At 67.5% G+C, this 55,175-nt stretch carries 52 protein-coding genes (1 of these 52 running past the window's edge); 29 read left to right on the top strand and 23 right to left on the bottom strand.

Features of this window, described 5'->3' with window-relative positions:
• From zwf to BM297_RS16220, 11 genes are all read left to right on the top strand, one after another.
• On the top strand, positions 1 to 1,247 hold the 3' portion of the coding sequence (gene zwf, locus BM297_RS16270; RefSeq protein ID WP_092433387.1) for a glucose-6-phosphate dehydrogenase. 184 nt of this gene lie to the left of the window's left edge; only the last 1,247 of its 1,431 coding nucleotides appear in the window; its start codon lies beyond the left edge, outside the window; it ends in the stop codon at positions 1,245 to 1,247.
• Positions 1,248 to 1,738: 491 nt separating this feature from the next.
• Positions 1,739 to 2,272 carry a diaminobutyrate acetyltransferase gene (ectA, locus tag BM297_RS16265; RefSeq protein WP_092433385.1) on the top strand — a complete coding sequence of 178 codons (534 nt, stop codon included), beginning with the start codon at positions 1,739 to 1,741 and terminating at the stop codon, positions 2,270 to 2,272.
• Entirely contained in the window at positions 2,269 to 3,546 is a 1,278-nt protein-coding gene (gene ectB / locus BM297_RS16260) for a diaminobutyrate--2-oxoglutarate transaminase (protein ID WP_092433383.1), read from the top strand. Before ectA ends, ectB begins: the two co-directional genes overlap by 4 nt.
• A gap of 11 nt (positions 3,547 to 3,557) precedes the next feature.
• Positions 3,558 to 3,953: an ectoine synthase gene (locus BM297_RS16255; RefSeq protein WP_092433381.1), complete on the top strand. Its 396-nt coding sequence runs from the start codon at positions 3,558 to 3,560 to the stop codon at positions 3,951 to 3,953.
• A 35-nt stretch (positions 3,954 to 3,988) separates the two neighbouring features.
• The gene (thpD, locus tag BM297_RS16250; RefSeq protein WP_092433517.1) at positions 3,989 to 4,897 is read left to right on the top strand and encodes an ectoine hydroxylase; all 909 of its coding nucleotides are present in this window, start codon (positions 3,989 to 3,991) and stop codon (positions 4,895 to 4,897) included.
• Positions 4,898 to 4,990: 93 nt separating this feature from the next.
• Positions 4,991 to 6,421: an aspartate kinase gene (locus BM297_RS16245; RefSeq protein WP_092433379.1), complete on the top strand. Its 1,431-nt coding sequence runs from the start codon at positions 4,991 to 4,993 to the stop codon at positions 6,419 to 6,421.
• A gap of 118 nt (positions 6,422 to 6,539) precedes the next feature.
• Positions 6,540 to 8,210, top strand: a complete 1,671-nt coding sequence (locus BM297_RS16240; protein ID WP_092433377.1) for a cation:proton antiporter — start codon at positions 6,540 to 6,542, stop codon at positions 8,208 to 8,210.
• Positions 8,207 to 9,088: a universal stress protein gene (locus BM297_RS16235; protein WP_092433375.1), complete on the top strand. Its 882-nt coding sequence runs from the start codon at positions 8,207 to 8,209 to the stop codon at positions 9,086 to 9,088. The genes BM297_RS16240 and BM297_RS16235 overlap by 4 nt, the downstream gene beginning before the upstream one ends.
• 244 nt (positions 9,089 to 9,332) lie before the next feature.
• A complete protein-coding gene (locus BM297_RS16230; protein WP_092433373.1) occupies positions 9,333 to 9,956 on the top strand; it encodes a CDP-alcohol phosphatidyltransferase family protein in 624 nt (207 codons plus the stop codon).
• Positions 9,957 to 9,988: 32 nt separating this feature from the next.
• The gene (locus BM297_RS16225; RefSeq protein ID WP_092433371.1) at positions 9,989 to 10,684 is read left to right on the top strand and encodes a lysophospholipid acyltransferase family protein; all 696 of its coding nucleotides are present in this window, start codon (positions 9,989 to 9,991) and stop codon (positions 10,682 to 10,684) included.
• A gap of 1 nt (position 10,685) precedes the next feature.
• A complete protein-coding gene (locus BM297_RS16220) occupies positions 10,686 to 11,618 on the top strand; it encodes a phosphatidate cytidylyltransferase (protein WP_092433369.1) in 933 nt (310 codons plus the stop codon).
• Between the two features lie 45 nt (positions 11,619 to 11,663).
• On the opposite strand, the gene BM297_RS16215 is transcribed toward BM297_RS16220, so the two are convergent.
• Positions 11,664 to 12,674, bottom strand: coding sequence for a zinc-dependent alcohol dehydrogenase family protein (locus BM297_RS16215; RefSeq protein ID WP_092433367.1), 1,011 nt, complete (start codon positions 12,672 to 12,674; stop codon positions 11,664 to 11,666).
• 335 nt (positions 12,675 to 13,009) lie between these two features.
• Here BM297_RS16215 and BM297_RS16210 point away from each other — a divergent pair, with 335 nt between their 5' ends.
• Entirely contained in the window at positions 13,010 to 13,228 is a 219-nt protein-coding gene (locus BM297_RS16210) for an HP1242/YdcH family protein (protein WP_092433365.1), read from the top strand.
• 108 nt (positions 13,229 to 13,336) lie between these two features.
• Here the strand turns inward: BM297_RS16210 and BM297_RS16205 are convergent, their stop codons facing one another.
• Entirely contained in the window at positions 13,337 to 14,122 is a 786-nt protein-coding gene (locus BM297_RS16205; protein ID WP_245768278.1) for an endonuclease, read from the bottom strand.
• A gap of 196 nt (positions 14,123 to 14,318) precedes the next feature.
• Between BM297_RS16205 and trhP the strand changes: the two genes are divergently transcribed.
• Positions 14,319 to 15,707 carry a prephenate-dependent tRNA uridine(34) hydroxylase TrhP gene (gene trhP, locus BM297_RS16200; RefSeq protein WP_092433361.1) on the top strand — a complete coding sequence of 463 codons (1,389 nt, stop codon included), beginning with the start codon at positions 14,319 to 14,321 and terminating at the stop codon, positions 15,705 to 15,707.
• Between the two features lie 132 nt (positions 15,708 to 15,839).
• On the opposite strand, the gene BM297_RS16195 is transcribed toward trhP, so the two are convergent.
• Entirely contained in the window at positions 15,840 to 17,981 is a 2,142-nt protein-coding gene (locus tag BM297_RS16195) for a putative bifunctional diguanylate cyclase/phosphodiesterase (RefSeq protein ID WP_092433359.1), read from the bottom strand.
• A 133-nt stretch (positions 17,982 to 18,114) separates the two neighbouring features.
• Here BM297_RS16195 and uvrD point away from each other — a divergent pair, with 133 nt between their 5' ends.
• From uvrD to BM297_RS16160, 7 genes are all read left to right on the top strand, one after another.
• A complete protein-coding gene (uvrD, locus tag BM297_RS16190; RefSeq protein WP_092433357.1) occupies positions 18,115 to 20,292 on the top strand; it encodes a DNA helicase II in 2,178 nt (725 codons plus the stop codon).
• An 80-nt stretch (positions 20,293 to 20,372) separates the two neighbouring features.
• The gene (locus tag BM297_RS16185; RefSeq protein WP_092433356.1) at positions 20,373 to 21,476 is read left to right on the top strand and encodes a TRAP transporter substrate-binding protein; all 1,104 of its coding nucleotides are present in this window, start codon (positions 20,373 to 20,375) and stop codon (positions 21,474 to 21,476) included.
• A gap of 157 nt (positions 21,477 to 21,633) precedes the next feature.
• Positions 21,634 to 22,524, top strand: a complete 891-nt coding sequence (locus BM297_RS16180) for a Tim44 domain-containing protein (RefSeq protein ID WP_092433354.1) — start codon at positions 21,634 to 21,636, stop codon at positions 22,522 to 22,524.
• Positions 22,525 to 22,675: 151 nt separating this feature from the next.
• Positions 22,676 to 23,080, top strand: coding sequence for an SMI1/KNR4 family protein (locus tag BM297_RS16175; protein ID WP_092433352.1), 405 nt, complete (start codon positions 22,676 to 22,678; stop codon positions 23,078 to 23,080).
• Positions 23,081 to 23,274: 194 nt separating this feature from the next.
• Complete coding sequence (locus BM297_RS16170) at positions 23,275 to 24,930, top strand: SagB family peptide dehydrogenase (RefSeq protein WP_092433350.1); 1,656 nt, start codon at positions 23,275 to 23,277, stop codon at positions 24,928 to 24,930.
• Between the two features lie 20 nt (positions 24,931 to 24,950).
• Positions 24,951 to 25,745: an ankyrin repeat domain-containing protein gene (locus BM297_RS16165; protein WP_092433348.1), complete on the top strand. Its 795-nt coding sequence runs from the start codon at positions 24,951 to 24,953 to the stop codon at positions 25,743 to 25,745.
• A 140-nt stretch (positions 25,746 to 25,885) separates the two neighbouring features.
• Positions 25,886 to 26,758, top strand: a complete 873-nt coding sequence (locus tag BM297_RS16160; RefSeq protein WP_092433346.1) for an EamA family transporter — start codon at positions 25,886 to 25,888, stop codon at positions 26,756 to 26,758.
• Between the two features lie 8 nt (positions 26,759 to 26,766).
• Here the strand turns inward: BM297_RS16160 and BM297_RS16155 are convergent, their stop codons facing one another.
• The 3 genes from BM297_RS16155 to BM297_RS16145 all read right to left on the bottom strand — a co-directional run bounded on the left by BM297_RS16155 (position 26,767) and on the right by BM297_RS16145 (position 29,728).
• Positions 26,767 to 27,855 (bottom strand): FUSC family protein, encoded by a 1,089-nt coding sequence (locus BM297_RS16155; RefSeq protein WP_092433344.1) that lies wholly within the window; start codon positions 27,853 to 27,855, stop codon positions 26,767 to 26,769.
• Between the two features lie 74 nt (positions 27,856 to 27,929).
• Positions 27,930 to 28,688, bottom strand: coding sequence for an FRG domain-containing protein (locus BM297_RS16150; protein ID WP_092433342.1), 759 nt, complete (start codon positions 28,686 to 28,688; stop codon positions 27,930 to 27,932).
• A 74-nt stretch (positions 28,689 to 28,762) separates the two neighbouring features.
• Positions 28,763 to 29,728, bottom strand: coding sequence for a class I SAM-dependent methyltransferase (locus BM297_RS16145; RefSeq protein WP_092433339.1), 966 nt, complete (start codon positions 29,726 to 29,728; stop codon positions 28,763 to 28,765).
• A 268-nt stretch (positions 29,729 to 29,996) separates the two neighbouring features.
• Between BM297_RS16145 and BM297_RS21885 the strand changes: the two genes are divergently transcribed.
• Complete coding sequence (locus BM297_RS21885; protein ID WP_175526674.1) at positions 29,997 to 30,524, top strand: CAP domain-containing protein; 528 nt, start codon at positions 29,997 to 29,999, stop codon at positions 30,522 to 30,524.
• Between the two features lie 126 nt (positions 30,525 to 30,650).
• On the opposite strand, the gene BM297_RS16135 is transcribed toward BM297_RS21885, so the two are convergent.
• From BM297_RS16135 to BM297_RS16125, 3 genes are all read right to left on the bottom strand, one after another.
• Complete coding sequence (locus BM297_RS16135) at positions 30,651 to 30,941, bottom strand: addiction module antidote protein (protein ID WP_090312399.1); 291 nt, start codon at positions 30,939 to 30,941, stop codon at positions 30,651 to 30,653.
• The gene (locus tag BM297_RS16130) at positions 30,938 to 31,234 is read right to left on the bottom strand and encodes a type II toxin-antitoxin system RelE/ParE family toxin (RefSeq protein WP_092433512.1); all 297 of its coding nucleotides are present in this window, start codon (positions 31,232 to 31,234) and stop codon (positions 30,938 to 30,940) included. Before BM297_RS16130 ends, BM297_RS16135 begins: the two co-directional genes overlap by 4 nt.
• Positions 31,235 to 31,302: 68 nt before the next feature.
• A complete protein-coding gene (locus tag BM297_RS16125; RefSeq protein WP_092433336.1) occupies positions 31,303 to 31,722 on the bottom strand; it encodes a secondary thiamine-phosphate synthase enzyme YjbQ in 420 nt (139 codons plus the stop codon).
• Positions 31,723 to 31,968: 246 nt separating this feature from the next.
• Here BM297_RS16125 and BM297_RS16120 point away from each other — a divergent pair, with 246 nt between their 5' ends.
• Positions 31,969 to 32,289 carry a hypothetical protein gene (locus BM297_RS16120; RefSeq protein WP_245768274.1) on the top strand — a complete coding sequence of 107 codons (321 nt, stop codon included), beginning with the start codon at positions 31,969 to 31,971 and terminating at the stop codon, positions 32,287 to 32,289.
• Positions 32,290 to 32,664: 375 nt separating this feature from the next.
• Here the strand turns inward: BM297_RS16120 and BM297_RS16115 are convergent, their stop codons facing one another.
• The 5 genes from BM297_RS16115 to trpB all read right to left on the bottom strand — a co-directional run bounded on the left by BM297_RS16115 (position 32,665) and on the right by trpB (position 38,045).
• Positions 32,665 to 34,128 carry a hypothetical protein gene (locus tag BM297_RS16115; protein WP_092433334.1) on the bottom strand — a complete coding sequence of 488 codons (1,464 nt, stop codon included), beginning with the start codon at positions 34,126 to 34,128 and terminating at the stop codon, positions 32,665 to 32,667.
• Positions 34,125 to 35,489 (bottom strand): KGGVGR-motif variant AAA ATPase, encoded by a 1,365-nt coding sequence (locus BM297_RS16110; protein ID WP_092433333.1) that lies wholly within the window; start codon positions 35,487 to 35,489, stop codon positions 34,125 to 34,127. Before BM297_RS16110 ends, BM297_RS16115 begins: the two co-directional genes overlap by 4 nt.
• A 12-nt stretch (positions 35,490 to 35,501) precedes the next feature.
• A complete protein-coding gene (locus tag BM297_RS21635; protein ID WP_139231072.1) occupies positions 35,502 to 35,903 on the bottom strand; it encodes a hypothetical protein in 402 nt (133 codons plus the stop codon).
• A 106-nt stretch (positions 35,904 to 36,009) separates the two neighbouring features.
• Positions 36,010 to 36,819 carry a tryptophan synthase subunit alpha gene (trpA, locus tag BM297_RS16105; RefSeq protein ID WP_092433331.1) on the bottom strand — a complete coding sequence of 270 codons (810 nt, stop codon included), beginning with the start codon at positions 36,817 to 36,819 and terminating at the stop codon, positions 36,010 to 36,012.
• Positions 36,816 to 38,045 carry a tryptophan synthase subunit beta gene (gene trpB / locus BM297_RS16100; protein ID WP_092433328.1) on the bottom strand — a complete coding sequence of 410 codons (1,230 nt, stop codon included), beginning with the start codon at positions 38,043 to 38,045 and terminating at the stop codon, positions 36,816 to 36,818. The genes trpA and trpB overlap by 4 nt, the downstream gene beginning before the upstream one ends.
• 78 nt (positions 38,046 to 38,123) lie before the next feature.
• Between trpB and BM297_RS16095 the strand changes: the two genes are divergently transcribed.
• A complete protein-coding gene (locus tag BM297_RS16095; protein WP_092433325.1) occupies positions 38,124 to 39,074 on the top strand; it encodes a LysR family transcriptional regulator in 951 nt (316 codons plus the stop codon).
• A gap of 94 nt (positions 39,075 to 39,168) precedes the next feature.
• Here BM297_RS16095 and BM297_RS16090 read toward each other — a convergent pair whose 3' ends face one another.
• Positions 39,169 to 39,582, bottom strand: a complete 414-nt coding sequence (locus BM297_RS16090) for a PA0061/PA0062 family lipoprotein (RefSeq protein ID WP_092433322.1) — start codon at positions 39,580 to 39,582, stop codon at positions 39,169 to 39,171.
• 115 nt (positions 39,583 to 39,697) lie between these two features.
• Between BM297_RS16090 and BM297_RS16085 the strand changes: the two genes are divergently transcribed.
• Positions 39,698 to 40,756 carry an aminopeptidase gene (locus BM297_RS16085; RefSeq protein WP_092433320.1) on the top strand — a complete coding sequence of 353 codons (1,059 nt, stop codon included), beginning with the start codon at positions 39,698 to 39,700 and terminating at the stop codon, positions 40,754 to 40,756.
• A 34-nt stretch (positions 40,757 to 40,790) separates the two neighbouring features.
• Positions 40,791 to 41,006, top strand: coding sequence for a dodecin (locus BM297_RS16080; protein ID WP_092433318.1), 216 nt, complete (start codon positions 40,791 to 40,793; stop codon positions 41,004 to 41,006).
• Between the two features lie 53 nt (positions 41,007 to 41,059).
• Here BM297_RS16080 and BM297_RS16075 read toward each other — a convergent pair whose 3' ends face one another.
• Entirely contained in the window at positions 41,060 to 41,485 is a 426-nt protein-coding gene (locus tag BM297_RS16075) for a PA0061/PA0062 family lipoprotein (RefSeq protein WP_092433316.1), read from the bottom strand.
• Positions 41,486 to 41,672: 187 nt separating this feature from the next.
• Between BM297_RS16075 and glsB the strand changes: the two genes are divergently transcribed.
• Positions 41,673 to 42,581 carry a glutaminase B gene (gene glsB / locus BM297_RS16070; protein ID WP_092433314.1) on the top strand — a complete coding sequence of 303 codons (909 nt, stop codon included), beginning with the start codon at positions 41,673 to 41,675 and terminating at the stop codon, positions 42,579 to 42,581.
• A gap of 41 nt (positions 42,582 to 42,622) precedes the next feature.
• On the opposite strand, the gene BM297_RS16065 is transcribed toward glsB, so the two are convergent.
• The 3 genes from BM297_RS16065 to BM297_RS16055 all read right to left on the bottom strand — a co-directional run bounded on the left by BM297_RS16065 (position 42,623) and on the right by BM297_RS16055 (position 46,057).
• Positions 42,623 to 43,615, bottom strand: coding sequence for an asparaginase (locus BM297_RS16065; RefSeq protein ID WP_092433311.1), 993 nt, complete (start codon positions 43,613 to 43,615; stop codon positions 42,623 to 42,625).
• Positions 43,616 to 43,733: 118 nt separating this feature from the next.
• Positions 43,734 to 44,495, bottom strand: a complete 762-nt coding sequence (locus BM297_RS16060) for a substrate-binding periplasmic protein (RefSeq protein WP_092433309.1) — start codon at positions 44,493 to 44,495, stop codon at positions 43,734 to 43,736.
• Positions 44,496 to 44,611: 116 nt separating this feature from the next.
• Entirely contained in the window at positions 44,612 to 46,057 is a 1,446-nt protein-coding gene (locus BM297_RS16055; protein WP_092433307.1) for an alanine/glycine:cation symporter family protein, read from the bottom strand.
• A 171-nt stretch (positions 46,058 to 46,228) separates the two neighbouring features.
• On the opposite strand from BM297_RS16055, the gene BM297_RS16050 reads away from it, so the two are divergent.
• The gene (locus tag BM297_RS16050) at positions 46,229 to 47,053 is read left to right on the top strand and encodes a helix-turn-helix domain-containing protein (RefSeq protein ID WP_092433305.1); all 825 of its coding nucleotides are present in this window, start codon (positions 46,229 to 46,231) and stop codon (positions 47,051 to 47,053) included.
• A gap of 123 nt (positions 47,054 to 47,176) precedes the next feature.
• Here BM297_RS16050 and BM297_RS16045 read toward each other — a convergent pair whose 3' ends face one another.
• Positions 47,177 to 48,601, bottom strand: coding sequence for an aspartate ammonia-lyase (locus BM297_RS16045; RefSeq protein WP_092433505.1), 1,425 nt, complete (start codon positions 48,599 to 48,601; stop codon positions 47,177 to 47,179).
• Positions 48,602 to 48,773: 172 nt separating this feature from the next.
• On the opposite strand from BM297_RS16045, the gene BM297_RS16040 reads away from it, so the two are divergent.
• A complete protein-coding gene (locus tag BM297_RS16040; RefSeq protein WP_092433304.1) occupies positions 48,774 to 49,694 on the top strand; it encodes a LysR substrate-binding domain-containing protein in 921 nt (306 codons plus the stop codon).
• On the opposite strand, the gene codA is transcribed toward BM297_RS16040, so the two are convergent.
• Genes codA through codB form a run of 3 tightly spaced genes read right to left on the bottom strand, consistent with a single transcriptional unit; the run spans position 49,684 to position 53,431 of the window.
• Positions 49,684 to 50,928 (bottom strand): cytosine deaminase, encoded by a 1,245-nt coding sequence (gene codA / locus BM297_RS16035; protein WP_092433302.1) that lies wholly within the window; start codon positions 50,926 to 50,928, stop codon positions 49,684 to 49,686. The genes BM297_RS16040 and codA overlap by 11 nt on opposite strands.
• A complete protein-coding gene (locus BM297_RS16030) occupies positions 50,925 to 52,166 on the bottom strand; it encodes a PucR family transcriptional regulator (protein ID WP_092433300.1) in 1,242 nt (413 codons plus the stop codon). Before BM297_RS16030 ends, codA begins: the two co-directional genes overlap by 4 nt.
• Positions 52,163 to 53,431 carry a cytosine permease gene (gene codB, locus BM297_RS16025; protein ID WP_092433298.1) on the bottom strand — a complete coding sequence of 423 codons (1,269 nt, stop codon included), beginning with the start codon at positions 53,429 to 53,431 and terminating at the stop codon, positions 52,163 to 52,165. The genes BM297_RS16030 and codB overlap by 4 nt, the downstream gene beginning before the upstream one ends.
• Positions 53,432 to 53,921: 490 nt before the next feature.
• Here codB and BM297_RS16020 point away from each other — a divergent pair, with 490 nt between their 5' ends.
• Positions 53,922 to 55,025 carry a type I restriction endonuclease gene (locus BM297_RS16020; protein WP_092433296.1) on the top strand — a complete coding sequence of 368 codons (1,104 nt, stop codon included), beginning with the start codon at positions 53,922 to 53,924 and terminating at the stop codon, positions 55,023 to 55,025.
• Positions 55,026 to 55,175: the final 150 nt, after the last annotated feature.

Genomic DNA, 55,175 nt, shown 5'->3' with positions numbered 1-55,175 from the left:
CCGACTTCGTCGCCGACACCTGGCAGAGCTTCGCCGCGCGCCTCGACTACTTCGCCATGGATGCCGCGCAGAGCGCCGAATTCGGCCGCCTGGCCCAGCGCCTGGGCGGCGCCTGCGGGCGCGGGCGCATCTACTACCTGGCCACCGCGCCGCAGCTGTTCGCGCCGATCGCCGCCAACCTGGCCATCGCCGGCCTGGCCGGGGCCGACACGCGCATCGTGCTGGAGAAGCCGATCGGCCACTCGCTGCAGTCGGCGCTGGCAATCACCGCGGCGATCGGCAAGGTGTTCGACGAGTCGCAGGTGTTCCGCATCGACCACTACCTGGGCAAGGAGACCGTGCAGAACCTGATGGCGCTGCGCTTCGCCAACGCCCTGTTCGAGCCGGTGTGGCGCGCCGGGCACATCGACCACGTGCAGATCAGCGTGCTCGAGACCCTCGGCGTGGAGAACCGCGGCGGCTACTACGACCAGGCCGGGGCGATGCGCGACATGCTGCAGAACCACCTGCTGCAGCTGCTCTGCCTGGTGGCCATGGAGGCGCCGGTGCGCTTCGACGCCGAGGCGGTGCGCAACGAGAAGGTGAAGATCCTCCAGGCGCTCAAGCCGCTGGTCGGCCTCGACGTGCGCGACAAGACCGTGCGCGGCCAGTACAGCAGCGGGCACATCGGCGGCCAGGAAGTGCCCGCCTACTACTTCGAGAAGAACGTCGACAACGACAGCGACACCGAGACCTTCGTCGCCGTGCAGGCAGAGATCGACAACTGGCGCTGGGCCGGCGTGCCGTTCTACCTGCGCACCGGCAAGCGCCTGCAGCGCAAGTGCTCGGAGATCGTCATCCAGTTCAAGCCGGTGCCGCACAGCCTGTTCCCCGGCGCCCCGGAGCACGCCAACCGCCTGCTGATCCGCCTGCAGCCCGAGGAGCGCATCAGCCTGCAGCTGATGGCCAAGACTCCGGGCAAGGGCATGACCCTGGAGCCGGTCGAGCTGGACCTCAACCTGGCCACCGCCTTCTCCCGCCAGCGCCGCTGGGAGGCCTACGAGCGCCTGCTGCTCGACGTGATCGAGGGCGACCCGACCCTGTTCATGCGCAAGGACGAGGTGGAAGCCGCCTGGCGCTGGGTCAGCCCGATCCTCGAGGGCTGGCACGAGTACTACCAGAAACCGCGCCCCTATCCGGCCGGCTCGGCGGGACCGGAGCAGGCCCGCAGCCTGCTCGAACTGCAGGGCCGTCACTGGCACGGCTGAACCCGCCAGGCACCGCGACAGGGGCCTGCAGCCCTGTCGCGGGTATATGACGAAGTTCATGTTTTGGTCATGCCAATAAACTCGCCACACACCGCCTGAATATATCCGCCGCTGTTGGCCGGACCGGCTTATTGCCGGCGCACATATATCGGCTAATTATCGGCGAGCAATCTTGGAATTCCTCGCACTAATTGCCGCCGCTATCGGCGGCGGAATTGTCGTGTATGCCTGCGGATAAGTAACAAAATATTTCAAAGGCTTCGCGGCGCCATCATGGTGCCTGGCGCCGCGGCTCAATTTGCAAATTTATCCCTTTTAAATCAATGACTTGATTTTTGAAGGCGAAGTTCACTCGCGCCATCTCGCAGCGCCGCAGGAGACCGGCATATGCCGCGATATTGCGCCCGCTCGGGGCGATTGCGGGTTGCGCCCTGCAACTTCATGTGTTTGCCTGAATAAGGATTTCGACAACAAACCCCAAGGATTCCGTTTTGCCAAGTTCCCCCGTCACGCTCCGTCGTCCAACCGACAGCGACGGATACAACCTCCATCAGCTGGTGGCCAATTGCCCGCCGCTGGATACCAATTCGGTGTACTGCAATCTGCTGCAATGTGCCGATTTTGCCGATACCGCCATCGCCGCCGAGGATGCCTCGGGCCAGCTGGTCGGTTTCATCTCCGGGTACTGTCCGCCCTCGCGTCCGGACACCCTGTTCGTCTGGCAGGTCGCCGTAGATGCCTCGATGCGCGGCCAGGGCCTGGCCCTGCGCATGCTGCTGGTCCTGACCGCCAGAGTCGCCGCCGAGCGCGGCGTGCGCTACCTGGAGACCACCATCTCGCCGGACAACGCCGCCTCGCAGGCGCTGTTCCGCCGCGCCTTCGCCCGCCTCGGCGCCGACTACAGCACCCGCACCCTGTTCTCGCGGGCCGAGCACTTCGCCGGCCGGCACGCGGACGAAGTGCTCTACCGCGCCGGCCCGTTCGCTGCCCCCGTACTCGAAGAACAACTCAAGGAGACCGCATGAACGCCTTCGAACAGCACGAATCGTCCGTCCGCAGCTACTGCCGCTCGTTCCCGGTGGTATTTCAGCAGGCGCGCGGCGCCGAACTGATCGCCCGCGACGGCCAGCGCTACATCGACTTCCTCGCCGGTGCCGGCACGCTCAACTACGGCCACAACCATCCGCTGCTCAAGCAGGCGCTGCTCGACTACATCGCCGCCGACGGCCTGACCCATGGCCTGGACATGTACTCGGCGGCCAAGGAAACCTTCCTCGAGACCTTCCACCGGCTGATCCTCAAGCCGCGCGGCATGTCCGACTACCTGATGCAGTTCACCGGGCCGACCGGCACCAACGCGGTGGAAGCCGCGCTCAAGCTGGCGCGCAAGGTCACCGGGCGCAGCAACGTGATCAGCTTCACCAACGGTTTCCACGGCTGCAGCATCGGCGCCCTGGCCGCCACCGGCAACCAGCATCACCGCGGCGCCGCCGGCACCGGGCTGAGCGACGTCAGCCGCATGCCCTACGCCAACTACTTCGGCGACCAGGTCAACACCATCGCGATGATCGACAAGCTGCTCGACGACCCGAGCAGCGGCATCGACAAGCCGGCCGCGGTGATCGTCGAGGTGGTGCAGGGCGAGGGCGGCCTCAACGTCGCCTCCGCCGAGTGGATGCGCAAGCTCGAGCGCCTGTGCCGCAAGCACGCCATGCTGCTGATCGTCGACGACATCCAGGCCGGCTGCGGGCGCACCGGCAGCTTCTTCAGCTTCGAGCAGATGGGCATCCAGCCGGACCTGATCACCCTGTCCAAGTCGCTCAGCGGCTACGGTCTGCCCTTCGCCATGCTGCTGCTGCGCAAGCAGCTCGACCAGTGGCAGCCGGGCGAGCACAACGGCACCTTCCGCGGCAACAACCACGCCTTCGTCACCGCCGCCGCGGCGCTGGAGGAGTTCTGGCAGGACGACAGCTTCGCCGCCAGCGTGCGCGCCAAGGGCCAGCGCATCGCCGAGCGCATGCAGCGCATCGTCCGCCGCCACGGCCCCGCCTCCCTGCAGCTCAAGGGCCGCGGGATGATGCTCGGCATCGCCTGCGCGGACGGCGACATCGCCGCCGCCATCTGCCGCCACGCCTTCGCGCACGGCCTGGTGATCGAGACCAGCGGCGCCCACGGCGAGGTGGTCAAGTGCCTGTGCCCGCTGGTCATCGAGGACGCGCAGATCGACCGCGCCATGGACATCCTCGACGCCGCCTTCGCCGCGGTGCTGTCCGCACAGACCGCCAGCCAAGCTTCCTGAGGAGATTCCCAATGATCGTACGCACCCTGGCCGACTGCGAGCAGTCCGAGCGCAAGATCGTCACCCAGACCTGGGACAGCACCCGCATGCTGCTCAAGGACGACAACATGGGCTTCTCGTTCCACATCACCACCATCTATGCCGACAGCGAGACGCACATCCACTACCAGAACCATCTGGAGTCGGTGTACTGCATCAGCGGCGAGGGCGAGATCGAGACCCTCGCCGACGGCAAGGTCTACCCGATCAGCCCCGGCACCCTGTACATCCTCGACCGCCACGACGAGCACCTGCTGCGCGGCTTCAGCGAGATGAAGATGGCCTGCGTGTTCAATCCGCCGCTCAACGGCAAGGAAGTCCACAACGAGGACGGCGTCTACCCCCTGGAAGCCGAAGCCATCGCCTGAGCACGACCGATATGGAGGAAGCGAGTGTGAACCCTGTGCAAGCCGACCTTTATCCTTCGCGCCAGGCCAGCGCGCCACGCTGGCAGGAACGCCTGGACCCGGTGCTCCACCGCCACGACCTGGACAACGCGCCGATCGCCGCCGAGCTGCTCGAACGCTTCGAGCGTGACGGCTATCTGGTCCTGCCGAACGTGTTCAGCGCCGCGGAGGTGGCGGTGTTTCGCCGCGAGCTCGAGCGCATGCTCGCCGACGCGGCCGTCGTCGCCTCCGGCAAGACCATCCAGGAGCCGGACAGCGGCGCGGTACGCTCGGTGTTCGACATCCACCGCGACAACCCGCTGTTCGCCCGGGTCGCCTGCGACGAACGCATCGCCGGCATCGCCCGCTTCATCCTCGGTGGCGACCTCTACGTGCACCAGTCGCGGCTCAACTTCAAGCCGGGCTTCGCCGGCCAGGAGTTCTATTGGCACTCCGACTTCGAGACCTGGCACGTCGAGGACGGCATGCCGCGCATGCGCGCGCTGAGCTGCTCGATCCTGCTCACCGACAACCTGCCGCACAACGGCCCGCTGCTGCTGCTGCCCGGCTCGCACCGCCACTTCATCCACTGCGTCGGCGCGACGCCGGACAACCACTACGCGCAGTCGCTGCGCCGCCAGGAGGTCGGCGTGCCCGACCAGGCCAGCCTGAGCGAGCTGGCCGGGCGCCACGGCATCGTCAGCGCCACGGCGCCGGCCGGCAGCGTGGTGCTGTTCGACTGCAACGTCATGCACGGCTCCAACGGCAACATCACGCCGGACGCGCGCAGCAACCTGTTCTACGTCTACAATCACGTCGGCAATGCCGTACAGGCGCCCTTCTGCGAGCAGGCCCCCCGCCCGCCCTTCGTGGCCGAGCGGCGGGACTTCCGCGCGCTGGACATCCAGCCGCAGCGGTATAGTTGACGTCACACCGCCGGCCCCGTCGACCCGGGGCCGGCGTCCTGTGTCGGCAGCTGCCGGCCCGCCTCCCACCGACGACCGAACGCTGAAGAAACGATGCATACCGTAGAAAAGATCGGCGGCACCTCCATGAGCCGCTTCGAGGAACTCCTCGACAACATCTTCATCGGCCCGCGACAGGGCACCGCGCTGTACCAGCGGGTGTTCGTCGTCTCGGCCTACAGCGGCATGACCAACCTGCTGCTGGAGCACAAGAAGACCGGCGAGCCGGGCGTCTACCAGCGCTTCGCCGATGCCCACAACGAGGAAGCCTGGCGCGAGGCGCTGGAAGACGTGCGCGCGCGCATGCTGGCCAAGAACGCCGAGCTGTTCGCCGGCACGCCCGAGCTGGCGGTCGCCGACCAGTTCATCAACTCGCGCATCGACGATGCCCGCGACTGCATGGACAGCCTGCAGAAGCTGTGCAGCTACGGTCACTTCCAGCTCAGCGAGAACCTGATGAAGGTGCGCGAGATGCTCGCCTCGCTGGGCGAGGCGCACAGCGCCTTCAACAGCGTGCTGGCGCTCCAGCAGCGCGACATCAATGCGCGGCTGGTCGATCTCAGCGGCTGGCAGATGGAATCGCCGCTGCCCTTCGAGGCGATGATCCGCGAAAACTTCGCGGGCATCGACCTGTCCCGCGAGCTGGTCATCGCCACCGGCTACGCGCACTGCGCCGAAGGCCTGATGAACACCTTCGACCGCGGCTACAGCGAGATCACCTTCGCGCAGATCGCCGCCGCCACCGGCGCCCGCGAGGCGATCATCCACAAGGAGTTCCACCTCTCCAGCGCCGACCCGAACCTTGTCGGCGCCGACAAGGTGGTGACCATCGGCCGCACCAACTACGACGTCGCCGACCAGCTGTCCAACCTTGGCATGGAAGCGATCCACCCGCGCGCCGCGCGCACCCTGCGCCGCGCCGGCATCGAGCTGCGCATCAAGAACGCCTTCGAGCCGCAGCACGCCGGCACCCTGATCAGCCAGGACTACTGCAGCGCCAGGCCCTGCGTGGAGATCATCGCCGGGCGCAAGGACGTCTTCGGCCTCGAGGTGTTCGACCAGGAGATGCTCGGCGACCCCGACCACGACATCGAGATCAGCAAGCTGCTCAAGCAGCTCAAGCTCTACGTGGTCAACAAGGACTCCGACGCCAACAGCATCACCTACTACGTCAGCGGTTCGCGCAAGCTGATCAACCGCGCCGCCAAGCTGGTCGAGGAGCGCTTCCCGGCCGCCGAGGTGACCGTGCACAACGTCGCCATCGTCTCGGCGATCGGCTCCAACCTCAAGGTCAAGGGCATCCTCGCGCGCACCGCCACGGCGCTGGCCGAGGCCGGCATCAGCATCCAGGCGCTGCACCAGTCGATCCGCCAGGTGGAGATGCAGTGCGTGGTCAACGAGGAAGACTACGCCGCCGCCATCGCCGCGCTGCACCGCGCGCTGATCGAGCCGGAGAACCACGGCGACGTGATCGCCGCGGCCTGATCCAGCGCACGCCTTCGGCGTGCGCGGCTGGCCACGGGTTGCGCGCGGCGTGATCGGCGGTCAGGATGACCGGGAGAGCCTGCTCTCCCGGTCATCCCTCGCCACACGGAGCGCGTCGATGGAGTCGCTTGTCCAGCACGGACCCTACGCCGAATTCGCCCTGCTGCTGATCGTCTCGGCGGTGGTCGGCGCCATTGCCGTGCGCCTGCGCCAGCCGGTGCTGATTGCCTACATCGTGGTCGGCATCCTGGTCGGCCCGGCGGTGTTCGGCGTGGTCAAGGCCCACGACCAGGTCGCCCTGCTCGCCGAGATCGGCGTCACCGTGCTGCTGTTCGTGGTCGGCCTCAAGCTCGATCTGCACCATATCCGCCACATCGGCCCGGTGGCGCTGGCCACCGGCCTCGGCCAGCTGGCCTTCACCATCGTGGTCGGCTTCGGGCTGGTCCTGCTGCTCGGCAAGGGCCCGATGGAGGCGCTCTACGTCGCGGTGGCGCTGACCTTCTCCAGCACCATCATCATCGTCAAGCTGCTCTCCGACAAGCGCGAGCTGGACTCGCTGCACGGGCGCATCGCGGTGGGCTTCCTGATCGTCCAGGATCTCGCCGTGGTGCTGGCGATGATGACCATGAGCGCCCTGCGCGGTGCCGGCGAGGCGCAGTTGCTCGAGGTCGCCGGCTCGCTGCTGCTGCGTCTGGCCGGCGCCGCGCTGCTGCTGTTCCTGCTGATGCGCTACCTGCTGCCGCTGCTGGTCGAGTCGATGGCGCGCTCCCAGGAGCTGCTGCTGATCTTCGCCATCGCCTGGGGCACCGGGCTGGCGGCGCTCGGCGAGTGGGCCGGCTTCAGCAAGGAGGCCGGCGCGTTCATCGCCGGCTTCTCGCTGGCCTCCACCGCCTATCGCGAGGCGATGAACGCGCGGCTGACCGGCATCCGCGACTTCCTGCTGCTGTTCTTCTTCATCGACCTGGGCGCCAAGCTGGACTTCTCCACCCTCGGCGCCGAGATCCTGCCGGCGGTGGTGCTGTCGCTGTTCGTGCTGATCGGCAACCCGCTGATCGTCATGGCGATCATGGGCTACATGGGCTACCGGCGGCGCACCGGCTTCCTCGCCGGGCTGACCGTGGCGCAGATCAGCGAGTTCTCCATCGTCTTCGTCGCCATGGGTATCAGTCTCGGCCACGTCGGTGTCGAGGCCCTCGGCCTGACCACCCTGGTCGGCCTGGTCACCATCATGGTGTCGACCTACATGATCCTGTTCTCGCAGCCGCTCTACGAGCGCCTGGAGCCCTGGCTGCGGGCGTTCGAGCGCAAGCGGCCGTTTCGCGAGCTGGAGGTCGAGCAGCCCGGACGCACCGTCGGCCAGCCGGCCATCATCGTCTTCGGCCTCGGCCGCTACGGCGGGCGGCTGATGCTGCAGCTGCGCCACGCCGGCATCGAGGTGCTCGGCGTCGACTTCGATCCGGAAACCATCCGCACCCTCAGCCGCCACCACCTGCCGGTACGCTTCGGCGACGGCGAGGATCCCGAGTTCCTCGAGTCGCTGCCGCTGCGCTACGCCACCTGGGTGGTCACCACCTTCCCGCAGTGGGAGTCCAACCGCGCCTTCCTGCACGCCCTGCAGCAGGCCGGCTTCCAGGGCCAGGTCGCCGGCGTGGTGCGCGACGACCAGCATGGTGCCGCGCTCAACGCCGCCGGTGTGGCGCGCGTGCTCAACCCCTTCAGCGACGCCGCGGACTTTGCCGCGCGCAGCTTCGCTGCCGAGATCACCGGCAACCAGGAGACTGCCCAATGACCCCGATCCGCACCGTACTGGCGGCCACCGACCTGTCCGCGCCGGCGCGCCATGCGGTACTGCGCGCCGCGTCGATTGCCCGCCACACCGGCGCCCGGCTGGCCCTGCAGCATGTGGTCAGCCTCGGCGCGCTGGATGCCCTGCGCCAGCTGTTCGCGGCGCAACCCGGCGACCTGCGCCAGCGCCTGCTCGACGAGGCGCGCGACGAGGTCCACGAACTGGCCGCCGAGCTGTGCGCGCCCCATGTGGCTTCGGCGGATATCCACCTCAGCGCCGGCAGCGCACTGGCGGAAATCACCAGCCACGCCGACGCCCTGGATGCCGATCTGCTGGTGCTCGGCGCGCGCGGCGCCAGCCTGGTGCGCGACCTGGCCGTCGGCTCGACCACCGAGCGCGTGCTGCGCAAGACCGGCCGCCCGCTGCTGGTGGTGCGTGGCGACGCGCGGCACGACTACCGCCGGGTGCTGATCCCGGTGGACTTCTCGGCGCGCTCGCTGAAGGCCATCGCCATGGCCCGGATGCTGGCGCCGCAGGCCGAGATCGTCCTGCTGCACGCCTTCGAGGTGCCCTTCGAGGGTCGCCTGCGCCATGCCGGGGTCAGCGACGCCGAGCTGGCCGGCCTGCTGGCCAACGCCAAGCGCGAAGCCGGCGCGCAGATGGCCGAGCTGATCGCCGCCGCTGGTCTGCCGGCCGCCGCGGTGCAGTCCGTGGTGGTGCACGGCGACGCCAGCGTGCGCATCCTTGACCAGCAGCAGCTGCAGGGCTGCGAGCTGATCGTCATCGGCAAGCGCGGCCAGGGCCCGCTCGAGGAGCTGCTGCTGGGCAGCGTGACCACCCACATCCTCAGTCAGGCCAGGGGCGACGTGCTGGTGATCTGAGAGCCAGTCCACGACTAGCTGCGCGTCGGCCATGCGGCGTTGCAATCGGCTTCGGACTGCTCATTTACACCTCGTAAACTCCGCGTCCTCAGCCGATTGCGCCTTGCCTGACCTTAGCTCGCAGAGTCGTGAACAGGCTCTGCGCGGTTTTGGTCTGTCGCGAGCATGGCGCCATGGACGCCGCCCCGGCAGGCCGGCTATCTTGCGCCTACCCTCAAGGACGACTTCGGCACCGGAATCAGCCATGCCCTCCATCTACCAGCTCAAGCCCCGCTTCCAGAACCTGCTGCGCCCGCTGGTGCAGCGCCTGCACGCGCGCGGCGTCACCGCCAACCAGGTGACCCTCGCCGCCGCCGGCGTCTCCGTGCTGCTCGGCGCGCTGATCGCCGCCTTCGCCGGCTACCTCTGGCTGTTCGCCCTGATCCCGCTGTGGATGCTGCTGCGCATGGCGCTCAACGCCATCGACGGCATGCTCGCCCGCGAGTTCGCCCAGCAGTCGACCCTCGGCGCCTACCTCAACGAGCTGTGCGACGTGATCGCCGACAGCGCGCTGATCCTGCCCTTCGCCATGCTGGCGGAGGTGTCGCCGCTGTGGGTGGTGCTGGCGACCCTGCTGGCGCTGCTGGTCGAATACGCCGGGGTGATGGGCCCGCTGGTCGGTGCCGGGCGCCGCTACGACGGACCGCTGGGCAAGAGCGACCGCGCCTTCGTCTTCGGCGTGCTCGGCGCCGGCGTGGCCACGGGGCTGCTGCCGCTCGACTGGCTCGACACCCTGTTCATGCTGATCGCCGCGCTGCTGGTGTGGACGCTGAGCAATCGCGTGCGCCAGGGCATCGCCGAGGCCGCGCGTCAGTCACCGCCCGCCTGATCCCTATCAGCATCGCAGCAAGGAGCACGCCGATGAACGACACCCCGATCCCGCCGCCCGGCGAGGACCTGCCGCCCGCCGCCGCGCCGGCGCGCCCCAACGGCGGCCTGGCGCAGCGCCTGCTGGCCCGGCTGATCATCGGCTTCGCCCGCCTGCTCACCGGCGCGCGCAGCCTGTGGCGCGGCTGTGCGCCGGAGCAGCGCCAGCGCATCTACTTCGCCAACCACAGCAGCCACGCCGACTTCGTGCTGCTGTGGTCGTCGCTGCCGCCGGCCCTGCGCGCGCGCACCCGCCCGGTGGCCGGCGCCGACTACTGGCTGCGCGACACCGCGCGGCGCTTCCTCATCCACCGGGTGTTCCACGGCGTGCTGGTCGACCGCGAGCGCCAGGACGCGCAGCACAACCCGCTGCAGCCGCTGCTCGACGCCCTGCATGCCGGCGACTCGCTGATCCTGTTTCCCGAGGGCACGCGCAACCTGACCGACCAGCTGCTGCCGTTCAAGAGCGGCCTGTATCGCCTGGCCCGGGCCTGCCCGCAGGTCGAGCTGGTGCCGGTGTGGATCGCCAACCTCAACCGGGTGATGCCCAAGGGCCGCGTGCTGCCGCTGCCGCTGCTGTGCACGGTGACCTTCGGCGCGCCGCTGGGCCTCGCCGCCGACGAGGGCAAGGAGGCCTTCCTCGCCCGCGCCCGCGACGCCCTGCTCGAACTGGCTGCGGAGGCCGACTGACATGGACCGCGACACCCTCTTCCTGTTCGCCGGCATCGGCGCCCTGCTGGCGCTGGCCTCGCTGGTCGGCTTCGTCCTCAAGTGGCGCAGCCGCGGCGCCGCCAGCCCGGTGATCGACAACCTCAACGCGCGGATCAACGCCTGGTGGGTGATGGTCGGCGTGCTCGGCGGCGCCTTCTGGCTCGGTCACGGCGCGGTGATCGGCTTGTTCGCCGCGATCTCCTTCTTCGCCCTGCGCGAGTTCATCACCCTGGCGCCGACCCGCGGCGGCGACTACCCGGCGCTGGTCGCGGCGTTCTACTTCGTGCTGCCCGCGCAGTACCTGCTGATCGCCTACGACTGGTACGGGCTGTTCGCCATCTTCATCCCGGTCTACGTGTTCCTGCTGCTGCCGATCCTCGCCTCGCTGGGCGGCGACACCACCGGCTTCCTCGAGCGCGCCGCCAAGGTGCAGTGGGGGATGATGATCGCGGTGTTCTGCATCTCCCACGTGCCGGCGCTGCTGACCCTCGACATCCCCGGCTTCGAAGGCCGCAACCTGCTGCTGATCGCCTGGCTGGTGCTGGTGGTGCAGATCTCCGACGTGCTGCAGTACGTGTGCGGCAAGCTCTTCGGCAAGCGCAAGATCGCCCCGCAGCTGTCGCCGTCGAAGACCGTGGAAGGCTTCGCCGGTGGCGTGGCGTTGGCCACCCTGGTCGGCGCCAGCCTGTTCTGGATCACCCCGTTCGGCTTCTGGCAGGCTGCGCTGGTCGCCCTGGTGGTCACCCTGCTCGGCTTCTTCGGCGGCCTGGTGATGTCGGCGATCAAGCGCGACCGCGGGGTGAAGGACTGGGGCCACATGATCGAAGGCCACGGCGGCATGCTCGATCGGCTGGATTCGGTGTGCTTCGCCGCGCCGATCTTCTTTCATGTGTTGCGCTATGGGTGGACCTGAACGGCGCTCCGCAGACGGGGCGCCGCAGGCTTTGCAGCCCAGTGCTTAGAACTCCAGGCAGATCTTGCCGAAGTGCTGGTTGCTTTCCTGGTAGCGGAACGCCGCGACTATCTCCTCGAGGGCGAAGCGGCGGTCGATTACCGGGCGCAGGCCGTTGGCGTCGATGGCGCGGATCATCGCCTGCTGCTGGGCGCGGCTGCCGACCAGCACGCCCTGCAGGCGCAGCTGCTTGAGCAGCGCCGGCACCAGCGGCAGCTCGCCGGCCACGCCGCTGAGGATGCCGATCACCGCGATGTGCCCGCCGACCCGCGCGGCGGCCATCGACTGGGCGAGGGTCGCCGGGCCGCCGACCTCGATGACGTGGTCGACGCCGCGCCCGCCAGTCAGGCGGCGCGCGGTCTCGCCCCAGGCCGGATCCGTGCGGTAGTTGATCACGTGGTCGGCGCCCATGGCCTTGAGGCGCTCGAGCTTGGCGTCGCTGGACGAGGTGGCGATCACCGTGGCGCCGGCCAGCTTGGCGAACTGCAGGGCGAAGATCGACACGCCGCCGGTGCCCTGCACCAGCACGCTGTCGCCCGGCTTGAGGGCGCCGTCGGCCATCAGCGCGCGCCAGGCGGTGAGGCCGGCGGTGGTCAGGGTGGCCGCCTCGGCGTGGCTCCAGCCTTGCGGCGCGCGGGTGAACGAGGTGGCGCGGGCGGTCACCGCTTCGCGCGCATAGCCGTCGATGCCGTCGCCCGGCACGCTGGCGAAGCCCTCGACCAGCGGCTCGCCATCCAGCCAGTCGGGGAAGAAGGTGCTGACCACGTGGTCGCCGACGGTGAGTTCGTCGACCCCGGCACCCACGGCGATCACTTCGCCGGCGCCGTCGGCCATCGGGATGCGCGGCTCGCTCGGTCCCCACATGCCGCTGACCACCGCGAAGTCGTGGTAGTTGAGCGAGTTGGCGTGCAGGCGCACGGTGATCTCGCCCGGTCCGGGGGCGGCCGCTGCGCTGCTGCCGACGACGACGTTGGCGTAACCGCCGCCGGGCTGAACGAAGATGGCTTTGCTGTGCATGGAGGCTCTCCTGGAGGGTTTCTGGTCTGCGGGTTCGGGACTATCGAAGCGTAGCGGCCAAGCATGCCAGCTTTCCCGGCCAAACCGCCCGGCAACCGCCCAAAGTCGCGGATGGCTCGTCCGCTGTGCCGCCAGCCGCTCCCGGGGCCTGGATGCTCCGCTGCCGAATGGTTCGGCGATGCGATTGTGCCGCGCAGGCGTGCGCGGGATGACGCCGATCAATGCCGCACCCCGCGCCGGGGTGTCAGGATGACATCAAGCCAGTGTTGCCGCGGCGTGTGGTCGAAGACGACGCGCGTGCCCGCAGATCGATATCCCCGAACCAGGAGTACTCCATGTTTCCCGAATACCGCGACCTGATTACCCGCCTGAAGACCGAAGACGCGCACTTCACCCGCCTGTTCGACGAGCACAACGAACTGGACCAGCGCATCAAGAACTTGGAGGCCCGCATCGAGCTGGCCACCGATGAGGAAATCGAGACCCTGAAGAAGGAGAAGCTTGTCCTGAAAGACCAGCTGTACGTGATCCTCAAGGACGCTGACGCGGCCTGACGGTACGCCCACCGGCCTCCCCGTCGCCTGGCGGGGAGTTGCTTGCCCGCTCCCTGGCGCGTCATCCGATGCAATCCCTTGCCGCGCAAGCGTTGCTGCAGCGCCGGGTCAGCGCCTGAGCAGGCTCAGCGCGGCAGCGCCCAGTTCCTCCAGCGGCAGCCCCCTGGCGATGCCCAGCGCGCTGCCGGCCACCTCGCCCACGCGGCTGAGCAGGCCGCACTGCCACAGGTCGACCTCGCCGACGTGCGGATTGCCCCAGCCCATCTGGCAGGCGACGGCCTGGTTGCGCCTGCGTTCCTGTTCGGTGACCGGGTACATGCGGTTCCAGGCGCCATACAGCTGCCGGTCCTGGTTGGACATGCGCAACTGGTAGCGCTCGTGCATGTACAGGTAGGTGCGCGCGATGGCGCCGCGGACTTCCTCGCGGGGCATGACCTGGCGCCTGGCGAAGTCGACCACCACCTCGCACTGGCCGTACTGGTGGGGCTTGGCGTTCAGCATGGCGAACGGGTAGTTGCTGCGGTCGCCGTTGACCTCGCCGATCGCCGGCACCAGGTTGTGCAGGTCGGCCTCGGCGCGGGCGAACAGCGGGTCGTTGGCGCTGCAGTAGTCGCGGCCGCCCTTCTTCCAGCACTGGCGCTGATGGCCGATGACCCAGGCCGGCACCACGTGCTCCCACTCGACGCGGCTGGCGCGCTGGCGGTTCTTGCGCGGCTGGTAGCCGCAGCTGGCCAGATCGACGCGATTGCCCTGGTAGCGGCAGCCGCAGTAGAAGGTACGCGGGTTGTCGGCGTGGATGTCCCAGGCGACCTTCTTGGCGGCCTGGAAGGTGGCGGGCGGCTGGATGTCGCTGAAGACGACGGCGAGAAGGGCCGAGACCAGCAGCGAAATCATCGCCAGCAGCTTCTTGGCAGCCGAGTTGCTCATTGAGGCGTTCCCTGTAGTCCATCAAGGGGGCGGCACTCTATGCGCGGGGCAGCGCCAAGGCAAGGCTGGCGCGGCGCCATGCCACCCGGCCGCGAGCCGCGCATTCGTCACCAATCCGCAGTAAAATCACGCACTTTGTGTACGCCTTGCGAGTCGCCGCGCCATGACCACCGCCTTCCGCCCCGAACTGCTCTCCCCCGCCGGCACGCTGAAAAGCATGCGCTACGCCTTCGCCTACGGCGCCGACGCGGTGTACGCCGGCCAGCCGCGCTACAGCCTGCGGGTGCGCAACAACGAGTTCGACCACGCCACCCTCAAGCTGGGCATCGACGAGGCTCACGCGCAGGGCAAGAAGTTCTACGTGGTGGTCAACATCGCCCCGCACAACGCCAAGCTGAAGACCTTCCTCAAGGACCTCGAGCCGGTGGTGGCGATGGCCCCGGATGCGCTGATCATGTCCGACCCGGGGCTGATCATGCTGGTGCGCGACCACTTCCCGGAGCAGGTCATCCACCTGTCGGTGCAGGCCAACGCGGTCAACTGGGCGTCGGTGGAGTTCTGGCGGCGCATCGGCGTCGGCCGCATCATCCTGTCCCGCGAGCTGTCGCTGGAGGAGATCGGCGAGATCCGCGCGCAGGTGCCGGGCATCGAGCTGGAGGTGTTCGTCCACGGCGCGCTGTGCATGGCCTACTCCGGGCGCTGCCTGCTGTCCGGCTACATCAACAAGCGCGACCCCAACCAGGGCACCTGCACCAACTCCTGCCGCTGGGAGTACAAGGTGCACGAGGGCAAGGAGGACGAGCTGGGCAACGTGGTCCACGTCCACGAGCCGATTCCGGTCAAGCAGATCGATCCGGGCGCCGTCGCGTCGGGCGCCGTCGAGCCGACGCTGGGCATTGGCGCGCCCACCGACCAGGTGGTGCTGCTCGAGGAGAGCAACCGTCCCGGCGAGTACATGGAGGCGTTCGAGGACGAGCACGGCACCTACATCATGAACTCCAAGGACCTGCGCGCCGTGCAGCACGTCGAGCGCCTGACCCAGATGGGCGTGCACTCGCTGAAGATCGAGGGGCGCACCAAGAGCCACTACTACGTGGCGCGCACCGCCCAGGTGTATCGCAAGGCGATCGATGACGCGGTGGCCGGGCGGCCGTTCGACATGTCGCTGATGGATACCCTCGAATCGCTGGCCCACCGCGGCTACACCGAGGGCTTCCTGCGCCGCCACGTGCACGACGAATACCAGAACTACCAGCACGGCTACTCGCTGTCCGAGCGCCAGCAGTTCGTCGGCGAGTTCACCGGGGTGCGCCAGGACGGCCTGGCCGAGGTGGCGGTGAAGAACCGCTTCCAGGTCGGCGACCTGCTCGAGCTGATGACCCCGCAGGGCAACCTCAATTTCCGCCTCGAGCACATGCTCAACAAGAAGGGCGAGGCCAGCCAGGTGGCGCCGGGCGACGGGCACATCGTCTACCTTCCGGTGCCGGAAGAGGTCGACCTCAACCTGGCGCTGCTGATGCGCCATCTCGACGGCGGCAGCACCCGCGGCTGAGGGCGCGCGGCGCCTGTTCCTGTGGGAGGCCCGACCCCGGGGCGATGCTCTTGATCCGTTGGCGGGCCGGTGGCCCGCTTCGCCGCGAGGGCGCGCCTCCCACAAGGATGAGTGGGGCGGCCGCAGCCGCCCTCAGGCCGCCTGGGCGCGCAGCAGCTCGGTCATCGCCTGGGCTTCCACCGGCTGGCTGATCAGGTAGCCCTGGATTTCGTCGCAGTGGTGGGCGCGCAGGAAGGCCAGCTGCGCCGGCTGCTCGACGCCCTCGGCGACCACCTCGAGGCCCAGGCTGTGGGCCATGACGATGATCGCCCGGGTGATCGCCGCATCGCCGCCCTGGCCGCTGCCATCCAGCTCGCGGATGAAGGTCTGGTCGATCTTCACCACGTCCACCGGCAGGTGCTTGAGGTAGCCGAGCGAGGAGTAGCCGGTGCCGAAATCGTCGATCGCCAGGCGCACGCCGAGCACGCGCAGCTCGCGGAACACGCCGACCAGCGCCTCGACGTTGTCCGACAGCTGGCTCTCGGTCAGCTCCAGCTCCAGCAGCGACCCCGGCAGGCCGGTTTGCGCCAGCACCGCGGCGACCTGGGCGACGAAGTCCGCCTGGCGCAGCTGGTGCATGGAGATGTTCACCGACACGCGCAGCTCGGCCAGGCCGGCCAGCTGCCAGGCGCGCGCCTGCTGGCAGGCCTGCTGGAGGACGAACGCGCCGATGGCATTGATCTGGCCGGTTTCCTCGGCCATGCCGATGAAGCTGGCCGGCGCCACCAGGCCGAACTCCGGATGGCGCCAGCGCACCAGCGCCTCGGCGCTGAGCAGGCGGTTCGCGCCCAGGGTCAGCTTGGGCTGGTAGAACACCTCCAGCTGGCCCTTGTCCAGCGCCTTGTCCAGCTGCGCCTCGAGCAGCAGGCGCTCGCGGCTGCTGCTCTGCAGGCTGTCGCGGTAGAACTGCACGGTGTTGCCGCCGAGCTGCTTGGCGTGGCGCATGGCCATGCTCGCCTGACTGAGCAGCTCGGCCGGATCGCCGGCGGCGGACAGCAGGCCGATGCCCAGCGAGGCGCTGACCACCAGCTCGTGGCCGCCGCACTGCAGGCTGCGGCGCAGTTCGCCGAGCAGCCGGCGCGCCATGGGTTCCAGCTCCTCGGCGGTTAGCTGGCCGTCGAGGAGGATGGCGAATTCGTCCACCGCGAGCCGCGCGATGGTGTCGGCGCGGCCCACGCTGCGGGTCAGGCGGCGGGCGATCTCGCAGAGGATGTCGTCGGCCACCTGCAGGCCGAGGCTCTCGTTGAGCAGCTTGAAACGGTCGAGATCGATGTGCAGCAGGGCCAGCTCGTGCCCATTCGGGCGCACCCGGCGCGCCGCCTCGGCGACCCGCTGCAGCAGCAGGCTGCGATTGGCCAGCCCGGTCAGGGCGTCGTGGTTGGCGAGGAAGCGGCGCTGCGCTTCCTCCTCGCGGCGCGCCTGCTCGCTGGCGCTCAGCGCCTGGGTGCGCTCGCTGACCCGCTGCTCGAGGGCGCGCTGGGCGGCGCGCAGCTCTTCCTCGACCCGCTGGCGCTGGTGCACTTCGCTGGCCAGCTCGCGGTTGAGCTGGTCGCTGGCGCGGCGGGCGCGTTCCTCGAAGGCCATCAGCGACTGGTTCTGGAAGCGCTGCAGCAGGTTGTGCAGGGCCGCGCGGTTGATCTGCCAGGCGCTGACCAGCAGCGCCGCCAGCAGGATCAGGCCGAACACTCCCCAGCCCTGCAGCTGGGCATCGCCACGCCCGAGCAGATACAGGCTGGAGGGCAGCAGGCCGGGCACGGCGAAGGCCAGGAAGGCGCGCAGGCAGGCGGCATAGACGACGCTGGCGGAAATGATCGCCGCCACCAGGATGCCGTAGATCAGCGCCTGCTGCTGCGGCGCCGCCAGCGGCATGAGCAGCACGCCGACCAGCGCCAGGGTGATGCCCGAGGCGGCGGCGCCGAGCAGGAAGGTCTGCCGCCAGGCCGCCTCGGCCTGCTGCTCGGCGGAGGCGCGCTGGAAGGCGCGGGTCTGCCACAGGCGCAGACCGGCCAGCAGGCTCAGCCAGGCCAGCAGGCCGCCGAGCAGGCTGGTGCTGTGCTGGCCCCACAGCAGGGCGACGCAGCTCAGGCCGCCGAGCAGCATGAGCAGGGTGGGCAGGCGCGAGCCGCGATACAGCTGGCGGGTCAGTGCCGCCTCGATCTCTGCGGCATAGTGCTGACGGACGTCATCCGGCTCGATCACCGGCGGCGCGACGTCAGACGAAAACAGGAAAGTCATGAGTGCAACTTGTGTTGTTGTTGTTTTATGGTCGTCCTGGACATGGCGCGGCTGACTCTCCGTGGCGAGCAGCCGGCACTCCCGGCCAGCGCAGAGTTTGCCCCGTCTTCGCGCCGACCGCTAGAATGCCGTGATGCGCGAAGACCTATCCTTTCTGCTTAGTACTCTCAACGATGCCCAACGCCAGGCCGTCGCCGCTCCGCTCGGCCGCCAGCTGGTGCTGGCCGGCGCCGGCTCGGGCAAGACCCGCGTGCTGGTGCATCGCATCGCCTGGCTGATCGAGGTGGAGAATGCCCCGGCGCATTCGATCCTCTCGGTCACCTTCACCAACAAGGCCGCCGCCGAGATGCGCGTGCGCATCGAGCAGCTGCTCGGCGTCAGCCCGGCCGGCATGTGGGTGGGCACCTTCCACGGCCTGGCCCACCGCCTGCTGCGCGCCCACTGGCAGGAGGCGGGGCTGGCGGAAAACTTCCAGATCCTCGACTCCGACGACCAGCAGCGCCTGGTCAAGCGGGTGATCCGCGAGCTGGGCCTCGACGACACCAAGTGGCCGGCGCGCCAGGCGCAGTGGTTCATCAACGGCCAGAAGGACGAGGGCATCCGCCCGCAGCACATCCAGGCGGCCGGCGACCACTACCTGGCCACCATGCTCAACATCTACAGCGCCTACGAGGCCGCCTGCCGGCGCGCCGGCGCGATCGACTTCGCCGAGCTGCTGCTGCGCGCGCTGGACCTGTGGCGCGACCACCCCGGCCTGCTCGAACACTACCAGCGGCGCTTCCGCCACATCCTGGTCGACGAGTTCCAGGACACCAACGCCGTGCAGTACGCCTGGCTGCGCCTGCTCGGCCAGGGCGGCGCCAGCCTGATGGTGGTCGGCGACGACGACCAGTCGATCTACGGCTGGCGCGGCGCGCGGATCGAGAACATCCAGCAGTTCGGCCGCGACTTCGCCGACGCCCAGACCATCCGCCTGGAGCAGAACTACCGCTCCACCGCGCGCATCCTCAAGGCCGCCAACGCGCTGATCGCCAACAACCAGGGCCGCCTCGGCAAGGAACTGTGGACCGAGGGCCACGAGGGCGACCCGCTCAACCTGTACGCCGCCTTCAACGAGTACGACGAGGCGCGCTACGTGGTCGAGAGCATCATGGAGGCGGTGCGCAAGGACGGCCTCAAGCGCAGCGAGATCGCCATCCTCTACCGCTCCAACGCCCAGTCGCGGGTGCTCGAGGAGGCGCTGCTGCGCGAGAAGGTGCCCTACCGCATCTACGGCGGCCAGCGCTTCTTCGAGCGCGCCGAGATCAAGAACGCCATGGCCTACCTGCGCCTGGTGCGCGAGCGCGAGGACGACGCCGCGCTGGAGCGGGTGCTCAACCTGCCGCCGCGCGGCATCGGCGAGAAGACCGTGGAGACCCTGCGCGAGATCGCCCGCGGCGAGAACCTGTCGCTGTGGCGCGCGCTGCACCAGGCGGTCGGCAACAAGCTCGTTCCTGGCCGCGCCGCCGGCGCGCTGAACGCCTTCGTCGAGCTGATCGACAGCCTCGCCCTGCGCGTCGAGGCGATGCCGCTGCACCTGCAGACCCAGACGGTGATCGAGCAGTCCGGGCTGATCCCCTTCCACCTCGCCGAAAAGGGCGAGAAGGGCCAGACGCGCATCGACAACCTCGAGGAGCTGGTCAGCGCCGCGCGCGCGTTCGAGACCGGCGAGGACGAGCTGTCGCCGCTGGCCGCGTTCATCGACCACGCCGCGCTGGAAGCCGGCGACACCCAGGCCGACGTCGACCAGGACAGCGTGCAGCTGATGACCCTGCACAGCGCCAAGGGCCTCGAGTTCCCGCTGGTGTTCCTGGTCGGCATGGAGGAAGGCCTGTTCCCGCACAAGATGAGCCTGGAGGAGCCCGGCCGTCTCGAGGAGGAGCGTCGTCTCGCCTACGTCGGCCTGACCCGCGCCATGCAGCGCCTGGTGCTGACCTACGCCGAGACCCGCCGCCTGTACGGCAGCGAGACCTACAACAAGGTGTCGCGCTTCGTCCGCGAGATACCGCCGGGGCTGATCCACGAGGTGCGTCTGGCCAACGCGGTCAGCCGCCCGTATACCGGCAACCGCAGCGTGGCCAGTCCGTTCGCTGGCGCCAGCGTGCCGGAAACCGCCTTCGCCCTCGGCCAGCGCGTGCAGCACAGCCTGTTCGGCGAAGGGGTGATCCTCAACTACGAAGGCTCCGGCGCCCAGGCGCGGGTGCAGGTCAATTTCGACGGCGAGGGCAGCAAGTGGTTGATGCTGTCCTATGCCAAGCTGCAAGCCCTGTAGCCGGCCGCGTCGCCGGTTACGCGTTCCCTACAACAAGAAACGGCCGATTGCGGCCCCATCGAGCAATGGAGAATACCCCGATGAATCGTCGCCAACTGTTCGGCGCTGCCGCAGCGCTGCTGGCCGCCATGGGCCTGGCCGGCTGCAAGGATGAACCCGTCGCCCAGCAGAGCGCGGCGCAGCCGGCTGCCGCGCCGGCGCAGACCTTCACCTGGAAGATGGTCACCTCCTGGCCGAAGAACTACCCGGGCCTGGGCACCGGCGCCGAGGGCTTCGCCCAGCGCGTCAACGCCATGAGCGGCGGCCGCCTGACCATCAAGGTGTACGCCGGCGGCGAGCTGGTGCCGCCGCTGGAGGCGTTCGACGCCGTGTCCCAGGGCACCGCCGAGCTGGCCCACACCACGCCCTACTACTGGAAGGGCAAGACCCCGGCGGCGCAGTTCTTCACCGCCGTGCCGTTCGGCCTGTCGACCATGGAAATGCACGCCTGGCTGAGTCACGGCGGCGGCATGGCCCTGTGGCAGGAGGCCTACGCGCCGTTCGGCATCAAGCCGCTGGCCGCGGGCAACTCCGGCATGCAGATGGGCGGCTGGTTCAACAAGGAAATCAACAGCCTGGAAGACCTCAAGGGCTTGAAGATCCGTACCCCGGGCCTCGGCGCCGAGGTCTACAATCGCCTGGGCGCCACCACCGTCAACCTGCCCGGCGGCGAAGTGTTCACCGCCATGCAGACCGGCGCCATCGACGCCACCGACTGGGTCAGCCCGTACAACGACCTGGCCTTCGGCATCCACAAGGCCGCCAAGTACTACTACGCCCCGGGCTGGCAGGAGCCGCAGGCGGTCATCGAGCTGCTGATCAACCAGAAGGCCTGGGACAGTCTGCCGGCCGACCTCAAGGCGATCGTCGAGGAGGCTTCGCGCGGTTCGGTGCAGGTCATGCTCGAGGAGTACTCCTGGAACAACGCTAGGGCGCTGGCCGAGCTGAAGAACCAGGGCGTGCAGCTCAAGCGCTTCCCCGACGAGGTGCTGGCCGCCATGCGCCACGAGTCCGAGCAGGTGCTCGACCAGCTGGCCGCCCAGAACGAGCTGAACGGCCGCATCTGGTCGTCGATGAAGGCCTTCCGCGAGCAGGCCGTCGAGATGAGCAAGGTTTCCGAGAAGGAACTGCACAACTGGCGTTGAGCCTGCTGTCCCTCTCTCTCCCCTCGGGGAGAGGGTTGGGGTGAGGAGGGGGGCAAGGGCTGCCCGTGCAACAGCCCGAAACAATCTGCAACTGGTCGCCTGCCCGCCACTGGGCAAAGATGGCCTGCGTGAATTTCACAACCGAGAGCCTTCTCACATGCAACGATTTCTCAGCCTGGCCATGGCCCTGTGCCTCAGCCTGACTCTCAGCATTGATGCCTTCGCCGCCAAGCGCTTCGGCGGCGGCAAGTCGTTCGGCTCCACGCCGACGCACCAGACCCAGCAGCGCCAGACCCAGCCGGCGGCGCCGACTGCCACCGCGCCGACCGCCGGTGCCGCCGCGGCCGCCAAGCCGGCCAGCGGCGCCTCGCGCTGGCTCGGTCCGCTGGCCGGCATCGCTGCCGGCGGCCTGCTCGCCTCCATGTTCATGGGCGACGGCTTCGACGGCCTGCAGATCTTCGACTTCCTGATGTTCGGCGGCCTGGCCCTGCTCGCCTTCATGGCCTTCCGTGCCTTCGCCCGCCGCAAGCTGCAGGCCCAGGGTGCCACCCCGGCCTACGCCGGCATGGGCAACACCCAGGCCTACCAGGCCCAGCCGCAGCACGCTGCCCCGGCCCCGGCCGCCAATACCGTGTTCGGTGGCGGTGCCGCGCAGCCGGCGCGCACCTTCAACGCCCCGGCCTGGTTCGACGAGCAGCGCTTCGTCGGCGTGGCCCGCGAGCACTTCCTCAACCTGCAGCAGCACTGGGACGCCGCGGAGATGGACAAGATCGCCGAGTTCGTCACCCCGCAGATGCTCGAGTTCCTCAAGCAAGAGCGCGCCAGCCTGGGCGACGGCTTCCAGTCCACCTACGTCGACAACCTGCAGGTCAACCTGGACGGCATCGAGCAGCAGGGCGGCAAGACCATCGCCACCCTGACCTTCGACGGCGTGGCCAAGACCTCGCGTTTCGACCAGGGCGAAGCCTTCAGCGAAAGCTGGCGCATGGAGCGTGCCGACGGCGACAACCAGCCGTGGCTGGTCGCCGGCATCCGCCAGAACGGCTGATCCGCAGCGCACGACCCAAACCATCGGCAATCACGACAAGACCCGGGCCTGGCCCGGGTCTTGTCGTTCCGGCCATTCGCGAGTGGCGCGCGGTTAGGCTATAAAGCACCCCGCTTTGCCGTTCCCATTACCCATCAAGAGGGCTGTTGCCGTGGAAGAAGTGATCGACCGACTGCGCGAGCTGAACGAGCCGGTGCCGGTGCCGCTGGAACTGCCGGACGAGGACATGCTGGTGGAAATCCAGGAGCAGATCCTCATCCACCTGCCCTTCGAGCTGCGCGAGTACCTGCTCAAGGCCAGCGACGTGGTCTACGGCCACCTGGAGCCGGTGACCGCCAGCGACCCGCACTCGCACACCTACCTGCCGGACGTCGCCTCCCGCGCCTGGCACGAGGGCCTGCCGCGCTACCTGGTGCCGCTGTGCGAGGACCGCGGTCGCTACTACGCCGTCGACCCGGAAGGCCAGGTGCTGCTCTGGGACGGCGAGATCGACGAGGACCAGAGCTGGGACTCGGTCTGGCACTGGATCGACGAGGTCTGGCTGGAAGGCGCCTGACGCGCCTCGGCCGCGGCGCCACCGGCTGAAGCGACGCTGCTGTGGCGTCGCCCCCGTCGAATGTCGCAAAGCCGACAGGCCGCCCCGCCGGCTGGCCGACCAACCGCCCGTAGCGACTGGCCTGCAGACCGGGCGCCATTCTGGTATTGCTCTTGCAAAGGTCTTCCCCAGGCCTACAGGAGCGTGCCCGTCCCATGTCGACCCAGACCCTGCCCGACCCCGCAGCTGCCCTCGCCGTGGTGCGCGACTATCACCAGCGCACCAAGCACCGCTTCAGCGCCTACGCCCACGGCCCGGGCACCCTCGACTGGGATGCGCAGCCGGCGCCGTTCCGCCATTTCGACGGTGCCGCGCAGATCGCCCTGCCGCGCCTGGCCGCGCTGGCGCCCGGCAGCGCCCTGCACGCGGCGCTGCAACGCCCGTTCGCCGCGCTGGACGAACCCCAGCCGCCGCAGCCGGCGGACCTGGCCAGCATCGGCGCTCTGCTGCAGCTGTCGCTCGGCCTCAGCGCCTGGAAGCGCTACGGCCCGGACCGCTGGGCGGTGCGCGCCAACCCCTCCAGCGGCAACCTGCACCCCAGCGAGGCCTACCTGCTGGTCGGCGGCATCGCCGGCCTGGCCGACGGCCTCTACCACTACCGCCCGGAAAGCCACGCGCTGGAGCTGCGCGCTAGCCACGCGACCACTGGCGGCGGCCCGCGCCTCGCCGTGCTGCTCACCTCGGTGATGTGGCGCGAGGCCTGGAAGTACGGCGAGCGCGCCTTCCGCTACTGCCAGCTCGATAGCGGCCACGCCGCCGGCGCCCTGCGCTACGCCGCCGCCGCGCTGGGCTGGGCGCTCACCGAGCAGAGCCAGGTTGGCAGCGCCACGCTGGCTCTGCTCGCCGGCAGCGACCGGTTGAGCGAGTTTTCCGCCGGCAAGCGCGCCGAAAGCGAAGTGGAGGAAGCCGAGATCCTCCTCGCCGTCGGCCTGAGCGGCGCGCCGCCGGCGCCGTTGGCGGTCGCCGAGTTGCAGGCGCTGGCCGCCAGCGCGCAGTGGCACGGCGTCGCCTCGCCCATCGACCGCCAGCCGCTGTGCAGCTGGCCGCTGATCGGCGCAGTCGCTGTCGCCAGCCGCAGCGAGGATGGCGCGGTGCCGCCCGCCACCGCGCTGGCGCCGCCCCTCCCGCGCGCGCCGGGCGAAGCCGCCCAGCCGCTGCAGCCGCTCATCCTTGGCCGGCGCAGCGCCCAGCGCTTCGACCACCGGCACCACATACCGCTCGCCCAGTTCACCGCCCTGCTCGCCCGCCTGCAGCCCGCCGCCGGCGCGCCCTGGGACGTGTTCGCCGGCAACCCGCGCGCGGCGCTGCTGCTGTTCGTTTCCCACGTCGAGGGCCTGGTGCCCGGCCTCTACCTGCTGCCGCGCAGCGAGGCGCAGCTGGCCGCCCTGCGCCCGCTGCTGGCCGAGCGCTTCCGTCTCTGGCCGATCCCCGGTATCGAATCGCTGCTGCAGCTCAGCGCGCTGGAGCCGCTCGCCCTGGCGCGCACCGCCCGCGCCCTGCACTGCCACCAGGAGCTGGCGTCCAGCGCCTGCTTCGCCGTCGGCATGCTCTGCGAGTTCGACGCCGCGCTGGCCGCCGGCCCGGCCGCCTATCGCGCGCTGCAGCGCGAGTGCGGGCTGATCGGCCAGGCGCTCTACCTGGAAGCCGAGGTCCACGGCCTGCGCGGCACCGGCATCGGCTGCTTCTTCGACGACCCGGTGCACGAACTGCTCGGCCTGTCCGGCACGGCCTGGCAGAGCCTCTACCACTTCACCGTCGGCCGGGCGCTGGACGATGCGCGCATCGAAACCGCGCCGGCCTACGCCGACTGACTTTCCTGCGGAGATTTCCCATGACCAGCGCCGAACGCGTGCCCTTCCAATGCCTCGCTGCCGACGAAGCCGCGGCGCTGATCCGCAGCGAGCCGGAGATCCGCCTGTTCGACGTGCGCGACCTGCAGAGCTACCAGCAGGAGCACCTCGAAGGCGCCATGCACCTCAGCGAGGAGCGCGTGCCGCTGTGGCTCGGCCGCCTGCCTAGGGAGGCGCCGGTGCTGGTCTACTGCTACCACGGCAACGCCAGCAAGACCTTCGCGCAGATGTTCAGCGACTTCCGCTTCGCCCGCGTCTACAGCGTCGACGGCGGCTTCCGGCCGCTGGCCAACGCCCTGGCCGCGCCCGCCGCCGAGGAGGCGCCGAGCGATGCGCTCAGCCCCATCCTCGCCGCCTTCCTCGCCGACTGGGAGTACCCGGCCGGCGACCTGAACGCCCGCGGCCGGCACGGCCTGACCCCGCTGATGCGCGCCGCGCTGCAGGGCGATCGGGCGATCGTCGAGGAACTGCTGGCCCTCGGCGTCGACCTGCACGCGCGCAACGACGACGGCAACACCGCCCTGTGGCTGGGCTGCGTGTCGCGCGACGCCGGCCTGGTGCAGGACCTGATCGAGGCCGGCATCGAGCTGGACAACCGCAACGACGCCGGCTCCACCGCGCTGATGTACACCGCCTCCAGCGACCGCCCGCAGCTGCTCGAACTGCTGCTCGCCGCCGGCGCCGACCCGCAGCTGCGCAACTTCGACGACCTGCGCGCGGTGGAGCTGGCCGCTTCGAAGACCTGCCTCAAGCTGCTGCGGCATACGGCGGACTGAGGCCAGCGACGCACGCTGCGCGGGTCTCCGTCCTCAGTGCGTCCCGCGGCCGGCGGCGCCTCGGCGGCCGGCGGCGCCTCGACGTTCCCCGCCGCCGCGGCCTATGATCCGCGCCCCGTCCGTCGCGAGCCACGCCAGCCATGCCCTACCTGCTCACCGTCACCCTGCTCTGGGCCTTCTCCTTCAGCCTGATCGGCGAGTACCTGGCCGGCCAGGTGGACAGCGACTTCGCCGTGCTGGCGCGGGTGGTGATCGCCGCCCTGGTGTTCCTGCCGCTCACCGTCTGGCGCGGCCTGCCGGGGCGGCTGGTGGCCGGCTTCTGGCTGGCCGGCGCGCTGCAGTTCGGCGTCACCTACCTGTGCCTGTACCGCAGCTTCACCGTGCTGACGGTGCCCGAGGTGCTGCTGTTCACCGTGCTCACGCCGATCTACGTGACCCTGCTCGACGACGCCCTGGCGCGGCGCTTCAACCCCTGGGCGCTGGTCGCCGCCGTGGTGGCGGTGGGCGGCGGGGCGATCATCCGCTTCAAGCCGCTGGAGGGCGACTACCTGCTCGGCTTCCTGCTCCTGCAGGTCGCCAACGCCACCTTCGCCGCCGGCCAGGTGCTGTGCCGCCAGCTGCTGGCGCGCTATCCGGTCGAGCAGCCGCTGCATCGCTACTTCGGCCACTTCTTCCTCGGTGCACTGGTCCTCGCCCTGCCCTCCTTCCTGCTGTTCGGCAACCCGGCCAAGCTGCCGCACACCGCCGTGCAGTGGGGCGTGCTGCTGTGGATGGGCCTGTTCGCCACCGCGCTGGGCATGTTCTGGTGGGTCAAGGGCAGCACGCGGGTGAATGCCGGCACCCTGGCGGTGCTCAACGAGCTGCACGTGCCGGCCGGCCTGGTGGTCAACCTGCTGATCTGGAACCGCGACGCCGACCTGCCGCGCCTGGCCGCCGGCGGCGCGGTGATCCTCGCCTCGCTGTGGCTGTGCCGGCTGGGACGGCGGCGCTGGAGCGCTCCCAGCCCCGCCTGACAGGCGCCTCAGCCGCCGAAGCGCGCCGGCACCAGCCGGCGCATCTGCCGCCCCACCACGGCGCGAAAGCGCGCGTTGTGGATGCAGATGCCGCCGGCCAGGCCGACCAGACAACCCAGCACGGTGTCGTAGAAGCGCGCCTCGATCAGCGCGGCGACCGGCCCCTGGCCGAGGGTGGCGGCCTCGGCGAGCAGGATGGTCATCGGCGTGATGAAGATGACGGCGAAACCGTAGTGGCGCACCACCGCCGTCTCGACCACGAAGGCCAGCAGCATCATCGCCAGGGTGATGCTCCAGCGGTCGAGCGGCAGCAGGAGCAGCCCCCAGGCCAGCAGCAGGCCGATGCCGGTGCCGAGCAGACGGTGCAGCTGCCGGTTCCACACCGCCTGCAGCGAGGCGCCCTGGATCACCGCCAGGCAGCTGACCGGCACCCAGTAGGCCTTCTCCAGCTGCAGGGCTTGGGCGAGGGCCAGCGCCAGGCCGACGAACACGCCGATCAGCACCGAGTCGAACACCACGAAGTCGAAGGTCGGCACCGGCAGCGGCGGTACAGGATCCGGCTCGCGCTGGCGCAGGATGTGGGCGCTGTAGAAGAAGGCGATCAGGCAGGCCAGCAGGGCCCCCATGGCGAGCAGGCCGACCATCTGCGGCACCTGCTCCCATTCCAGCGGCGTGTAGGCGCCGATCGACGCGGCCATGACGAAGAACAGGCTGCCGGGCACCCCCAGACCGTAGAAGCGGCAGGCCATGGTCACCAGGATGGTGACGAACACCAGCGTCGGCATCATCAACAGCGGCAGGAAGTGGCTCATCAGGCCCAGCGTGTAGCAGGCGATCATCGCGAAGGCGCTGGCCATCACCGTCAGCATGCGGTGGTACAGCGGCGTGCGCGGTGTGTAGAGAAACACCAGCCCGCCCAGCGCGGAAACCAGCCCGAAATCCATCCGGTCCAGCAGCGCGCCGATCAGCAGCGGCAGACCACTGGCCAGCGCCGCGGCGAAGGGCTTCTGCCAGGGCCGGTCGCTGGGGTTGATGGTCAGCAGCTGGCGCCACTGCGCCTGCAGCAGTCGTTGCAGTTCAGCCCATTTGCCGTGCATCACGCCTCTCCTTCCTGAACCGCGCCACCGCATCCTGCTCAGCCCAGCGCTTGCCGGTGCACGCGCGGCGCAGGCTATCTGGAGTAAAGCTCGAACTGCATGTTGGCGTAGTTGCTCGCGCCACTGAGATCGGGGAACAGCGTCAGGTGGTTGATGTTCATCTGCTCGAGGCCGCGCAGCACGTCGATCCTTTCCGCGTTGGGCAGGTGGATCTTGCGGATGATCGCCTGGTTGGAGCCGGCAAACTCGCTGGCGATCAGCGCTTCCAGCTCCTCGCCGGTCTCCGAATAGGAGAACAGCCCGTTCTGGCCGAGCACCCGCGCATTCTCGTCGGAGTTCGGCGTGTAGAAGCGCACCATCCGGGCCAGATTGGGCCGCCCTTCGACCTCGTGCTTGTTCAGCGACACGATGATGCGCTTGCGGGTGTCGTCCTTGTCGGTGTTGGCGAAGGCGAAGAACGCCGCGGTGTAGGGCGAGTGGGTCCAGTCGACCAGCGGCGTCAGCAGCTCGAAGTGCTGGCCCAGTGCCCACCACTCCAGCGGCTCGTCGTACTGCGGCGGATTGGCGCCCCGCTTGCCGCGGATGGCCATCTTGAAGCGATTGAGCTGCTCCTGGCGCAGCTTGGCGGTCTTCGACTTGTCGGCGATCCGCCGGTCGATGGTCGACTCGAGCTTGTAGTAGTCCTTGCGATGGCCGCGATAGATCCAGCCGCAGCCGGGCGAGAAGGTTTCCTGCACGTAGTCGATGAAGAAGTTCCACTTGCGGATGTGGATCTCCTCGATGCCGTCGCGGACTCGGCCGGACGTCCAGCGGGGTTGCGTTGCCTTGTTCATGAGCGAAAAACCTGTTGGCTGTACTGCACCGGGAGCGAGCAGCGCGGGCCTGTGGGCGCGCGCTCCCGGGTCGTTTACGCGGGGTGAGCGGCGGCGCTGGGACTGTTCTGGATGAACACCAGGGCCTTCAGGCCGCTGTCGGGGTGGATGTCGGCGAACTCGGGCGGGTTTTCCAGGCGCTCGGCGAAGCGCAGGCTGGGCGCCTCGCTGGCCATGCCGTCGATCAGGAAGTCGACGCCGATGGCCGGATCGTTCACGCAGGCCAGTACCGTGCCGTCGGCGGTCAGCAGGTCGGGCAGGCGGCGGAGGATCTTCTGGTAGTCCTTGGTCAGCGCAAAGCTGCCCTTCTGGAAAGACGGCGGGTCGATGATGATCAGGTCGTAGGGGCCGTACTTCTTCAGCTTGCCCCACGACTTGAACAGGTCGTGGCCGAGAAAGCTCACCCGGTCGAGATCCTGGCCGTTCAGGCGGTGATTGTCGCGCCCGCGGTTCAGCGCCGCCTTGGCCATGTCCAGGTTCACCACCTGCTCGGCGCCGCCGGCCAGCGCCGCCACCGAGAAGCCGCAGGTGTAGGCGAACAGGTTGAGCACCCGCTTGCCCTGCGCCTGCTCCTGCACCCAGCGGCGGCCGTAGCGCATGTCGAGGAACAGGCCGTTGTTCTGCTTCCTGCCGATGTCCAGCTTGAAGCGCAGGCCATTCTCGCTGATCAGCCATTCGTCGATGGGCTCGCCGCGGAGGAATTCGGTAGTGCTCTCCGGCAGGTAGCGGTGCTGCAGCAGCAGGGTGTGCGCCTGGCTGGCCTGCCAGGCCGGAGACTCGGTCAGCGCCAGCAGCATCTGCTTCAGCGCGGCCAGCTCGGCCTCGCCCGGCTCGCGGAACAGCGCCACCAGCAGCACGCCCTGCAGCCAGTCGGCGGTGACATGCTCGAGCCCCGCCCAGCGCCGGCCGCGGCCGTGGAACAGGCGACGGGTTTCGTCGGGCAGGGAACTCAGGGCGTTGATCAATTGCTCGTGCAGGGTGGCGATGGCTTGTGGGTGCATGGCTCGGTATCGGGCAGGTGTTGCCGGCTATTTTAAGCGCAGCCGGCGGCCGGCGGGGCGCTGCCGACCAGCAAAGCGGCTTTTCCTCAGCGCCGGCGCAACGCGCGCGGGCCGGCACGCGGCGTGGACGCCCTCGGCGGGCAGGCGACCGGCGCCGCAGTCGTCGGGCGGGAATTTGGCGCGGCAGGGGCGGCATAGGGAACGCGGCGGGCGGCGTGTGGTCTGCGCTCGGTGCATTCCATCCACCTGCCCACGCGAAGCGTTCCCCATGCCTATCCGCCCTGCCCGCTGCCTGTCGTTGTGTGTCGCCACCCTACTGCTGTTCGCCTGCACCGGCACCCCCGCCGCCTCCGCCGCGAACGGCTCGCGACTCTACCCGGACGAGGTGAAAGACCTGCTGCGCGAACACAACCGGGCGCGCGCCGATGTCGGCGTGCGGCCCCTGCAATGGTCGCCCCAGGTCGCCCGCAGCGCCCAGCGCTGGGCGGACCACCTCGCCGACAGCAGTTGCCGCATGCAGCACAGCCGTGGCTCGGGCTACGGAGAGAACCTGTACCGGGCCACCGCCGACTACTATGAGGTGCCCGACGCCGCCCGCGCCTGGGCGCGGGAGAAACGCCTCTACCGCGGCGGTCCGCTGCGCCCGCACAACTGGGCACCGAGCGGCCACTACACCCAAATGGTCTGGCGCGACACCCGCCGCCTCGGCTGCGGCGTCAGCGAATGCGGCGACAAGATGATCGTGGTCTGTCACTACGAGCCGAAGGGCAATTATCTGGGGCGGGCGCCGTATTGAGGTGAGCCGCTGGGGCGTAACCGATGGCTCCCACGCTCCTGCGTGGGAGCCTGACCTCCGGACGCTCCGCGTCCAGCCGCGGGAGTGGCCTGGGGAGCGTGGGCACGATCAAAACAGCGTGGTGGATCAGGCGCGCAGCGGATGCGCCGCCAGCTCGACTCCCATTGCGCGCATCACCTTCACCACGGTATCGAAGCGAGGCTTGGCGCCGGGGGCGAAGGCCTTGTAAAGGCTGGCACGGCCCAGACCGGAATCCCTTGCGATCTGCGCCATGCCGCGCGCCTTGGCGACATGGCCGACGGCGCGAATCAGTTCGTCGATATCGCCCTCGGCCAGCACCTGGGACAGGTATTCGCTGATTGCTTCTTCGCTGTCGAGCAGCGCCGCCAGGTCGAACTCGGTAATCACGGGTTTCATTCGATCTCTCCAGCCAGCCTCTTGGCCAGCGCAATGTCACGCGACTGCGAGGACTTGTCCCCGCCGCACAACAGCAGAATCAGCATCTCGCCCCGCCGCGTGAAGTACAGCCGGTAACCCGGTCCAACATCCACACGCATCTCCGACACTCCCTCGCCTACCGGCTTCACGTCGCCCAGATTGCCGGCCGCAGCACGGTCGATGCGCCGGGCGATGGCGATCCTGGCGCGCAGGTCGCGCAACGCGGTATGCCAGTTGGCGAAGGTGTCGGTTTGCTGGATGAGGTAGTTCAGGCATCGAGTGTATCCAATTGGATACGATGCGCAAGCGCCCGCCGGCTGCAGGCTCGACTTCGAGCGGCTCATTCCCCGTGCAAGGTCACCACCAGTGTCCGCGCCCCGCCGTGCTCGCGGTGTTCGCAGAGGTAGATCCCCTGCCAGGTACCCAGATTCGGCCTGCCATTGGTGATCGGCAGGCTCAAGCTGTTGCCCAGCAGACTGCTCTTGATATGCGCCGGCAGGTCGTCGCTGCCTTCCAGGGTGTGCTGGTAGTAGGGCTCGTCCTCGGGCACGGCGCGGTTGAACCAGGCCTCGAAGTCGCTGCGTACCGTGGGGTCGGCGTTCTCGTTGAGGGTCAGCGAGGCGGAGGTGTGCTGGATGAACACATGCATCAGCCCGACGCGCATCTCGCGGATCGCCGGGCAGTGGGCGAGGATCTCGTCCGTCACCAGGTGGAAGCCGCGGCGGCGGGGTTTGAGCTGGAAGCGGTATTGGTGCCACATGGTACACGGTCTTCCCTTGTCCGAAAGTGGACAGATTTTATCCGTCTCGGCCCCTGGCTACGGTGGATAACTTCCTTCCGCCAGCCGCAGAAAAGCCGCTGTACCCCACGCAGCAGCTGTCTCCAGCCAGATCTCCGGTAGAGGCGGTCGATTTCTTGCTTGTGGTACGGGTAGAACGGTATTTGGGGCTGCTGCTGTGCCGTCCGGTGGGCGCGGCTGGCGCAGTGAAGCTTGGAGAAGCTAGACATGGTGAACATCTGGGCGCTGGATAAACATCAGGACATCCGGCACGTGTTGCTACTGCTGACCGAGCAACTGGGGCCGGATGCCTTCGTGGTGGATACCGGGAGCCAGCAGGACGCGAGGGCGGTCTATCTCCTGCACTCCAGCGATTCGCATCTGCGGATCTGGCTGAACACCCTGGGCCAGCCACCGGAGCATTACAGGGTGTATGTCGAGCAACTCGACGAGGACGCCTTCGACAACTACGAAAGCATGAGCCTGGCCGCGCTGGTCGATCTGCTTTCGGTGGAGCTTGAGCTGGCGGAGGTCAGGCCGCTGCCCTGAGCGGCCCTCCGCATGGCTGTGGATAACCACTTTTCCACAGCCCATGGTTTTTTCTGATGGCTCCTGACCTCTGGACGCTCCGTGTTCAGCCGCAGGAGCGGCTTGAGCCGCGTTCCCACGCGGGAGTGTGGGCACGATCAAATGGGAGAGCGGCGTCCTGAGGCGTTCGGTATTCGTAGGGTGGGCAACTCGCGTAGCGATTGTCCGCCTCTGCCGATGTGGATTGGTGGACAAGGCTGCGCCGTTGTCCTCCCTACATGCTGATGGCTACCGCGCTTCTGTGTGGTAGCCGGACCAAGGACGCTCCGCCTCCCGTCCCAAGAACGGTCCGGGCGAAGTACTCTCGCAGGAGCGTGGCACGATCAAAATGATTAACTAACCATTGGGGGTGATCCCACCCTTCTTCAATAGTCTAGCTGCTACCCTGAATAGATCTGGCATGTCTAGTCGGCCATCTTTCCTTCTGAACATAACCCCTATTTCCTCCAGAACACTAAAAAGGCCGAATTCTGAACGGTCTTCGTTGCTTTTGAATGGAAGCAAATATTTTTGTTCGGAAGCATCAGAGATTAGCTTTGCTACCGTGTTAGCCCGAGTCCAGACTTCAAATACAGTCTGTTCTTCCTGAGGTAAAAGAAGGCCCGCCATTGGCGCCAATACACCTTTAATCCAGGGGAACTCTTGATGTAGCTGATCCACACGCGTTTTCGACGCTTCCCTCAGGCCATGCCTAATCCCATCTGGGCTCACCACTTTGTCGACAGGTGCCATTCCGTGCTTGGCGGCCGCAACCATTAGGCCTAAAAAACTTCGTGGAGTTACTTCAGAAAAAGCGTCAGCAGAGTGTTTTAAAGGCCAGTCGTATGTTATCCCTTTTTTATAGGCATGAACTCCTGATCCCATATAAGGTCCAGAGATGGCGCTCATCAGTTTCTTCTGGTCCGCTTCGTCTGTGACCAATGACCAACGCCTGGTTAGCACGGATTCTTGATCAGCCGCTGGCAAACCACACGAAATAAGGAGTTTTTCGAAAGCCTTCTTTGCGTCCGATGAGGAATTTAATGCCATCCTGGAAAACAAAAGGCCATAAAGATCTGTCCATTGCCAAGTTAAGCGAACCGAACCTGCTCGCAGCTTGGGAAGCTCAACAAACCGAAGAGAATCATCATCTATCTGGTCAGGTCTGATAAAAATTTTAACTCGAATGTTCCGATAAGCCCTCATCGCCCAAACAACCTCAAACAGCGCCTCTGTCAAAAGGCGCCTGCGAGGCCAGGTTCTCGCTACTGTATCAACAGCATCATATACAATGAGAAGCATCCTTCCTTGGGGCGACAGTTCATTCTCGCATTTTAGGATGATGTTTTCTCTGTCCTCCCAGCTAGCACCTAATGCCATGCAGTCAGATAACTTCTTGTCAGTTCCTCGGTTTCGCTGTATGGCATGAATTACTGTTCCCCACCAAAATATCTTGGCCTGCTCAAGCGAGGCGTCTGAGGGAACCAAGGAGTCAACAGCATCTGAGGAAACTCCTCCAGGTCCAGGGATTCCAGTATAGCCAAATCGAACGTCAAGGCGCTCCAGGCCCAACTTAGGGTAGGCTTTCGCCGCTGCCTTTAAAGTGCTTTCTTGGCCTAATGCGCCTGACCAGAAGCTTTTTCCACTACCTCTTGCCCCTACGACCACTGGAGTAGTTGGGTTAAGGGCAACAGCATGTGAGTCTGGCGCAAATAATTCCTCTATTCTCGCGACATGCGCTCCGACAGCATCATTGGAAACATCGCCAGGGATGGAAGAAATAGCAAGGCGTATAGCAAGGTAGTCGGCTTGGTTCATCATGGATTTATACCCTCCAAACTATCAGGGATAGTGGCGCGAATTTTTGCCAGTAGCTGCTCATAAGCTGCGACATAGACTCCACTTTCCAGAAGGTCAGTATGTGCCTGAGGGTTGAATCCTTTAAATTTAGGATCATCCAAGATCGCTAAAGGCTCTAGGTATTGATAGTCTTCTTTTGGAAGGATGTCTTCATCTGAAGCTTCGTCGTTCCATTCAATGTCCCCAAATCCAATCTCTTGTGAGAAGGATTCAGGATTACAAATGTCGGGCTTTTCAACCAAGCCGAGGTCAGCAAACAGGCTTCGGCATTGATCTGCAAAACGCTGTCGGCTTTCTAGCTCGCTGGGTGCCTTGCCTTGGACGATTGTAAATCTCGAAAGCCACTCTGGAACCGCTCCCTCATCACCAAATCTCGCCATATGAGAGAGAAGAATTTTGAATCCCTGAAATGTCTGGGGCTCATCAAGTCCAAAAAGAAGAACTTCTGCTCCCATTCCTAGTATGGCAGACGCAGTCGTCTCATGCAGCCCCGCACGAGCGTCAACTAATATTGCATCGTACTGTCTTGAGTCGGAGAAATAGTCAATCAGTTCGCTTATTTGGTCCAAAATTGTTGCAACACTTCCATCCTCCCTAATGTCTTCCATATATGCGCGTGCAATTTTTGACAAGACATCCCCAGGATTATTCAATGATCTCTTGCCAAGCACTGGAATAACATCAATACGTCCGCGTCCATTCGAGAGGTCAGATGGCCCTATTAGATCGGCAAGGAACTGTCTATCCAGTGAGGATATTCCATTTTCAACAAGGGCATCAATCAATCCGAACTCGGGCAAGGTGTCATTGTTAAGCAGAATTGGCCCAAGCCCAGGCGCCTCAATGTCTAAATCGATTGCCAGCACTCGAAGACCTTGCCTCGATAAGGCCGATGCAGCCACTGCCAGTGCAGTTGATCGACCAACCCCACCCTTAATGCTAGAGAAGACAAATCGAGGGGGTGGTGGCGCCAGCCTAACAGGTGCACGGAGCCAGTCGGCCCCAACAATGCGTCTATCAATCAGTCTGATAAGGAAGTCGCCAACTTTTATTTTAATCGCCTTGTTGTCCTGGAGAACTCGGGATGCACCGTACTCGGAGGAGCTAACCACGACTCGATCTTTTCCGGCATAAGGCCCTAGCTCTATTCTTAATGCCTCTGTCAAGTTGGAGTGCATGGTTTCATCTAGCTCTGCAGAGCAAAAGAAAGAAAGCCTGCCTGTTGCATCCCGCAGGACCGTCCCAGTGGAGAGGAGGTCCCGCCCAAGGAGTTCGGCAACTTTTCTTACAAGCACTTGCAGACTGTCGTCAAATCTAACCATGATTTTTTCTCCTCAAGTGCCTATTGCTGAAACAACTTGGCGGGCCTGATCTCTCCATGTGTCTATCCATCTTTCAAGAACTTGGTCTCTCCTGCAATAGCGTATTTTGATGTCCCAGTAAGAGAAAAAATTGTCGTCCTCAATAAATCGTCTAAGAACTGTCGCTGAACGCCCTTCCAAACTCTCACGCAGCATTACTCTTAGATGTGGAAAATGCGCATAGTATGGGTCATCGCTCTTTTCGTTCTGCGACAACTGTCTAATGCCTGCCTCAAGCATCATTGCTTTCACTGCGCATTCTGCGGCCAACCCATAGAGATAACCGGCAACGGCTCGACCGTTCCCCCCCTCCAACACGTCAGCCGCTTGCAAATGGCGGTGAGAGGCTGATGCCATATCAGGCGTGAAGGACATCTATGAGCTCCTTGATTAATTGATACGATCCATTTGCGAAGAAAGCCGCTGCCTCCTCCAGGAAGCAGCGGCTTTTTCTCACCTCTGGCTCAGGTAACGCAAGCGCTTATTGCTGCGCCCCGCGCACGCCCTCGGCCAGCTCCCTGCACAACCCCAGCACATCGCTGACGGCCTGCTCCTTCGACGAAGCCTTGGCAATCCTGTCGATCAACGCCGACCCCACCACCGCGCCATCGGCGCGCTTGGCGATTTCGGCGGCGTGTTCGGGGGTGCGGATGCCGAAGCCGATGCACAGCGGCAGGTCGGTGTGGCGGCGCAGGCGGGCGACGGCTTCTTCCACCTGGTCCATGCTCGCCGCGCCGGCGCCGGTGACGCCGGCCACCGAGACGTAGTAGACGAAGCCGGAGCTGCCGTTGAGCACGGTGGGCAGGCGGGCGTCGTCCGTCGTGGGCGTCGTCAGGCGGATGAAGTCGATGCCGGCGGCCTGGGCCGGGTCGCACAGTTCGTCGTTGTGCTCCGGCGGCAGGTCGACCACGATCAGGCCGTCGACGCCGGCTGCCTTGGCGTCGGCGACGAAGCGTGCCACGCCGTAGCAGAAGATCGGGTTGTAGTAGCCCATCAGCACCAGCGGGGTGTCCTGGTTGCCGGTGCGGAACTCGCGGACCATCTGCAGGGTTTTCGCCATGTTCTGGCCGTTGCCGAGGGCGCGGATGTTGGCCAGCTGGATCGCCGGGCCGTCGGCCATCGGGTCGGTGAACGGCATGCCCAGCTCGATCACGTCGGCGCCGGCGTCCGGCAGGCCCTTGAGGATTTCCAGCGAGGTGGCGTAGTCCGGGTCGCCGGCGGTGACGAAGGTGACCAGGGCGGCGCGGTTCTCTTGCTTCAGGGCGGCGAAGCGGCTCTGCAGGCGGCTCATGCGCGGGTCTCCTCGGCGGCTTGTTCATCCAGGTTCAGGTAGTGCATGACGGTCTGCATGTCCTTGTCGCCGCGGCCGGACAGGTTGACCACCATCAGGTGGTCCTTGGGCAGGCTCGGCGCGCGCTTGAAGGCTTCGGCCAGGGCGTGGGACGACTCCAGCGCCGGGATGATGCCTTCCAGGCGGCAGCACTGCTGGAACGCCTGCATGGCTTCGTCGTCGGTGATCGGCACGTACTCGACGCGGCCGACCTTGTGCAGCCAGGCGTGCTCGGGGCCGACGCCGGGGTAGTCGAGGCCGGCGGAGATCGAGTGGGCGTCGGTGATCTGGCCGTCGGCGTCCTGCAGCAGGTAGGTGCGGTTGCCGTGCAGCACGCCCGGCGCGCCGCCGGCCATGCTGGCGGCGTGCTTGCCGGTGTCGATGCCGTGGCCGGCGGCCTCGACGCCAACGATCTGCACGCTCGGCTCGTCGAGGAATTCGTGGAACAGGCCGATGGCGTTGGAGCCGCCGCCGATGCAGGCGACCAGCGAGTCGGGCAGGCGGCCTTCGTGCTCGAGCATCTGCGCGCGGGTCTCGCGGCCGATCACCGACTGGAAGTCGCGGACCATGGCCGGGTAGGGGTGCGGGCCGGCGGCGGTGCCGATCAGGTAGAAGGTGTCGTGGACGTTGGTCACCCAGTCGCGCAGCGCCTCGTTCATGGCGTCCTTGAGGGTGCCGGTGCCGGCGGTGACCGGGATCACCTTGGCGCCGAGCAGCTTCATGCGGAAGACGTTGGCCTGCTGGCGGTCGATGTCGGTGGTGCCCATGTACACCACGCACTCGAGGCCGAAGCGCGCGGCCACGGTGGCGCTGGCCACGCCGTGCATGCCGGCGCCGGTCTCGGCGATGATGCGCTTCTTGCCCATGCGTCGGGCCAGCAGGATCTGGCCGATGCAGTTGTTGATCTTGTGCGCGCCGGTGTGGTTCAGCTCCTCGCGCTTGAGGTAGATCTTCGCGCCGCCGCAGTGCTCGGTGAGGCGCTCGGCGAAGTACAGCGGGCTCGGGCGGCCGATGTAGTCGCGCTGGAAGTAGGCCAGCTCCGCGAGGAACGCCGGGTCCTTCTTGGCCTTCTCGTACTCGGCGGCCAGGTCGTTGATCAGCGGCATCAGGGTTTCGGCGACGAACTGGCCGCCGAACGGGCCGAACAGCCCGCGCTGGTCGGGGCCGTGGGAATAGGTCTGGGTCATGCGGTGCTCCTGTAGGGGGCGAGGGCAGGCGCCTGGGGCGGCTGCGGGCAAGTCTTGCCGATGGCGACAAACTAACCAATGGCGCGTCGGCGGAAAAGCGATAAGATCGCCGCAACCTGTCAGGAAAACTCACAGATGAGCCAGCCCCGCGATCTGCCGCCGCTGAACGCCCTGCGCGCCTTCGAAGCCACCGCGCGGCTGGGCAGTGTCAGCCGTGCGGCCGAGGAACTGCACGTCACCCACGGCGCGGTGAGCCGCCAGCTGCGGGCGCTGGAGGAACACCTCGGCGTGGCCCTGCTGGCCAAGGACGGACGCGGCCTGAAACTCACCGATGCCGGCCAGCGCCTGAGCGCGGTCGCCGCGGCGGCCTTCGACGAACTGCGCAGCGTGTGCGCCGAGCTGCGCGAGGGCCGCGCGCAGGCGCCGTTCGTGCTCGGCTGCCCGGGCAGCCTGCTGGCGCGCTGGTTCATCCCGCGCCTCGACCGCCTGCAGCGCGACCTGCCGCAGCTGCGCCTGCAGCTCTCCGCCAGCGAGGGCGAGCTGGATCCGCGCCGGCCGGGGCTGGACGCCACCCTGTGGTTCGCCGCGCCGCCGTGGCCGGCGGACATGCAGGTGTTCGAGCTGGCGGTGGAGCGCATCGGCCCGGTGCTGTCCGCCCGCCATGCGCGCTACGCCGCGCTGCGCGAGGCGCCGGCCGGCGCGCTGCTCGGCGAGCCGCTGCTGCACACGGTGTCGCGGCCGCAGGCCTGGCCGCAGTGGGCGCGGGGGCAGCAGCTCGATCCGGCCGGGCTGGTCCTCGGCCAGGGCTTCGAGCATCTCTACTACCTGCTGGAAGCGGCGGTGGCCGGCCTCGGCGTGGCCATCGCGCCGCAGCTCTTGGTGGCCGACGACCTGGCCGCCGGGCGGCTGGAGGCGCCCTGGGGCTTCGTCGAAACCCCGGCGCGCCTGGCGCTGTGGGTGCCGGCGCGCGGCGCTGACCGCCGCGCGGTCGAGCTGGCCGAGTGGCTGCGCGCGGAGCTGGCGGTTTAGCCCTCACCCCCGGTCACTCGGCTTGAGCATCCTGCGTCGCCCTACCTCCTGCGTCCCGGCAGTCGTCTCCCGCAGGCGGGAGGGGCGCTGCGGCTCACTGGCTGATGCAGTGCCACTCCTGGCCTTCGGCCAGGCGCTTGCCGCTGGCGTCGCTGAGCCAGGACTCGGTGCGCAGCAGCTGGTGGCGGGCTTCGAGGCGGTAGCGCTGGCCGGCGGCGAAGCCGGCGTAGTCCAGGCGCAGGTAGCAGAGCATGTACACCGGGTCGCGGGCGAACATCGAGCCGATGTACTCCTCGAAGCGGTAGCTGGCCTGCAGGCGGTGGGCACCGGGGCTGACCTGGAAGTAGCGGCCGTCGTCCAGGCGCTTGCCATCGAGCTTCTCGGCCATCAGCAGTTCGCCGGGCTGGGTGCGCAGCTCGATCCACGCCTGCTGCGGGTCGGGAGCGGGCAGGGGGCCGGCGCAGGCGCCGAGCAGCGCCAGGGCGGCCAGCAGGATGAGGGAGCGCATGGCGGGCTCCGCAATGGGGGAGTGAATGTTCAGCATAGCGCCACGGCGCGGCTGGCGGCAGGTGGGGCTATCGGTTAGCTTGCCGGGAAACGACTTTCGCCTGGGCTCCCTGTCGATGCTGCGCCTGCTACCCCTGCTCGTCCTTCTCACCGGCTGTTCCAGCCTCGGCTACTACGCCCAGCTGGCCGGGGGCCAGTGGCAGCTGCTGCAGGCCCGCCAGCCGGTCGCCGCGCTGCTCGCCGATCCCCGGCAGCCGGTCGAGCTGCGCCAGCGCCTGCAGCACACCCAGGCGGCCCGCGACTTCGCCAGCACCCGGCTGGCCCTGCCGGACAACCGCAGCTACCGCCTGTACGCCGACCTCGGGCGGCCCTACGTGGTGTGGAATCTGTTCGCCACGCCGGAGTTCTCGCTGGAGCCGCTGACCCACTGCTTCCCCATCGCCGGCTGCGTGGCCTATCGCGGCTACTTCGACGAACAGCGCGCCCGCGGCGCCGCCGCGCTGCTGCGGGTGCAGGGGCTGGACACCGAGGTGGCCGGGGTCGCGGCCTATTCCACCCTCGGCTGGTTCGACGACCCGCTGCTGGGCGGCATGCTGGCCTGGAGCGACGAGCGCCTGGCCGGGCTGATCTTCCACGAGCTGGCTCACCAGCGCCTGTACCTGCCGGGCGACACCGCCTTCAACGAGTCCTTCGCCCGCTTCGTCGAGGAGGAGGGCCTGCGCCAGTGGCGCCGCCGCCACGGTCTGCCGCCGCCGGCGCCGCACCTGGCGCGCCAGCGCGAGCAGTTCGTCGAACTGGTGCTGGCCAGTCGCGCGCGTCTGCAACAGCTCTATGCCCAGCCGCTGGCGGTGGAGGTGCTGCGTGAGGCCAAGCAGGCCGAGTTCCAGCGCCTGCGCCGCGACTATGCCGTCCTGCGCGATGGCTCCTGGCAGGGCGACGGGCGCTTCGATGGCTGGTTCGCCCGCCCGCTGAACAACGCCCGCCTGCTGCCGTTCGGCCTCTACGAGCAGTGGGTGCCGGCCTTCGCCGCGCTGTTTCGCGAGAGTGGCGGCGACTGGCGGCGCTTCTACGCCCGGGTCGGCGAGCTGGCCGGTCTGGCGGAGGAAGAGCGCCGGCGCGCCTTGGTCGCACTGCAGGCGGGCACCGGATTTGCCGGACCGCCCAGGCTTGACTAGCGTTGAGGAGACCCCTGCGCAAAGGAGCGCCGTCATGTCGGATAACCACGTCTACAAGAAGATCGAGCTGGTCGGTTCGTCGCGCGTCAGCATCGAGGACGCGATCAACAACGCCTTGGCCGAAGCGGCCAAGACCGTACACAACATGGACTGGTTCGAGGTGGTGGAAACCCGCGGCCATATCACCAACGGCAAGGTCGGCCACTACCAGGTGAGCATCAAGGTCGGTTTCCGCATCGTCGGCAGCTGAGCCGGCGCGGCGGGGGCGCGGTCAACCGCTCCCGCCGGTTCCTGAATCACGCACTAGATCCCGCAACGCACCAGCCGGCCACGGGCCACCACCTGGCCGCTGCTGTCGCGCAGCCGGGCCATGGCGCGAAAGCCGTACGGGCGGGCTTCCAGCTGGTAGCGCTGGCCGGCGGCGAAGCCGTCGTAGTCGACCTGCACAATGCAGGTGCGCCAGACCTCCGCGTCGGTGCGGCCGAGGTTGCTGCTCGACACCTCGAAACCCACCCGCGTCTGCAGGCGGTGCTCGCCGGGACTGACCTGGAAGTAGCGGCGGTCGGGCCAGTGCCGGTCGTTCAGGCTGTCGGCACCGACCTGGCTGCCCGGGGCGCCGTGCAGGTCGATCCACGCCTGCTGCGGGTCGTGCGGCGGCAGGCGGTTGGCGCAGGCGCCGAGCAGGAGGAGAAGGGACAGGAGTGGCAGGAAGTGCAATGGACGGCGCATGACGTTCTCCGGCAAGTGCGCAGGGCCTGTACAGGACCATAGCGCATTGTCGGCGGGGCTGCGGCGAGGGGGGGTTGCCGACCGACTGGCGGCCAGGTTTTTTTACCGGAAAGGGCTCGCCGGCCGTGCTCTTGCGGGTAGATGAGGACGTCTATTTTCCTCCCCACTGCACGAGTGTGCGCCGGTCATGCAACAGCTGTTGAACGAGATTCTCGACGAGGTCCGCCCGCTGCTCGGGCAGGGCAAGGTAGCCGACTACATCCCCGCACTGGCCAGCGTGCCGGGCAACCAGCTGGGCATCGCCGTGTACGGCGTGGACGGCCAGCTGTACAGCGCCGGCGCTGCCGATACGGCGTTTTCCATCCAGAGCATTTCCAAGGTGTTCGCCCTGGTCCAGGCCATCCAGCATTCCGGCGAGGCGATCTGGCAGCGCCTCGGCCACGAGCCGTCCGGCCAGCCGTTCAACTCGCTGGTGCAGCTGGAGCTGGAGCGTGGCAAGCCGCGCAACCCGTTCATCAACGCCGGCGCCCTGGTGATCAGCGACCTCAACCAGTCGCGCTTCGCCGCGCCGGCGCTGTCGATGCGCGACTTCGTCCGCCGCCTGTCCGGCAACCCGCACGTCGTCTCCGACGCCAAGGTGGCCGACTCCGAATACCAGCACCGCGCGCGCAACGCGGCGATGGCCTACCTGATGCAGTCGTTCGGCAACTTCGACAACGAGGTGGAGGCGGTGCTGCGCAGCTACTTCCACAACTGCGCGCTGGCGATGAGCTGCGTGGATCTGGCCCGCGCCTGCGGCTTCCTCGCCAACCAGGGCGTCTGCCCGCACGGCGGCGAGCAGGTGCTGACGGCGCAGCAGACCCGCCAGGTCAACGCGGTGATGGCCACCAGCGGGCTGTACGACGAGGCCGGCAGCTTCGCCTACCGGGTCGGCCTGCCGGGCAAGAGCGGCGTCGGCGGCGGCCTGGTCGCGGTGGTGCCGGGGCGCTTTGTGGTGTGCGTGTGGTCGCCGGAACTGAACGCCTCGGGCAACTCGCTGGCCGGCATGGCGGCGCTGGAGAAGCTTAGTGAGCGGATCGGCTGGTCGGTGTTCTAAAGGGCGTGGGGCGGCGGTCGCGCCGCCCTCATCGAGGGGGATCAGTCGCGCAGCTCGCCGCACAGATCGCGGGCGAACCAGCGCTCCACCTCAGCCTGACTCAGGCCTGCGCCGAGCAGGGCGAACAGCTTGGCCAGCGCCGCCTCGCGGCTCATGCCGCCGCCGCTGACCAGGCCGCAGGCGGCCAGGCGGCTGCCGGCGGCGTAGACGCCGAACTCGACGTGGCCCTCGGCGCACTGGCTGATCGCCGCCAGCACCACGCCGCGCGCATGCGCCTCGCGCAGCGCGGCGAGCAGCGCCTCGTCGTCGGACGGGCCGGTGCCGCTGCCGTAGCACTCCAGCAGCAGGGCCTGCACGCCGCTGGCGAGCAGCGCCTGCAGGTGGGCGGCCTGCAGGCCGGGGAACACCGGCAGCACGGCGACATTCGCCGGCTGCCGGCGCTGGCGCCAGGTGAGGGCGGCGGGCAGGGCGCCGGCGGCCTCGCCGTGGCGCGGGCGGGCGACCTCGGCGAAGGCGTCGAAGGCTTCGCTGCGCAGCTTGCTGGCGCGCGCGCCGTGCAACAGGCGGCCGGCGAAGTACAGGTGCACGCCGGGGGCGACGCCACGCGCCAGTGCGGCGAGGGCGCCGAACAGGTTGGCCCAGGCGTCGCTGCCGGGCACCCCGGCCGGCTGCATCGAGCCGGTGAGCAGCACCGGCAGGTTCAGGCCGAGCAGCAGGAACGACAGCGCCGCCGCGCTGTAGGCCAGGGTGTCGGTGCCGTGCAGCAGCAGCACGGCGTCGCAGCCGTCCTCCTCGACCGCGGCGACGATGGCGTCGCGCATCGCCAGCCAGTGGCCCTGGTTCATGTTGGCGCTGTCGATCGGCGGCGCGAGCTCGCGGAACACCCAGGCCGGCGCCGGGCGCTCGGGGTGGGCCGCCTGCTCGGCGCGCAGGCGCGCCTCGAAGCCGGCGGCCGGCACCAGGCCGTCCGCGCTCATCTGCATGCCGATGGTGCCGCCGGTGTAGAGCACCAGCAGCTTGTGGGGGGCGTTCATGGCATCGACTCCTGGGCGCGCGTCAACGAAAGATCGGGATTGTCGCAGCATGAGCGGCGAGGCGGCAGCTAGCCGTTAGCAGGCTGTGCTGCCCCGCGTCGGATTTACTGGCCCAGGTTTACTGGCACAGCTGCGGCTGAGCGGTGCAGGCACTCCAGCCGTCGCGGCGCAGTTCGTCGAGCGCGCGCTGCAGGCGCTGCACCACCTCGTCGGGGGTGTCCTTGTGCAGGGCCAGGTACAGCGGGTCGCTGTGGAACTTGAGCACCTCGTGCAGGCCCTCGGCGGCGGCGGCGCGGGCGTGATGCTGCCAGACCGGGGCGGAGGTGGCCCACAGGTCGATCTGCCCGCGCAGCAGCTTGTCGATGTTGCCCTGGTCGCTCAGCGTGTCGATGGCGCTGATGTTGCGGCTTTGCAGGTGCTGGCTGACCGCGGCGTTCTTGTAGGCGCCGATGCGGTAGGCGCGGGCCTGCTCGAGGCTGTTCAGCTCGAAGCGGCGGCCGGGGGCGGCGACCAGCACGCTGTCGTACTCGGCGATCGGCCCGACCCACTGGAACAGTGCCTCGCGCTCGGCCAGGCGGGAGGTGGAGAACAGCCCGTAGCCGGGAGTCTCCAGGGCCTGGCGGTAGATGCGATCCCAGGGGAAGTGCAGGGTCAGGCTGTAGTCGAGGTCGGCGCGGCGGAACATCTCGCGCACCAGCGCGGTGGACAGGCCCTCGATCTTGGCGTCGCGGGCGAAGTTGCGCCCGTTGGCGGCCATGTTGAAGGGCGGGAAGTTCTCGGTCAGCAGGTTGATGCGGTAACCGGCGGGGAGTTCGGCGCTGGCGGCGCTGGTGCCCAGCAACAGGGCGAGCAGCAGGAGCCGGCCTAAGGTCTTCGGCATGGTGAGTTCTTCGCAGAGAGTGTAAAAAAGGCCCGCTGGCCGCTAAGGCTGCCGACAACAAGGTGGCCAGCGGGGACCCGTAAAGGACGGCCGGCAGCGGCTGCCGGCCGGATGACTCAGCTCCGCTGGGCGGCGGCGTTGGCCGGAGCGGCGCTGGCGGTCGGCGCGCTGGCCGTGGGCAGCGGCCAGGCGGCCTGGTCGAGGTCGAGGTCGGCGAACTGGCGACGGTCGAACACCGGCTGCTCGACGCCGGCCTTGACCTGCGCGTCGTAGTCGCGCATCAGGCGCAGGCCGGTCTTGTACAGCAGTGCCAGGGCCACCAGGTTGACCAGCGCCAGCAGGCCCATGGTCACGTCGGCGAAGGCGAACACGGTGGACAGGTCCTGCACCGAGCCCCACAGCACCAGGGCGATCACCAGGGCGCGGTAAGCCTTGACCAGCGCCGGCTTCTGGCTGAAGAAGCCCAGCGCGTTCTCGCCGAGGTAGTAGTTGTAGACCAGGGTGGTGAACACGAACAGCAGCAGTGCGGTGCTGACGAAGATCCGTCCCCACTCGCCGACCAGGGCGGCCAGGGCGGTCTGGGTCAGTACCACGCCGGCCATCTCGGTGCCCGGCTGGTAGACGCCGGAGAGCAGGATGATCAGCGCGGTGCTGGTGCACACCAGGATGGTGTCGATGAACACGCTGAGCGCCTGGACGATGCCCTGGGAGGCCGGGTGCGGCACCTCGGCCACCGCGGCGACGTTGGGCGCGCTGCCCAGGCCCGCCTCGTTGGAGAAAAGACCACGCTTGACGCCCATCAGGATCGCCGCGCCGACGCTGCCGGCGAAGGCTTCCTCGAGGCCGAAGGCGCTCTTGACGATCAGCGCCAGGGTCGCCGGCACTTCACTGATGTTGCTGCCGACCACGAACAGCGCCATGCCGATGTAGGACACCGCCATGATCGGCACCAGCACGTCGGCCATGCTGGCGATGCGCTTGATGCCGCCGAAGATGATCAGTGCCATGACCGCGGCGAGGACCGCGCCGCTGACGATGGTCGGCACGCCGAAGGCGTCGTGCATCGAACTGGCCACGGTGAAGGACTGCAGGGCGTTGAAGCCGAAGCCGAAGGTCACCAGCAGCAGTACCGAGAACAGCACCGCCATCCAGCGCTGGCCGAGGCCGTGGAGGATGTAGAAGGCCGGGCCGCCGCGATAGGTGCCGTCGGCGCTGCGGCGCTTGTACAGCTGCGCCAGCGAGCACTCGAAGTAGCTGGTGGCCATGCCGAGCAGGGCGACCACCCACATCCAGAAGATCGCGCCGGGTCCGCCGAGCATGATCGCCACCGCCACCCCGGCGATGTTGCCGGCGCCGACGCGGCCGGCGACGCTGAGCATCAGCGCCTGGAACGAGCTGAGCTGGCCTTCCTTGCGCTGGGTGGCGCTGGCGAAGATCTTGAACATGTCGCCGAAGTAGCGCAGCTGCACCACCGACGAACGCAGGGTGAGGAACAGGCCGATACCGACCAGGGCGACGATGAGGACCTTGCTCCAGAGCAGGTCGTTGAGAAGATCGAGCATGTGGGGTGCCTCTCTTGTTGTTTTAGTGGGGGTGTTGCCGGGTGTTGCAGATGCCCGTCGTGGAAGCGGCAATGGTTGGCCAAGTCCACCGGTCAGACAATTTCGCGGGTGACGGCGAGTTGGCGCTAGTTGGCGCTATAATCGCGTCACTAGCGCCACAGGAGCAGCGCCATGTCCGAGCATCTCGGCCACAACCTCAAGCTGCTCTGCAGCCACTACCGCTCGATCGCCGAGGTCTGCCGCAAGCTGGGCATCAACCGCGCCCAGTTCAACAAGTACCTCGGCGGCCAGAGCCGCCCGACTCCCTACAACCTCAAGCGCATCTGCGACTTCTTCGGGGTCGAGGAGTACGAGCTGGGCCTGCCGGCCGAACAGTTCGCCCGCCTGATCGGCGTGCGCGCTGGGGCGGCGGACCCGCAGCCGGCGAGCGATCCGCTGCTCGACCTGCTGCAGCCGCTGCGCGACCAGGGTGCGAGCCTGGATCGCTACTGCGGCTACTACTTCGAATACGCCAACTGCATGTCGGTGCCCGGCTACATCCTGGTGTCGCTGGTGCACCTGCGTGCCGAGCGCGGCAGCTACCTGTTCGAGCGCCAGGAGCGCCAGGCCCCGGCGCCCGCAACGACGCTGGGCGGCGAGGGCGAGGAGTGGGCGCGCTGTCGCTACCTGGGCGCGGCCTTCTACCTGCAGGACCGCCTGTTCCTGATCGACTACGAGTCGCTGACCGGCAACGAGATGAGCCAGACCATCCTCATCCCCAGCTTCAAGAGCCGCATCACCCGCCTCAACGGCCTGAAGACCGGCGTCTCCAGCGGCGACCGGCGCATGCCGGCCTGCACCCGGGTGGTGTGGGAATTTCTCGGTACCGAGATCAACCGGATCAATGCCTATCGCCAGTTGATGCTCTACCGGCCGGACGACCCGCGCATCGATGCCGAGGTACGGCGCTGCCTGGGCGCGGCGCACCTGCGCGACGGTCTGTTCGAGATCGAGTAGGAGAGTGTCAGGCGCCGTCGGCTGGTCATGTTTGCCGACAATAAGCAGGCCGACGGCGCCTGGAACGGGGTGGCACCACGCGGTGCAGCACAGGCGCTGCGCCACGCGGTGCGGTTCGGGAAATCAGCCCCTCAGCGGCACCAGGCGCGGGGCGATCATGTTTTCCGGGCGCAGGATGTCGGCGAGCATCTCGTCGTCGAGCAGCTGCTCCTCGCGCACCAGCTCCAGCACGCCGCGGCCGCTGTCCAGCGCCAGCTTGGCGATGCGCGTGGCGTTCTCGTAGCCGATGTACGGGTTGAGCGCGGTGACCAGGCCGATGCTGTGCTCGACCAGGTGCTGGCAGTGCGCGGCGTTGGCGGTGATGCCGACGATGCAGTGCTCGCGCAGCATGTCCATGGCGCGCTGCAGCAGGCGCATCGAGTCGAACATCTTGTAGGCGATCAGCGGCTCCATCACGTTGAGCTGCAGCTGGCCGGCCTCGGCGGCGAGGGTCACCGCCAGGTCGTTGCCGATCACCTCGAAGGCCACCTGGTTGACCGCCTCGGGGATCACCGGGTTGACCTTGCCCGGCATGATCGAGCTGCCCGGCTGGCGCGGCGGCAGGTTGATCTCGTTGATCCCGGTGCGCGGTCCGCTGGACAGCAGGCGCAGGTCGTTGCAGATCTTCGACAGCTTGACCGCGGTGCGCTTGAGCATGGCCGACAGCAGCACGAAGGCGCCCATGTCCGAGCTGGCCTCGATCAGGTCGGCGGCCGCCACCAGCGGCTGGCCGCTGATCGCGGCGAGGCGGGTGACCGCCAGCTTCTGGTAGCGCGGGTCGGCGTTGATGCCGGTGCCGATCGCGGTGCCGCCGAGGTTGACCTCGGTGAGCATCTCCGGCACCAGGCGCTTGAGGCGGTCGAGGTCCTCGCCGAGGGTGGTGGCGAAGCCGCGGAACTCCTGGCCGAGGGTCATCGGCACGGCGTCCTGCAGCTGGGTGCGGCCCATCTTGATGATGCCGGCGAACTCCTCGCCCTTGGCGGCGAAGGCCCGAATCAGGCTGTCCAGGCTGGCCAGCAGGGTGTTGTGACCAAGCAGCAGGCCCAGGCGGATGGCGGTCGGGTAGGCGTCGTTGGTCGACTGCGCCATGTTCACGTCGTTGTTCGGGTGCAGCGCCTGGTAGTCGCCCTTCGCCCGGCCCATGGCCTCCAGCGCCAGGTTGGCGATCACCTCGTTGGCGTTCATGTTGGTCGAGGTGCCGGCGCCGCCCTGGATCACGTCGACCACGAACTGCTCGTGGAACTCGCCGCGGATCAGGCGCGCGCAGGCCTGGCTGATCGCCGCATGCTTGTCGCCGTCGAGATGCCCCAGCTGGTGGTTGGCGTCGGCGGCGGCCTGCTTGACCATCGCCAGGGCGATCACCAGTTTCGGGTAGTGCGCCAGCGGCACGCCGGACAGGCGGAAGTTGTGCATCGCGCGCAGGGTCTGGATGCCGTAGTAGGCATCGGCAGGGACTTCGAGGGTGCCGAGCAAATCTTTTTCGAGACGGAAGGATGCAGCAGCGGACATGATGGCGTCAGGTTCCGAAAGGATGGCGGTAAGCACCGCGACGCCCATAGATTAGGGGCTGTGGCGGAGCGACGGCCAATGCTGTTGCTTGCTGGGTCATGCCGAATCGGCATAATGAGGCCGTAACGACAAATTGACGCCGGGGTGTCCGGCTGTGGCCGAGGGAGGCGCGATGAACCTGGAAACCAAGTGGCTGGAGGACTTCGTCGCCCTGGCCGCCACCCGCAGCTTTTCCCAGGCGGCGCAGCGGCGCTTCGTCACCCAGCCGGCGTTCAGTCGGCGCATCCGCACCCTGGAGGAAGCCCTCGGCCTGACCCTGGTCAACCGCGCGCGCACCCCGGTGGAGCTGACCGAGGCCGGCCAGCTGTTCCTGGTCACCGCGCGCAGCGTGGTCACCCAGCTCGGCGAGGCGGTGCGCCACCTGCACGACCTCGAAGGCGACCAGGGCGAGGTGCTGCAGATCTCCGCCGCCCACTCGCTGACCCTCGGCTTCTTCCCGGCGTGGATCGCCGGCCTGCGCCGCGCCGGCCTGCCGCTGAAGAGCCGCCTGGTGGCCAGCAACGTCGGCGAGGCGGTGCTCTCCCTGCGCGACGGCACCTGCGACCTGATCCTCGCCTACTACGATCCGGACGCCGCCCTGCAGCTCGACCCCGAGCTGTTCCCCTCGCTGCACCTGGGTGCCACCGCCATGCTGCCGGTGTGCGCGGTGGACGCGGACGGCCACCCGCTGTTCGACCTCGACAGCGGACAGAGCGTGCCGCTCTTGGCCTACACCGCCGGCGCCTTCCTCGGCCGCTCGGTCAACCTGCTGCTGCGCCAGCGCGCCCTGCGCTCCACCACGGTATACGAGACGGCGATGGCTGACAGCCTGAAAAGCATGGCCCTGCAGGGCCTCGGCGTGGCCTGGGTGCCGCGCCTGTCGGTGACCAGCGAACTGGCCCGCGGCGAACTGGTGGTGTGCGGCGCCGAGCACTGGCAGGTGCCGCTGGAAATCCGCCTGTACCGCTGCGCGCTGCTGCACAAGCCGGCGGTAAGGCGGTTGTGGAAGGTGCTGGAGTCCGGCGAGGCCAGCGAGGCGCCGCTCAGCCACTGAAGCGCTGCACCTGTGCCGGCGTGCGCTGCAGCAGCACCTCGCCGTGGCGGATGGAGGTCAGCACCTGACCCTGGCTGCGCAGCAGCTCGTAGTCGCTCGGTGCGGAGAGGATCAGCAGGTTGGCCGGGCGGCCGACCTCGATACCGTAGCGCTCGCCCAGCTGCAGGGTCTTCGCGCCATTGTCGGTGACCAGGTCGAGGGCACGCTGCAGGTCCTCGTAGCCGAGCATGTGGCAGATGTGCAGGCCGGCTTCCAGCACGCGCAGGATGTTGCCGTTGCCCAGCGGGTACCAGGGATCGACGATCGAGTCCTGGGCGAAGCAGATGTTCATCCCGGCGCGGTCGAGCTCGGCGACGCGGGTCAGGCCGCGGCGCTTCGGGTAGCTGTCCATGCGCCCCTGCAGGTGGATGCTCTCGGTCGGGCAGGAGATGAAGTTGATCTTCGAGCGCTTGAGCAGGCGGAACAGCTTGTAGCAGTAGGCGTTGTCGTAGGAGCCCATGGCGCAGGTGTGGCTGGCGGTGACCCGCTCGCCCATGTCGCGCACGCGGGCCTCCTCGGCCAGCACCTCGAGGAAGCGCGACTGTGGGTCGTCGATCTCGTCGCAGTGCACGTCGACCAGGCAGCCGCTGCGTTCGGCCAGGTCCATGAGGAACTTCACCGAGCTGACGCCCTGGTCGCGGGTGTATTCGAAGTGCGGAATGCCGCCGACCACGTCGGCGCCCATGGCCACCGCCTCGGTCATCAGTTCGCGGCCGTTGCTGAACGACTCGATGCCTTCCTGGGGGAAGGCGACGATCTGCAGGTCGACCAGATGGCGGGTCTCCTCGCGCACCTCGAGCATGGCCTTGAGCGCGGCCAGCGACGGGTCGGTGACGTCGACATGGGTGCGCACGTGCTGGATGCCGTGGTCGACCAGCATGTCGATGGTGCGCCTGGCGCGGCTCTTGGTGTCCTCGTGGGTGACCAGTGCCTTGCGCTCGGCCCAGCGCTCGATGCCCTCGAACAGGGTACCGCTCATGTTCCAGTGCGGCTCGCCGGCGGTGAGCGCGGCGTCCAGGTGGATGTGCGGTTCGACGAAGGGGGCGGTGACCAGGTTGCCCGCGGCGTCCAGGTCGCCGGCGGCGAGCGGAGCGACCAGGCCCGGCTGCGCCACGATGGCGGCGATACGCTGGTCGTGCAGTTCGATGCGGAACAGGCCGTCACGGCCACGCAGGCGGGCGTTGAGGATGTTCATGAAGTACTCCGGGGCAGTTGGGTGGAAAACAGACGGCGGATCATCAGCGCGACGGCGATGTCGAGACGCACGTGGGGAGCGTCGAGGCTGCGCCCGGTGAGCGTCTCGAAACGCTGCAGGCGGTAGCTCAGGGTGTTGCGGTGTACGCCCAGGCGCTGGGCGGCCAGGGCCAGGTTGCCGTTTTCGTGGGTCCAGGCTTCCAGGGTCGGCAGCAGCACCGGTTCGTGGCGCAGGTCGTCGCCGAGCGCCGCGCCGAGCACCTCGGCGACGAACCGGTCGAGCAGATGGCGATCGCCGATCGCGCCGAGCAGGCGCAGCACGCCCAGTTCGTTGAAGCTGCACAGGCCGAGCCGCTCGGGAAAGCTCTGCGCTGCCTGCAGCGCCTGACGCGCTTCGCGCAGCCCCGCGGCATAGCGCTCCGGGCGATGCTCGCCGGTGCTGAGGCCGAGGAACAGGCGCAGCGGCGCCAGGTCCGCCTTGAGGGTGGCCAGGAAGTCCGCCAGCCACTGGCGGTTGCGCGCCGCGGCCTGGCTGTCGGCACAGGGCAGCAGGGCGATCCAGTGCTCGCCCTGGGGCACCAGCGGCAGCGATGCGCCCAGCTCGCTCAGCGCCTGCTGCAGGCTGACCTGCACGCGCTGGCGATGGGCCTGCAGCTTCTGCTCGGCCTCGCTGGCGGACTGCGCGGCGAACAGCGCCTCGCTGCCTTCCAGCTTGAACAGCGCAATCTGCTGCGGCGCGCTCAGCGACAGCTGCACGGCGTCGGCACGCTGGTGCAGCAGGTCGAGGGAGTGGTAGTCGCCCTCGAGCAGCTGCTCCAGCACATGCTGGCGCGAGCGGCCGAGCATCTGCGCCTGCACCAGCGCCGTGCCGATGCTGTGGGTGACCAGCACCAGTTTCAGCGCGTAGGGCTGCTCCAGCAGCGGCAGGCCGAGGCGCTCGGCGGCGGCGCTCACCGACTCGGGGATGGCGTGGATGTAGTCCCCGCCGGTGAGGATCACCAGGCCGGCGCACAGGCTGTCGTGGGCTTCCTGCACCAGGCGCAGCAGGCTGGCCTCGTCGCGCGGGTGGTTGATGCCGGTGACGAACACCAGCTCGCCGCCCAGTACCCACTCGGCGATGGATTCGTTTTCCGCCACGTAGGGCCAGCTGATCTGGTTGTGCAGGCGGGCCTGCCCGGCCCGCAGGGTCAGGCTCTCCAGGCCGGGCAGGGCGAGCACGTCGGCGACGCAGAGGCTCATGCGCTGGGCGCCTCGACGCGCTGGGCCAGGGCCGCGCGGCGGATCTCGTAAAGGGCGATGTAGCCGAAGAAGGCCGCGGCGATGCCGGCGATGGGCGCCAGCCAGGGCGAGACGTAGGCGCAGGCCACGCCGATGGCGTAGGCGGTCAGCCCCAGCAGGTTGAACTTCGGCAGGCTGGCGTCGGCGAGCTTCGGATAGCGGCCCTTATGGGCATGGAAGTAGTCGGCCATGATCACCCCGCCCAGCGGCGGAATCACCGAGCCGAGCAGGATCAGGAAGGGAATCAGCATCTCGTACATGCCGCCGATGGCCAGCAGGGTGCCGATCGCGGCGCCGCACAGGGTGATGGTCTTGCGGCGGTCGCTGCGCACCAGGTTGCAGCCCGCGGCGGCGAAGTTGTAGATGGTGTTGTCCTGGGTGGTCCAGATGTTCAGGAACAGCAGCACCACGGCGGCCATCGACAGCCCCTGCAGGACCAGCACTTCGACGACGTCCGGCTGCTGGTAGATGATCGCCCCGTAGGCGCCGGTGACGATCATCAGGCCGTTGCCGATGAAGAAGCCGAACAGGCTGGAGAGCACCGCCACCCGGCTGCTCCTGGCGAAGCGGGTCCAGTTGGTGGCCTGGATGGCGCCGCTGACGAAGGTGCCGAAGACCATGGTGATGGCCATGTTCAGGCTCATGCTCTCCTTCGGCTGCACGGCCAGCAGCCGGTCCAGCCCGCCGATGTCGCGGGTGGCGATCCACAGCGAAATGCCCAGCAGGATCAGCATCGCCGGCACGGCGAAGCGCGACAGGAGGTCCATGCCCTTGTAGCCGACATAGGCGGTCAGGCAGAAGCCGAAGCCGAACAGCACCATCAGCGGGATGGTCCAGCCTTGTGGCAGGCCGAGCAGCTTGACCAGCACGATGGCGATGGTCGCGGTGCCCCAGGCGTACCAGCCGATCTGCGTGAAGCCGAGCAGGGCATCGGACAGCTTGCTGCCCAGCTCGCCGAAGCAGAAGCGGCCCATCAGCACCGAGTTCAGGCCGCTGCGGCAGGCGATCAGGCCGAGCACCGCGGCATACAGGCCGAGCAGGCAATTGCCCAGCACCGCCGCCCACAGCATGGTCTTGAAGTCGAAGGCCAGGCCGATCTTGCCGCCGGCGAACATGGTGGCGGTGAAGAAGGTGAAGCCGAACAGCAGGAGGGTGGTGGACCAGAGACCCTGGCGCGCGCCGGCGGGCACTTCGCTGAGGGGGAAGTCACTGTCTGTCTGGGTCATGACGGGTGCTCCGTAATGGGTGGGGATACGGAGTCTTCTGCGAAGGCCGTGCCAGGTCTTGGATTTGGCGTTTTGCCTCAGCGGTTTTGTGCAGGTTGCACAATGAATTGGCCGTTTATCGGCATTTTATCCGCTGTTTTCCGGTCATTTACGACAAGGTGCTTCGCCGTGGGGCGGGGTGGTGGCTTTTTTGCACCATTTCGGGAAGCGGGGTGAGAGCCTGAAGAACATGGCCCTGCAGGGTATCGGCGTGGCATGGGTGCCGCGCCTGTCGATGACCCGCGAACTTGGAGGTGCGCGGCGGCGAACAGAGGGCGGTGCTGGAGGAGGGGACGAGGTTGGGTAGCCGCCTTGCTCGCCCCCGTTTTTTCCCAGATGCCGTAGAACACGTGGCCTGCCCCCCCTTTTTCCGAAACCAGAGGCGTTAATCGATCTCTCTTGCCGAAGTGATACGATCCAGACTCCACCCCCACCCAAGGACGAGTGCTTCATGGAGTTCATCGAAAAACTCAGCGGTCTGGCCACCAAGATCCGTCAGCAGGGAACAGCCATCCAGACAGAGGAAGCCACGAAGAACGCCTTCGTGATGCCGTTCATTCACTCTGTTTTGGGCTATGACGTATTCGATCCAACGGAAGTTATTCCCGAATACGTCTGTGACGTGGGCACCAAGAAGGGGGAGAAGATCGACTATGCCATCCTGAGTGCTGGCGACGTGCAGATCCTCATTGAGTGCAAGAAGATCGGGGAGCCACTCAGCCTCAATCATGCCGGGCAGCTGTTCCGCTACTTCCACGTCACGAATGCGCGGATTGCGATCCTCACGAACGGGCAGGTCTACAAGTTCTTCACTGACCTCGATGCGCCAAACAAGATGGACGAGAAGCCGTTCCTGGAGCTGGATCTACTCGACATAGATGATCATGTTTTGCCTGAGCTGGTGAAACTCACCAAAACGGCGTTCGACGTAGAGTCGATCATCAGTGCGGCAGGCGAACTCAAGTATGTCAGCCAGATCAAAAAGATCCTGGCGGCCCAGCTCAGTAACCCGGACGACGACTTCATCAAGCTTGTCGCCACCCGCGTTTATGACGGCGTGATTACCCAAAAAGTGCGCGAGCAGTTTGGGGAGCTTACGCGGAAAGCAGCCTCTCAGTTTCTCAGCGATCAAGTAAACGACAGGCTCAAGTCGGCAATGAGTGGCACGGCTGTGGCCGCTTCTGTCTCGGCTACAGCGGGCACGCCTCCTGCAGAGGCTGATGCGAACGACACAGAGCAGGACTCTGCTGCTGATCGGGTGGTGACGACCGAGGAAGAACTGGAAGGCTTCCACATCGTGAAGGCCATCGTGCGTAGCGTCATTGACGTCAAGCGCATCACCATGCGTGACACGCAGAGCTACTGCGGAGTCTTGCTTGACGACAACAACCGAAAACCGATCTGCCGGCTTCACTTCAATCGTGGCCAGAAATACATTGGCGTTTTTGACCAAGAGAAGGCTGAAACACGCCATCCGATTGAGGCGGTTGATGACATCTACAGCTTCATCGAACAGCTAACTGAAACTGCCAAAAGGTACGATCAGGCTGTTTGAGCAATAGGGGGAAGGCCCCGGTTTCTCTCGCGGAAAACGGGGCCGGAAAGGGGGGCTGCCCCTGAGGAATCCCCACAAAAAATCTTTACGAATCAAAAGGATAGGGCTTGAAGATGCCTGCATGGGCGGGCACGGTGGTTGTCGCCAAAC

The sequence above is a fragment of the Geopseudomonas sagittaria genome, from assembly GCF_900115715.1.
GTDB lineage: Bacteria > Pseudomonadota > Gammaproteobacteria > Pseudomonadales > Pseudomonadaceae > Geopseudomonas > Geopseudomonas sagittaria.
The sequence above is the reverse complement of the archived record's forward strand: the minus strand, read 5'-3'. Positions and strand labels throughout refer to the sequence as shown.

Excerpts from the sequence above, each read along its gene's own strand:
- BM297_RS16235 (WP_092433375.1), top strand. The coding sequence starts at position 8,207 with ATGACCCCGATCCGCACCGTACTGGCGGCCACCGACCTGTCCGCGCCG.
- BM297_RS16090 (WP_092433322.1), bottom strand. The coding sequence starts at position 39,582 with ATGCGCTCCCTCATCCTGCTGGCCGCCCTGGCGCTGCTCGGCGCCTGC.
- BM297_RS16065 (WP_092433311.1), bottom strand. The coding sequence starts at position 43,615 with ATGAACGCCCCCCACAAGCTGCTGGTGCTCTACACCGGCGGCACCATC.
- BM297_RS16060 (WP_092433309.1), bottom strand. The coding sequence starts at position 44,495 with ATGCCGAAGACCTTAGGCCGGCTCCTGCTGCTCGCCCTGTTGCTGGGC.
- BM297_RS16205 (WP_245768278.1), bottom strand. The coding sequence starts at position 14,122 with ATGATTTCGCTGCTGGTCTCGGCCCTTCTCGCCGTCGTCTTCAGCGAC.
- BM297_RS16240 (WP_092433377.1), top strand. The coding sequence starts at position 6,540 with ATGGAGTCGCTTGTCCAGCACGGACCCTACGCCGAATTCGCCCTGCTG.
- BM297_RS16135 (WP_090312399.1), bottom strand. The coding sequence starts at position 30,941 with ATGAAACCCGTGATTACCGAGTTCGACCTGGCGGCGCTGCTCGACAGC.
- BM297_RS16055 (WP_092433307.1), bottom strand. The coding sequence starts at position 46,057 with ATGCTCGATCTTCTCAACGACCTGCTCTGGAGCAAGGTCCTCATCGTC.
- codB (WP_092433298.1), bottom strand. The coding sequence starts at position 53,431 with ATGACCCAGACAGACAGTGACTTCCCCCTCAGCGAAGTGCCCGCCGGC.
- BM297_RS16145 (WP_092433339.1), bottom strand. The coding sequence starts at position 29,728 with ATGCACCCACAAGCCATCGCCACCCTGCACGAGCAATTGATCAACGCC.
- BM297_RS16245 (WP_092433379.1), top strand. The coding sequence starts at position 4,991 with ATGCATACCGTAGAAAAGATCGGCGGCACCTCCATGAGCCGCTTCGAG.
- trpB (WP_092433328.1), bottom strand. The coding sequence starts at position 38,045 with ATGACCCAGACCTATTCCCACGGCCCCGACCAGCGCGGGCTGTTCGGC.
- BM297_RS16040 (WP_092433304.1), top strand. The coding sequence starts at position 48,774 with ATGAACCTGGAAACCAAGTGGCTGGAGGACTTCGTCGCCCTGGCCGCC.
- BM297_RS16225 (WP_092433371.1), top strand. The coding sequence starts at position 9,989 with ATGAACGACACCCCGATCCCGCCGCCCGGCGAGGACCTGCCGCCCGCC.
- ectB (WP_092433383.1), top strand. The coding sequence starts at position 2,269 with ATGAACGCCTTCGAACAGCACGAATCGTCCGTCCGCAGCTACTGCCGC.
- trhP (WP_092433361.1), top strand. The coding sequence starts at position 14,319 with ATGACCACCGCCTTCCGCCCCGAACTGCTCTCCCCCGCCGGCACGCTG.
- BM297_RS16075 (WP_092433316.1), bottom strand. The coding sequence starts at position 41,485 with ATGCGCCGTCCATTGCACTTCCTGCCACTCCTGTCCCTTCTCCTCCTG.
- BM297_RS16180 (WP_092433354.1), top strand. The coding sequence starts at position 21,634 with ATGCAACGATTTCTCAGCCTGGCCATGGCCCTGTGCCTCAGCCTGACT.
- BM297_RS16255 (WP_092433381.1), top strand. The coding sequence starts at position 3,558 with ATGATCGTACGCACCCTGGCCGACTGCGAGCAGTCCGAGCGCAAGATC.
- BM297_RS16195 (WP_092433359.1), bottom strand. The coding sequence starts at position 17,981 with ATGACTTTCCTGTTTTCGTCTGACGTCGCGCCGCCGGTGATCGAGCCG.
- BM297_RS16220 (WP_092433369.1), top strand. The coding sequence starts at position 10,686 with ATGGACCGCGACACCCTCTTCCTGTTCGCCGGCATCGGCGCCCTGCTG.
- BM297_RS16160 (WP_092433346.1), top strand. The coding sequence starts at position 25,886 with ATGCCCTACCTGCTCACCGTCACCCTGCTCTGGGCCTTCTCCTTCAGC.
- BM297_RS16030 (WP_092433300.1), bottom strand. The coding sequence starts at position 52,166 with ATGAGCCTCTGCGTCGCCGACGTGCTCGCCCTGCCCGGCCTGGAGAGC.
- BM297_RS21885 (WP_175526674.1), top strand. The coding sequence starts at position 29,997 with ATGCCTATCCGCCCTGCCCGCTGCCTGTCGTTGTGTGTCGCCACCCTA.
- BM297_RS16150 (WP_092433342.1), bottom strand. The coding sequence starts at position 28,688 with ATGAACAAGGCAACGCAACCCCGCTGGACGTCCGGCCGAGTCCGCGAC.
- BM297_RS16085 (WP_092433320.1), top strand. The coding sequence starts at position 39,698 with ATGCTGCGCCTGCTACCCCTGCTCGTCCTTCTCACCGGCTGTTCCAGC.
- codA (WP_092433302.1), bottom strand. The coding sequence starts at position 50,928 with ATGAACATCCTCAACGCCCGCCTGCGTGGCCGTGACGGCCTGTTCCGC.
- BM297_RS16165 (WP_092433348.1), top strand. The coding sequence starts at position 24,951 with ATGACCAGCGCCGAACGCGTGCCCTTCCAATGCCTCGCTGCCGACGAA.
- BM297_RS16210 (WP_092433365.1), top strand. The coding sequence starts at position 13,010 with ATGTTTCCCGAATACCGCGACCTGATTACCCGCCTGAAGACCGAAGAC.
- BM297_RS16155 (WP_092433344.1), bottom strand. The coding sequence starts at position 27,855 with ATGCACGGCAAATGGGCTGAACTGCAACGACTGCTGCAGGCGCAGTGG.
- trpA (WP_092433331.1), bottom strand. The coding sequence starts at position 36,819 with ATGAGCCGCCTGCAGAGCCGCTTCGCCGCCCTGAAGCAAGAGAACCGC.
- BM297_RS16125 (WP_092433336.1), bottom strand. The coding sequence starts at position 31,722 with ATGTGGCACCAATACCGCTTCCAGCTCAAACCCCGCCGCCGCGGCTTC.
- BM297_RS16170 (WP_092433350.1), top strand. The coding sequence starts at position 23,275 with ATGTCGACCCAGACCCTGCCCGACCCCGCAGCTGCCCTCGCCGTGGTG.
- BM297_RS16080 (WP_092433318.1), top strand. The coding sequence starts at position 40,791 with ATGTCGGATAACCACGTCTACAAGAAGATCGAGCTGGTCGGTTCGTCG.
- BM297_RS16120 (WP_245768274.1), top strand. The coding sequence starts at position 31,969 with ATGGTGAACATCTGGGCGCTGGATAAACATCAGGACATCCGGCACGTG.
- BM297_RS21635 (WP_139231072.1), bottom strand. The coding sequence starts at position 35,903 with ATGTCCTTCACGCCTGATATGGCATCAGCCTCTCACCGCCATTTGCAA.
- uvrD (WP_092433357.1), top strand. The coding sequence starts at position 18,115 with ATGCGCGAAGACCTATCCTTTCTGCTTAGTACTCTCAACGATGCCCAA.
- BM297_RS16095 (WP_092433325.1), top strand. The coding sequence starts at position 38,124 with ATGGCGCGTCGGCGGAAAAGCGATAAGATCGCCGCAACCTGTCAGGAA.
- BM297_RS16020 (WP_092433296.1), top strand. The coding sequence starts at position 53,922 with ATGGAGTTCATCGAAAAACTCAGCGGTCTGGCCACCAAGATCCGTCAG.
- BM297_RS16115 (WP_092433334.1), bottom strand. The coding sequence starts at position 34,128 with ATGATGAACCAAGCCGACTACCTTGCTATACGCCTTGCTATTTCTTCC.
- BM297_RS16045 (WP_092433505.1), bottom strand. The coding sequence starts at position 48,601 with ATGTCCGCTGCTGCATCCTTCCGTCTCGAAAAAGATTTGCTCGGCACC.
- glsB (WP_092433314.1), top strand. The coding sequence starts at position 41,673 with ATGCAACAGCTGTTGAACGAGATTCTCGACGAGGTCCGCCCGCTGCTC.
- BM297_RS16110 (WP_092433333.1), bottom strand. The coding sequence starts at position 35,489 with ATGGTTAGATTTGACGACAGTCTGCAAGTGCTTGTAAGAAAAGTTGCC.
- BM297_RS16215 (WP_092433367.1), bottom strand. The coding sequence starts at position 12,674 with ATGCACAGCAAAGCCATCTTCGTTCAGCCCGGCGGCGGTTACGCCAAC.
- BM297_RS16230 (WP_092433373.1), top strand. The coding sequence starts at position 9,333 with ATGCCCTCCATCTACCAGCTCAAGCCCCGCTTCCAGAACCTGCTGCGC.
- BM297_RS16050 (WP_092433305.1), top strand. The coding sequence starts at position 46,229 with ATGTCCGAGCATCTCGGCCACAACCTCAAGCTGCTCTGCAGCCACTAC.
- BM297_RS16185 (WP_092433356.1), top strand. The coding sequence starts at position 20,373 with ATGAATCGTCGCCAACTGTTCGGCGCTGCCGCAGCGCTGCTGGCCGCC.